Origin of the sequence: Micromonospora sp. NPDC048835 (assembly GCF_040649995.1) — a bacterium.
In the GTDB taxonomy this organism is placed as follows: domain Bacteria; phylum Actinomycetota; class Actinomycetes; order Mycobacteriales; family Micromonosporaceae; genus Micromonospora.
Genome location: NZ_JBEZGM010000006.1, coordinates 112301 through 168538, shown reverse-complemented (window position 1 = coordinate 168538; position 56238 = coordinate 112301). Strand labels below are relative to the sequence as shown.

Sequence of the window (56238 nt, the reverse complement as noted above, 5' to 3'; positions counted from 1 at the left end):
CGCGGACCAGGCCGTGCACGAAGCGCACCCGACCCGCCGCCGGCTCGGTGAGCAGGCCGGCGCGCAGCCCGACCTCCAGCGCTTCGAGGGCGCGGGCCTCGTCGGTGCCGGCCGCGTCGACGAGTGTCCGCACCTGCGCCTCCCGCCCGAGCGTGGCGGCGAGGCGCAGCACCGAAACCGTCGACGACGGCAGGCGGGCGAGTCGTCGGCGCAGCACGTCGCGGACCCCCTCGGGCACGTCGGAGGTGGCGACGAGCGTGCCCTCGGCGGCGAGCAGCCGCGCCGACTCCCGGACGTAGAACGGGTTGCCGCCGGTCCGCTCGGCCAGCGCGGCGACCGTGTCCGGGTCGACGGTGGTCCCTGCGAGCACGCCGAGCAGCCGTTCGACCTCCACCGCGCTCAGACCGCCCAACGGGATCCGCTGCGGTGACCGCCGGGCCAGGACCGCCATCGTGTCGGCGAGCCGTTCGGTGTTGTCGGCGGGCCGCAGCGCCGCGACGAACAGGACGGCGCCGGTGGTCATCTCGGTGACGCTCTGCAACAGGAGCAACGTCTCGGCGTCGGCGGCGTGCAGGTCGTCGAGGACGACGGCGACAGGTCTGCGGGCCGCGGCGGCGTCCAACCAGACGCCCACGGCGCGGTGCAGCCGGAATCGGCCGGCGGTGACGTCGCCATCGGCCGCACCGTCCTCCCCGCCCAGCAGCGGGGCGAGCGGAGACGCCAGGTCACCCGGGGGTGCCTGCTCGGCGAGTCGCCGCAGCGCCTCGACCCAGGCCCAGGCCGGCGGGGCGCCCTCCACCTCGGGGCAGCGACCGACGGTGACCAGCCAACCGTGGGCGCTGAGCTCCTCGCGGAAGCGCGTGAGCAGACGTGTCTTGCCGGCCCCGGCCTCGCCGCTGAGCAGGGCGACACGCGGCCCGCTCGCCACCGTGTCGGCCGCTGCCTCCCGGAGCGCCGTCAGCTCGGTCTCCCGACCGACGAAGACCTCCTCGGACGCCTGTCGCCCGCCACGTACGGCTGTCGCCGCCACGGGTGGCAGCAGGTCGAGCCGTTGGCCCAGGATTGCCGACTCCACCTCGGCCAGCGCCGGACCCGGGTCCAGTCCGAGGTGCTCCACCAGGGTCGCGCGTGCCCGGCGCAGCGCGGCGAGCGCGTCACCCTGCCGGCCGGTACGCCACAACGCCAGCGCCAGCAGCCGCCAGCTCTCCTCCCGCAGCGGTGCCTGCCGGGTCAGCAACTCCGCCTCCGGCACCGCCTCGGCCGCGTCGCCGCAGCGCACCACCGCGTTGAGCAGCAACTCCCGGGCGCCGAGCCGCAGCTCCTCCAGCCGCAGCACCTCCGGCTGGGCCCACGGCTCACCGGCGAATTCGGCGTACGCCCGGCCGCGCCACAGGCCGAGCCCGTCGGTCAGCAGTCGACGTGCCCGGCCCGGGTCGGCGGGGCTCACCGTGCGGGCCTCGGCGAGCCGCGCCTCGAACCGGCAGGCGTCGACGGCCTCGGCGGGTGGCCGCAGCGCGTAGCCCGGTGCCGCGGTGACCAGGACCCGGGCCGGCGCGCGGCGTTCGCGGGCCGGCTCCAGCAGGCGACGCAGGTGCGAGACGTACGCCTGGAGGGAGGCGATCGCCCGCGGCGGCGGATCACCCCGCCACAGGTCCTCGATCATCTGACCGACGGAGACGACCTCGCCACGGGCCGCGAGCAGGAGCGCGAGCACGGCGCGTTGACGGGGGCCGCCGAGGTCGACCGGCCCGCCTGTGTCGACCTCGACCTCAAGCGGTCCGAGCACCCGTAGCAGCATGACGGCACCAATCCTAGTCCCGCTGGTATCCGGGTCGTCCGCTCCTCCGGGACACTGCCGGCCAGCTCACCGTAGGCGCGGCGGCTCCCCACCGCGCGGTGCGCCGCGGAACGCGCCTCGTGGCGACGGCGGCGGAAAACCGGCTCGACCGAGCCGGCCGGGGTGTAGAGAATGCGCGGCATGGAGTTTCTGTGCTACCACCGGGACCGGCCCGGCTCGGCGGCGCTGCGCGACGAGATGCTGCACGAGCACTGGTCCTACATGGACAGGTTCGCGACCGAGCTGATCGCCCGCGGCCCGACCGTCGTCGGTGACACGGCCACCGGCAGCGTGCACATCCTCGATGTGCCCGATCCGGCCGCCGCGCGGGCCTTCGCCTTCGAGGAGCCGACCTACCAGGCCGGTGTGTACCGGGACGTGTTGGTGCGCCGGTGGCGCAACGCGCTGGGCCGCACCATGTGGGACTTTCCGGGTGGCCGCACGGGTGGCAACCGTTGGCTGGTGCTCGGCCTCGGCTCGGGACCGGCCGTCGACCTGGCCGTGCCGTCGGACCCGGACGAGCTGATCGCGTACGGGCCCCTGCTGTCCGACGACGGCGCCACCTGGCTCGGCACCGCCGCGCTGCTGCGGGCGCCCGACCCGGGCGCGGCGCGCGCGATCCTGACGGCCGACCGGTACGCCGACGTCGAGGTGCACAACTGGCAGTTCGGCGGGCGGCCGTCCTGAGCCGCCCGCCGACGCTGCCGGGTTCGGGGCTGCCGCCCCCGCCGAGGGTCGGTCAGGCGGAGGCGGGCAGGCCGTCCGGTCGGCGTGTCAACGGCGGGCCGGGCGTCGACCGTGACGTGCCGGGCGCGGCGTCGACGTCGACGAGTCTCCAGTTCCCCGCCGCACCCGTACGCGTGGCGCGTGCCGACGCTGCGAGCCGACCGGTGTCCCGGGGCGAACCACCGCCGACCGTCCGGTCGGTGCCGGGGTTCGCCACGGCGGGACGGGCGGCCATCGTCGGGGTGGGGTTGCCCCGCCGTGGCGGGTTCGGGTCGGTGGCACCGTCCGGCCCCACCGGGGTCAGCGCCGCGAAGACGGCGTCGAGGTGACCGGAGCGAGCGCCGACGGTGTCGAGGCGCACGATCTCGGCGTCCGCCGTCGAGGCGTTGACCAAGCCGGCCGGATCGTCGGCCAGGTCGGCGGTGTCGAGGTGCGCGAGGCCGGCGGCCCGGCGCTTGAAGACGACCCGCAGGGCGCGGGGCAACCGCTCGGCGGCGACCTGGCGCAGCGCGGGCGCGGCGAAGGCGTACCCGTCCACGCGGTGCGGGAGCAACAGCCCGGCGGCGACAAGACCGCGGAGCACGGGTGCGGCCCGGCCGGGCGTCCAGCCGAGCGCCCGGTCCACGGCCTCGCCGCAGATCGGGTCATCGAGGGTACCGGCGGCCATCAGCACCGCCCGTCGCTCACCGTCGAGGTGGTCGAGCTCCGGCCCGACGGCCCGGCGGACCACCTCGGGCAACGGGAGCGCCGCCGGGTCGGCACCGTCCACCACCGACGTGACGTACGCGGCCGCGTGTCCGGGGCGCCCTCCCACGAGCGGCAGCAGGCGGTCGACCAGGGCCACCGGCTGCCCGGCCCTGGCCAGCAGGTGGCGCAGCAGCCGCCCGGACTGCACCGTGGCCAACGGTCCGATCGTCACCGGCCGGGCCGGGTCGGGCCGGGTGTCGGCGCACTGCGGCTGGTGCACGGTGAGCAGGGCCAACGGCAGGCCGCGCTCGGTCGCCGCGCCGAACAGCGCGTGCAGGAACCGGCGTACCGCCGGCGCGGCCCGGTCCAGGTCGTCGACGGCCACGATCAGAGGCCGGTGGGCTGCCAGGCTCAGCAGGACCTCCCGGCCGACCGCCGCGCCGGCGAGGGCGGCGGCCGAACCGTCCGGGCTGGTGAGCATCCGGTGCAGCGCCGAGACGGCGGTGGCCACCCGGGTCGGCGCAAGCAGCGGCGTCAGAGCCGCGACGAGTCGGTCGTGGACGGCCGCCGGGCCGTCGCCGTGCCGGATCCCGGCGACGTCGCGGAGCAGGTACGCGACCGGCGCCAACGCCTGGTCGGGGCACGGCTGGCACGGTGCCACGCACCAGCGGACCGGCGATCCGTCCACCGTGGCCAGGCCACGGGTCAGCTCGTGCAGCAGCCGGCTGCGGCCACTGCCGGTGGGGCCGACCAGGGAGACCCAGCGTGGTGCCCGGTCGCGGATGGCGGAACCCAGCTGGTCGCGGACGGTGGCCAGCTCGCGGCGTCGACCGACGAGCGGGCCGTCGTGGCGCTCGGCACCGGGGCGTACCGGACCGACGGCGTGCCAGAGCGGCGCCGGCGGCACCTGACCGGTCACCGGCGCCAGTTGACGCTTGGCGATCAGGCCGGCGGTGGCGCGGGCGGTCGCCGCGCAGAGCGCCACCGCGCCGGGTGCGGCGTACTCCTGCAGGCGGGCCGCCGTGGTGATCACCGCACCGCTGGCCGCGCCGTGCCCGCCGGTGACGGCGTCGCCCAGGTCGACCACGACCTCGCCGGTGGCGACCCCGACCCGTACGCGCAGCCGGATGTCGTCGACCATCGGCCGCCGGTCCAGTGCGGCCTGGATCTCAAGCCCGGCGCGCACCGCCCGGTACGCGTCGAAGCCGTCGGAGCGCCGGGCGCCGAAGAGCGCCATCACGGCGTCGCCGATGTACTTCTCCACCACCCCCTGCCAGCGGTGCAGCACACCGGCGACGGTGTCGAAGTAGGCCCGCTGCATCGCGCGGACGTCCTCCGGGTCGAGGCGGTTCACCAGGGCGGTGGAGCCGACGATGTCGGCGAAGAGGACGGTGACGATGCGCCTCTCCTCGGGTACCGGCCAGAGCGGGGTGACGGTCCGTTGCGCGTCGGCGATGATGCTGGTGGTCATGGGTATCGCACCGGCCTTTCTCCCCGCTGTTGCCTGATCACCCCGGAGATTGGCACTCCTGAGCCGACGGGGGATCTGCAGAACGACGTATGTCGGCCACCCGCAACCTTTAGTCGCAAAGTCGACGCGAGGAGTACCACAAGCGGCAGACGACCGTAGAACGGTGTGGGGCCCTGTGATTAGGCTGCGTGGCATGGCCAGCGATGTGGACACCGCACCGCTCGTGGGCCGGGCCGAGCTGGTGCAGACGGTTCGGTCCGCGTTGCTCGGTGACGCCGCGCACGGGCAGACCGCGGCGGTCTTCCTGACCGGCGAGAGCGGTGTGGGTAAGACCCGGCTGTTGGGCGAGATCGGCGACCGCCTGCGGGAGCGGGGCGCCGTGGTGCTCACCGGCAGCTGTCTGGACATCGGCGACGCCTCCCCACTGCACCCGCTGTTGCAGGCGCTGCGCAGGTTCGACAGCGAGGTGTCCACCTCGCACGCGCGCACCTCCTCGGCGGTACGCGGGCTGTTGCAGATGGTCGCCGACGAGACCGCCGGCCCGGACGGCGCGGGCGCGCTGCTGGAGCGGGTCTCGCGCGGCCTGCACCTGATCGCCGAGGGCCGCCCGTTGGTGCTCATCCTCGACGACCTGCAATGGGTCGACCGCAGCACCCGGCAGCTCCTGCTCTACCTGCTCGCCGGCCTGGGCGACCTCCAACTGTCGGTGCTGGCCGCGGTGCGGGCCGAGTCGTTGCAGGGCGCGCATCCGCTGCGCCGGGTGCTCACCGAGCTGCGTCGGCTGCGCACCGTGCGGGTGCTCGACCTGGCCCCGCTGGGCCGGACGGACACCGAGACGCTCGCCGCCGCGGTGGTCGGCCGACCGCTCAGCGCGGACGCGGCCGAGCAGGTGTGGCAGCGCAGTGGCGGCAACCCGTTCGTCATCGAGGAGCTGGCCCGGGATCTGCGCGACGGCCGCGACGGCCTGTCCGAGACCCTGCGGGAGATCTTCCTCGACCGGGTCGACGCGCTGCCCCAGCACGCGCACGCCGTGGTGCACGCGGTGGCCGCCGGTGTCGAGCCGGTGCAGCACTGGCTGCTCGCCGAGGTGCTGCGGATGCCGGAGGACGAGCTGATCGCCGCCGCCCGGGCCGCGGTGGCGCACCGGCTGCTGGTCGGCGCCGACGAGGGCTACCGGTTGCGGCACCGCCTCGTCGCCGAGGTGCTGGCGCACGAGCTGCTGCCGGCCGAGCGCCCCGGGCTGCACCGCCGCTACGCCGAGGCGCTGACCACGGTCCCGGGCGAGCTGCACCAGGCCCGGCTGGCGCACCACTGGCGGCTGGCCGGCGAGCCGGCGCGCGCCCTGCCGGCGGCGGTGGCGGCCGCTCAGGAGGCCGAGCGGCTGCACGGTTACGCCGAGGCGCACCGGCACTGGTCGGCGGCGTTGCAGTTGGCCGCCGAGCCGGGCCCGCTGACGGTGGACCGGATGGAGTTGCTCGAGAACGCCGCCGAGGCGGCCCACCACTGCGGGGAACACGCGCGCGCGTTGGCCCTGCTGGAGGAGTTGGCTGCGCTTCGCGGCGGTGAGCCGAGCTGTGCGCTGCGCATCCGCCGCGCCCGCTACCTGGCCGCCGCCGGTCGCTCCGCGCTGGCCGAGGAGGAGTACCAGCGGGCGCTCACGGCGGGGGACTGCTCCCCCCGAGACCAGGCGAGCGCCGCCGCCCGGCTGGCCGAGCTGTTGCTGCACCTGGGTCGGTACGCCGACGCCGGCGCGCGTGCCCGGGAGGCGCTGGCATTGGCCGAGAACGTGGCGGGCTCGGCCACCGAGGTCGTCCTGGCCAGTTCGGCGCTGGGCTTCAGCGACGCCTGTCTGGAAGACCCGGACGCGGGTCTCGCGGTCATGCGCGACGCCCTCGACACCGCCGAGCGTGCCGGCCAGCCCGAGGACGTGGCGTGCGCGTACCTGCACCTGGCGGAGCTGCTGACCGGGCCACTCAACGTCCTCGAGGAGGGCGTGGTGGTGGCCCGGCGGGGTGCCGAACGGGTGGCCGAGCTGGGGCTGGGCCGCACCTGGGGCACCCGGCTGCTGGCCATCGCCATCAACGGGCTGTTCCGGGTGGGCCAGTGGGCCGAGGCGGAGAAGGTGGTGGCCGTTGCCCTGCGGCACCGACCGTCCGGCGCGGATGCCGTGGAGTTGCTGCTGGCCCGGTGTCGGCTCTCGGTGGGCTACGGCGACGTCGAGGCCGCCGGTCGGGATCTCGACGCGGTGGCGACCCTGCTCGCCGGTGGCGGGGCGCGTCACGTGATTCCGCTGCTCACGCTGCGCTCCGGGTTGGCCATGTGGGAGGGCCGGCACGACGTGGCGCGGCAGGCGGTGCAGCGGGGCCTCACCGAGAGTCCTTCCGACGACGTGATGATCCTCTCCGCACTGGTCTGGCACGGCCTGCGCGCCGAGGCGGAGGCCCACGTCAGCCGCGACATCGAGGTCGACCCGACAGCGGTTCGCCGACTGCGGGACGTGGCCGACCGGGTGGCCCGCAAGAGCGCCGGGGCCGCCCGGCCGGTGCGTTCGGTGGTGGAGGGATTCCTGGCGTTGTGCGTGGCCGAGGTGAGCCGCCTCGACGGCAGTGACCCGGAGTTGTGGGCGGCGTCGGCTGCCGAGTGGGACCGACGCAACCACCCCTACCCGGCGGCCTACTCGCGGCTGCGCCAGGCCGAGGCGCTGCTGGCGCGCCGCACCCGGGTGGCCACCGCCGGCAAGCTGCTGCGGGAGGCGTACCGGGTCGCGCAGGGGTTGGGCGCGGTGCCGTTGACCTCGGAGATCCGCGAGCTGGCGGGGCGGGCCCGGGTGTCGCTCGACGAGCGCGACAGCACCGCCGGTCAGCGGAGCGCGCCGGCCGAGGTGTCCGACGACGAGTTGGCGGCGCTCACCGCACGGGAACGGGAAGTGCTCGCCCTGGTCGCCGAGGGGTTGACCAACAAGGAGATCGGGCAGCGGCTGTTCATCAGCGAGCGGACCATCGGTGTGCACGTGTCGCACATCTTCGACAAGCTGCAGGTCCGTACCCGCGTGCAGGCAAGCGCGATCCAGTTGCGCAACCAACGGAGCTGACTGACCACTCCGACGTATCCCGGCGCGTGTGTGCGCCGGGATACGTCGTTCTACTGATCCCCCGGGCCGGTGTCGGCTGAGAGGCTGGGCCGCGTCGACGACGGCACGGGGGAGGCCGCCGACCACGATGGAGGAGAAATGATCGAACAGGTCTGGGGGCCCGTGCACCGGGACATCGTCGACCTGCTCGCCGATCATCCCGCGGACGTGCCGGCCGTGGTCGATCACCTGACCAAGTTGCAGGACATGCTGGTCCGGCTGCCTCCGTTGGAGGCCAGTTGCCCCCTCGCCGACTTCAACAGGCTCTACCTGACCATCACCAGCAGCGTGCTGGACGGGCTGTACGACGACCGCTTCGTCGACCCGGTCTTCCTTTCCCGGCTCGACGTCGAGTTCGCCGCCCGGTACTTCGACGCGATGCGACTCTGGACCGACTCGAGCCCCGGCACCCCGAAGGCGTGGTCCTGCCTCTTCGAGCGGATGCGGGGGCCGGATGCCCGCCCGCTGCCCTCGGCTGCGGCCGGGGTGAACGCGCACATCAACTTCGACCTGCCGTTCGCCCTGGTGACCACGTTCGACCACCTGGAGTCGGAGCCGGTCGACGGCAGCGACCAGCACCACGACTACCTGGAGATCAACCACATCTTCGCCGACAAGATCCCCGGGCTGCGCCGGGGCTACCTGGAGCGGTGGCAACTGCTCATCGACATGCTCAACGGCGACATCGACGACTGGTACCAGGGGGAACTGGTCGAGTACACGCGCGATGTCGCCTGGCGTAACGCGCAGAAGATCTGGCGGTGCCGGCACGATCCGGACGCCCGCGAGTGTGAGCGCACACGGTTGGACGACAACGCCGCAGCGCTCGGCCGGTTGCTGCTCTCGCCCCTCGGGGCGTTCCTGCAGTAGCTGGGACGGGGGGTCCCCGCGCTCCGCCCCGTGGGGGGCGGCGGAGCGCGGGGACGCGTTCCACATGTTCCACCCCCGCTGGGTCGCCCGAGGTCGGGCCGGCCACGCGGGGGGACAGCCGGTCGGCCCCGGGGGGTGTCGACCGTCTGCCACCGTCGGCCGGCCCGGGGGGTGCCGGCCGGCGGTGGGGGACAGCGCGCGGGGGCACGCCGACGGCGGACGGATTCGGGGGTGTCGGCGGGCTCGGATCGGGTACGCCCGCGCCATGACCGTCCTGGCCCGGCGCCGGCCCGCCGCCCGTCCCCGACCCGCGCGGCCCGGCCCTCTGCGGCCGGGTGGCCCGGTGTCGCGACCCACCGCGCGGCCCGGCACCCGATGACCGGCGTCGCGGCCCGGTTTCCGTTCCGCTTCGATCCGGTGTTCCGCCCGGCGCTGGCGTTGCTTGGGGTCCGGCCGGCGACGACCTGGGTCGCCGTCACCGAGCGGGACCTGACGATCCGGTACGGGCCGTGGCGGCTACGGACCGCCCGGGACAACGTCACCGCCGTCGAGCTGAGCGGGCCGTACCGCTGGTGGCGGGCGATCGGCCCACACCTGTCGTTGGCCGACGGCGGTGCGACCTTCGGCAGCAGCGCGGCCGGCGGGATCTGCCTGCGCTTCGGCGTACCGGTGCCGGCGCTGCTGCCCGGAGGGCGGCCCCGGCACCCGGCGGCCACGGTGACCGTCGCCGACCCGCCCGCGCTGGCCCGGCTGCTCGCCGTCCCGGACCTGTCCTGAACAGGTCGAACAGCTGCACGGTTCCGCCGACCGGGGCCCGGTGCACCGCCTACCGTCGGATCAGGACCTGTGAGGGTGGGACTGGCGATGGGTGACGAGCACCGGGCGAAGGCACGACGCTGGACCGGACGCCGGCACGCGCCGACCGGGCCGGACCCGGCGCTGCGGGCGGCCCGCGATCCGGCCCGCCCGCACCGCGGCGGCCGGCAGGGGGTGGTGGTGCCCGAACGGGTGCCCACCCCCGCCCAGTCGGCGCCGCCGGCAAGTCCGCTGCGCCGGTGGCTCTTCCAGCACCAGGTGCAGCCGCCCGGTCCCGAGGCGGGCGAGGGGCAGAACCGTCGGCACGCCTGGTGGCAGGTGATGTGCCTGACCGGGGTGGACTACTTCTCCACGCTGTCGTACCTGCCGGGCATCGCGGCGGTGGCGGCCGGTGCGCTCTCTCCGCTGGCGACGCTCCTGATCGTCGTGCTCACCCTGTTCGGCATGCTGCCGATGTACCGGCGGGTGGCCCACGAGAGCCCGCACGGGCAGGGCTCGGTGGCGATGCTCGAGCGGTTGTTGCCGTTCTGGCGGGGGAAGATCTTCGTCCTCGTCCTGCTCGGCTTCGTGGCCACCTCCTGGATCATCACGATCACCCTGTCCTCGGCCGACGCCACCGTGCACCTGTTGGAGAACCCGTACCTGCCGGACACCCTGCACGGCTCCCTGGTGCCGGTCGTGGTGACGGTGGTGCTGTTGCTCATCCTCGGTGGGGTGTTCCTGCTCGGTTTCCGTGAGGCGGTGGTGGTGGCCATCCCGCTGGTCGCGGTCTTCCTGGCGCTCAACGCGGTGATCGTCGTGGTCGCGGTGACCCGGATCGTCGAGGACCCGGGCATCGTGTCGGACTGGACGGCCGCGGTGAGCGCGACCGGCGGCGGGCCGGGCCACGTGCTGCTCACCGCCGTGTTGGCGTTTCCGCTGCTGGTGCTGGGGCTGTCCGGCTTCGAGACCGGGGTCAGCATGATGCCCCTGGTCGCGGCCGACGGTCCGGACAAGCCGGCCCGGCTCGCCGCCCGGATCCGTAACACCAGGCGGCTGCTCACCACCGCCGCGCTGATCATGTCCGTGTACCTGATCTCGACGACCTTCGTGACCTCGGTGCTCATCCCGAAGGAGGAGTTCCGGCCCGGCGGCGCCGCTAACGGGCGGGCGCTGGCGTTCCTGGCGCACACCCACCTGGGTGAGGTGTTCGGCACCGTCTACGACGTGAGCAGTGTGCTCATCCTCTGGTTCGCCGGCGCCTCGGCGATGGCCGGGCTGATCAACATCGTGCCGCGCTACCTGCCGTCGTACGGCATGGCACCGGAATGGGCGCGGGCGGTACGCCCCGTGGTGATCGTCTACACCGTCGTCAGCGTCGCCATCACCATCGCCTTCCGCGCCGACGTCAACGCCCAGGCCGGTGCGTACGCCACCGGGATCCTGGCGATGATGGTCTCCGGCGCGGTGGCGGTGACGATCTCCGCCGCCCGGCACCGCCGGCGTGGCGCCGCGATCGGCTTCACCGTGCTGACCCTGGTGCTGCTGTACGCGCTCCTGGAGAACGTCATCGAACAGCCGGACGGGATCACCATCTCCGCCCTGTTCATCCTCGGCATCATCGCGGTCTCGTTGGTCTCCCGGGTCACCCGGACCACCGAGCTGCGGGCCGAGCGGATCGAGTTCGACGAGGCGGCCCGTCGGTTCATCACCGAGTCGCTGGCGCACGACGGCCAGCTTCACCTGATCGCGAACAAACGGCAGAAGGGCTCGGTGAAGGAGTACACGGTCAAGGAGCGCGCGCAGCGCGGGATGAACCCGGTGCCCGGGGCCGCGGACGTGCTGTTCCTGGAGATCGATGTGGTCGATCCGTCGGAGTTCAGTCAGGTGCTGCGCGTGCACGGGATCGAGGTGGGCGGCTTCCGGGTGTTGCGGGCCAACAGCCCGGCCGCGCCGAACGCGATCGCCGCGATCCTGCTGGCCCTGCGGGACGCGACCGGGGTACGGCCACACGCGCACTTCGAGTGGTCGGAGGGGAGCCCGATCGCGCACCTGGCGCGTTACCTCATCCTGGGGCGGGGGGACACCCCGCCGGTGGTGCGGGAGATCATCCGCCGGACCGAGCGGGACCCGCTGCGTCGGCCCGGCATCCACGTCGGCGGGTGACGGTCGTCCCGTTCTGCGACTCAAAAAGATGAACAGGGGCACTCTTTCACGTTCACACCTTCCTGTCCGTATTGCGGACCTATGGTGACGTTTGGTGGCCGGCGAGCACGTCGCGCCCCCCGCGCCCGGATCGGCGCGGTCACGTCAAACAGCCAGGAAGGTAGGCACCGTTGATGTCCACGTACCGAGAGGGAGACCGCGCGGCGCGACCCAGACGGCGGTCCCGGTGGTTCTTAGCCAGCGGCTTGCTGGCGGGGAGCCTGGTCGTGGGAGCGGCCGGTGTGGCCGGCGTCGCCGCCGCCGCCGACCGCGCCCTCGCCCTCCCCGGGCTGGGCCGGCTGACCGCGGCGACCGGCGGTGACGACGAGCGCCGCGACCGCGACCGGCCCGCGACCCCCGACGAGCGCGACGGCGAGCGGGCCCGCCCCACCACCCCGGGCACCGGCAAGAAGGGCGTGGTGTCGGTGCCGTGCGACGCCGCGAAGCTGGTGGCCGCGTTGGTCACGGCCAATGCCGAGGGCGGCGGGGAACTCCGCCTCGCACCCAAGTGCCGCTACACCCTCACCGAGGCGTTCCACGAGACCGACCAGTACGACGGCGGCATCCGGGATGCCCGGGAGGCCGCCGACGCGGCGGAGACCCCCGGGGACGCCGAGGCGCCGCCGCACAACCCGGCCGACGACACCGCCGGCCTGCCGGTGATCTACCAGGCCATCACGATCAACGGTGCGGGCGCCACCATCGCCCGGGACGCCCAGGCGGCGGCCTTCCGCTTCTTCACGGTCCGCGACGGCGGCGAGCTGACCCTGCGGGACGTGGAACTGCACAACGGTCGCTCCGCCATCGAGGGCGGCAGCGTGCACGTGGTGCACGGCGCCACCGCCGTGGTGGAACGGGTCACCGTCTCGCAGAGCACGTCGCTGTCACCCGAGGGCGGCGGTGGCGGCATCTTCAACGACGGCAACATGGTGGTCACCGACTCCACGTTCGTCGGCAACAGCGCCTCCGGCGCCGCGGGCAAGGGCGGGGGCCTGCTCAACGGTGGCGTACTGACGCTGAAGCGCTCCGAGTTCCACCGCAACAGCGCCAACGCGTACGGCGGTGGACTCGGCAACTACCGTGGTGCCGCCGACGTGGAGAGCGTCTCCTTCACCCACAACAGCGCCACCCAGGGTGGCGGTCTGGCCAGCTTCTCGGCCCGGACGAAGGTCTCCGACACCGAGCTGCTGAACAACACCGCGCAGGTCGGCGGCGGCGCCGCCAACTCCGACGCGGTGCTGGTGATGCGCACCATGACCATCCGCGGCAACACGTCCACACTCAACGGCGGCGGCATCTCGACGGTGAAGGGTCTGACGCCGCTCGACGACAGCGTGGTCGAGGGGAACACCACCCACGGCCTCGGGGCGGGCATCTACGCCGAGAAGGCGAACCTGCTGGTCCGCGGCAGTGACGTGACCGGTAACGAGGCGGTCGGCGCCGCGTCCAAGGGTGGCGGCATCTACGCCACCGCGGGCTCGGTGGCGATCTACACCAGCAAGGTCACCCACAACGCGTCGACGCTGAAGCCCGGCGGTCTCTTCGCCTCCCACGCCCAGGTCAAGATCGACGATGAGAGCGTGGTGGTGGAGAACGAGCCGACCAACTGCGAGGGCAGCCAGGTGCCGATCGCGCACTGCTTCCGCTGAGCGTCGACAGGCGTACCTCGCCATCCTGAGCGCGCCATCCTGAGCGCACCGCCCGCCCGGACGATCCTCCGGGCGGGCGGTGCGCTGTCGACGTCCTTGAGCCGCGCCTGGTCGACGGGCTGGCGTCAACCCACCGCGCGCAGGCGAGCGCAGAGGTCGCCGGCGAAGAAGTCGAGGAAGCCGTCCGGGTCGGGGCCGGCGTTCTGCAGGACGATGTGGTCGAAGCCGGCCTCGACGTACGACCGGACCTTGGCGACGTGCGGTTCCGGGTCCGGGCCGACGGCGAAGAGGTGCCGGATGTGCTTCTCCTCGACGTGTGCGCTGGCCGCGTCGAAGTTGACCGGGTTCGGCAGTTCGCTCATCACCTTCCAGCCGGTGACCAGCCAGCGGCTCGTCTGCAACGCCGCCTGCACCGCCTGCTGCTCGTCGGTGGCCCAGGCCAGGGGCACCTCGGCGTAGCGCGGGCCCGAGCCCTGTGCGCGTCGGTAGTGGTCGACGATCGACGCGTCCGGTTCGGTGGCGAACAGGCCGTCACCCAACTCGGCGGCGAGCCGCGCCGAGACCTCGCCGCTGGCCGCCACCGCGATCACCGGCGGGGTGTCCGGCAGGTCGAAGACCCGGGCGTCCTCCAGTTGCAGGTGCCGACCCTCGTACGACTGGTAGCCGCCCTGCCAGAGCAGCCGGATGATCTGCAGCGCCTCGCGAAGTCGCTCGTGTCGGCCCCGCACACTGGGGAAGCCCTGCCCGACCACGTGCTCGTTGAGCCGCTCCCCGGCACCCACCCCGAGGGTGAACCGGCCGTCGGAGATCAGCGCCATGGTCGCGGCTGCCTGCGCGATGATCGCCGGGTGGTAGCGGACCGTCGGGCAGGTGACACCGGTGGCCAGGCCCAGGGTGCTCGTCCTGGCCGCGATGGCGCCGAGCACGCTCCAGGTGAAGGACGAGTGCCCCTGTGCGTCCAGCCAGGGGTGGAAGTGGTCGCTCATCTCGACGAAGTCGAAGCCGGCCCGCTCGGCCAGGACGGCCTGTCGGATGATCTCCTGCGGGCCGTACCCCTCCGAGGCCAGCTTGTAGCCGATCTGCATGAGCACGCTCCCGACGTCGTTCGCTGACCGAGGCAGCGGCGGTTCCCGACCTCCGCGCGGACAAACGCCGCCGAGGCGGCAAACCAGCCTCCTAGGATGCCATACGGGGTGTGCGGCGCCGACTCAGAGTCAGGTCACCGCTGCGGCGACTGCTTCCGGGGATCACCGAGAAGGTGCCTGCCTCGCACCTGAGGGAGATAGAGGCGGACGGCGTCGTGCACCGGGTCTCCTACGACGAGGTGCCGCCCCGGGTGGAGTACTCGTTGACCGAGGACGGCAGGCGCCTCAACGAGGCCCTCGAGCCGCTGGCCGACTGGGGCCGCGGCCGGTCGTCCGGTTGGCGCTCCTGAACGGTCCGCACCGAACCACGTCGGGCCCTGGGCCCCCCGTGGGGGGGGCCGGGCCGGCCGGGCGGCCTGGTGGGGGGGGGGGGGGGGGGGGGGCGGCGCGCGGCCGGCGGTCCGCCCGGCCCGCCCCCCCCCCCCCCCGCGCCGGCGCCCCGCGCCCCGCCGGCGGCCCCCCCCGCCCCCACGTCCGTCCGTGGTCCTACTTGGAGGGCTCGGGCAGCTTGCAGTCGATCTTCGGGTTGGCGCCGATGTAGTTCAGCGGCCCGGCCACGATGGTGACCAGGATGGTGCCGGCCTCGGCGCAGTTGGTGTCGTCGCCGCTGTAGTAACCGCGCTGGCCGGCGGCGATCGCGCCGATCACCAACCAGATCACGACGATGACTCCGAGAATCGAGCTGCCGCGCATCGCTGCCTCCTGAGGTATGTGGTGGATCTGAGGTGCAGCCGTTGTACCCAATCGGGTCACTCGGCTAACGGTTGCGTGCTACGACCTCCCGCCGGATCCTCCGTCCGGCCGATGGGGCCCGCCGTTGTGTACCGCTCGGGCATCCGCCGCCCGCACCGGGTCGCACCTGTCGGCTATCGGATCGACGACCGACCTCGCCGTCATCCGGGTCGGTGGACGTAGAACTGCCTCACGGCCCCGTCGAGGAGGACTCATGGACGCCCCGTCATCGCCCCTGTACATCGACCGCCCCGAGGACGTCGCGGTCGCGGCCCGCGCGCTGGCGGGCGGCGCGGTCGTCGCGGCGGCGTTCGCCAACTTCTACGTCATCGTGGCGCGCCCCGACGCGGCCGTCGTGGGCCGGGTCAACCTGGCCAAGGGGCGACCGGTCCACCAGGTCGGCAGCATCACCACCGCGATCGGCCGGATCCCGGGGATGTTCGACTGGACCCGGATCTCGCCGCGGTTGCCTGTCGGTCGGGTGCGGGCGCTGATGGACGCGCTCTACGGGGCCGGGCCGTTCGGCTTCCGCGGGCCTGCGGCGGATCGGCTCCCCGAGCACCTCACCCAGGTCGACAAGGGGTTGCGGACCACCCAGGTGATCGCTCCGGGTCTGACCTGCCCGTCCAACGACTTCTTCGAGCGGGCGCTCGCCGAGAGCGGTACGGATCACCTGTACATCACCTCGGCGAACCGGTCCCGGCACCTCACCGGTGCGGCGGAGGAACCGGCGCACTGGAAGGCGGGTGCGCTGGCCGCCGACTTCGCCCACCTCGACGATCTGGTGGTGCTGGTCCACCGGGACGAGGCGGCGGCCCGGGCCGCATACCCGGGCTACCTCGCCACGTCGGTGACCCTGCTCTCGTTCCACGCCCCGGAGGGTGACCTCGAGGAACCGCCGGTGCTCACCGTGGACCGGCACGGCTCGCTGCACCTGGACGACGTCCGCCGGGCCGCCGCGCCGCTGGGCCTGCAGGTGCGTCTGGCGGGCACCGCCCGGCACCGCCTGCGGGTGCGGGGGTACGCCGGGGCGCTGGTGTAGCCGGCTCACCCCGCGGGTGTCGGGCTCAGTGCGGCGGTGACGGGATCTCCGGCGGCTTGCCGTGGCTACGCCGAAAGTCCGCGTAGGCCACGCCGGCCAGCACCAGCAGCCCGCCGACGGAGGCCAACAGCGGCGGTAGGTACAGCAGGGCCGGGGCGATGGTCAGGAGCGCCAGCACGCCGCCGGGGCGGGACCACGACACCCGGCTGAACACCTCGTACTCGAAGGAGGCCCGGCCGGCCAGGAAGAGCGCCGGGCCGCCGAGGATCACCGCCAGCCACGACGGTGGGGTGCGTCCGGTCGGTTCGTGCAGCACCAGGTCGAAGCCGGAGGCCGTGGTGACCACACCGGCGATCATCAGCAGGTGGGTGTACGGCGCGCTGAACAGGAACTTGCCGGGTGACTGGGCCGCCTTGATGGCGGTCGGCAGCAGCTCGCCGGACTTGTGCACGTAGATCCGCCAGAGCAGCAGGGTGGTCAGGAACGCCACCGCGAACGCCCCGATGTTCTGGGCCTCGCTGTGCTCCATGCTGAACATGGTGCCGATCGTCAGGATGGCGTCACCGAGCGCGATGATGAAGAACTGTTGGTAGCGCTCGGAGAGGTGCTCCGCGGTGACGTTGCGCTGTTTCTCCGGCACGACCCCGAGCCCGGGCACCGGGTACGCGAGCCGGAAGCCGAGGTAGTCGATGGCGAGGGCGACGGCCCAGCAGACGATGCGGGCGTTCCCGCTGACGAATGCACCGATCAGCCAGGGGACCGCCGAGACCGCGAACCAGAGGAAGATGCGGGCCGCCCGACGCTGGGTCTGCGGTTCGCGGCGTACCGCGGGCATCAGGAACAGCCCGCGTCCCAGGTGGATCGCGACGTACGTGCCGGCGAAGACCAGCCCCCGGTCGTTGAACGCCTCCGGGATGGCCGTGGTCATCAGCAGCGCGCCGAACATCACGGCGCTGATCAGCAGCTTGATCTCGGTGCGTTCCGGGTTGTACAGGTCGGTGACGAGCGTGGTGATCGTCCAGGTCCACCAGACGGCGGCAAGCATGATCAGTGCTTCGGCGGCCCGGCGCCAGTCGAGCTGGTCGACCAGGCCCCGGGTGATGAGGGCCAGGGCGACCACGTACACCAGGTCGAAGAAGAGTTCGAGGAGGGTGACCCGGCGCGAGCCCTCCGGGTCGCGTACCGGCGGACCGCTGGCCTGCGGCGATCCGGGCTCCGGCGCGGCGAGGTGCACGGGATACTCCTGCGGAACCGCTCGACTCGACGGACCTGGCCGGTCCACCTCCCCGGACGGTAACGAGCGGTCGACCGCGGGACCCCGTGTTCGTCCCGGCTTCCCCCGACCGGGTCGGTCGGCTCGCGTTTGGGGGTGGTTACGTCGGCGGTTGCCCGTCTGCGCGGGGGGCGGCGAGGGCGTCGACGAGGCGACGGGCGGACCCGGCCAGGTTCCACCGTTGGGCGAGGTCGAGCAGGCGGTCGGGGTCGGCGGGGGCGTTCGGCAGCGCGGTGGGCAGCTCGGGCAGGGGCACGTCGAGGGCGACCCGGACCACCGTCGGCGCGACGCCCAGGTAGTCGCGCGCCGCGGCCAGCTTGGTGCGCAGGCCCGGTGCGAAGGACGAGTCGGAGTCGTCGAGCGCGGCCAGGATGCCGGCGATGCTGCCGTACCGCTCGATCAGCCGGGCGGCGGTCTTCTCCCCGACGCCCGCCACCCCGGGCAACCCGTCGCTCGGGTCGCCACGGAGCGCGGCGAAGTCGGCGTAGCGGTCGGCCGGCACGCCGTAGCGGGCCCGCACCGCGGCGTCGTCGCAGTCGTCGAGCTTGGCGACGCCGCGCCCGACGTAGAGCAGCCGGACCTGTCGGGCGTCGTCGATGAGCTGGAACAGGTCGCGGTCGCCGGAGACCACCTCGACCGGGCCCGGCTGGGTCACCGAGAGGGTGCCGAGCACGTCGTCGGCCTCGTAGCCGGTCGCGCCGACGGCGGTGATGCCCACCGCCGCGAGGACCTCCAGGATCATCGGGACCTGGGGGGAGAGGGTGTCCGGAACGATCTCGCCGCCCTGCGGTGCGACCCGGTGCGCCTTGTACGACGGCAGCAGGTCGACCCGCCACGCCGGGCGCCAGTCGTGGTCGAGTGCGCAGACCATCCGGTCGGCGCCCCGCACCCGGATCAGGGTGGCGAGCATGTCGAGGAAGCCGCGCACCGCGTTGACCGGGGTGCCGTCCTCGGCCCTGGCGGCGGACTCCGGGATGCCGAAGTAGGCCCGGAAGTAGAGGCTGGCTGCGTCGATCAGCAGGATCGGGGGTCGGTGTGCCACGCCGGACAGCCTGGCACAACCGTCCGACGATCTGGCGTACGCCCGGCCGTCGGTGGTGTCAGCGGCGCTCGTCGTGCTGGTAGACGGTCTCCCGCCGGGCCAGGTGCTGCACGACGTAGCTGGTCACCAGCAGCAGGATGGCGACCACCACCTCGACCCAGGCGGCGACGCCGTCGGCGACGGTGACGCCGATGATGAGCAGGACCAGGCCGACGAGTGCGAGGACTCCGGCCCACAGTTGACGGCGGCGGCGGGTCGCCGCCCGGTTCGCCTGGTTCGTTGCCACGTCGGTCCTCCCGGTCGGGTGCGCCCGCGCGGACGACCCGATTCCAGGCTAGGGCCGCGGGGACGCGCCGGGCCGGGAAACGACGGCGCGGTAAGTGGCAGGGCCACCGCGCCGACCGCCGACCCGACCATGCTCGTCGTGCCGGCGGCCGACCAGCGCCAGAACACCCCCGCCCGTACGTCGACGCGCGTGTCGCCGTCCCCCGTTTCGTCGGGCAAGTGCGTTCCAACCTGGAACGGACTATAGTCGAGGCGGGACCGACGGAGGTAGCCGGTGCGGCGAGAAGATCTTGCTGATGCGGACTGCGGCATCGCGCAGGCGCTTGGCGTGCTGGGGGACTGGTGGACGTTCCTCATCGTGCGGGACGTCGCCGGCGGGACGACCCGCTTCGACGCGCTCCAGCGTGAGCTGGGCGTCAGCCGTCGGGCGCTGACCGAGCGCCTCGGCGCGCTCGTCGAGCACGGTGTGCTGGAGCGCCGACCGTATTCGCGACACCCTCCCCGGTACGACTACCTGCTCACCGCCAGGGGCGAGGGGCTGTTGCCGGTGCTGGTCGCGTTGCAGGAATGGGGGACGAGACATCTCGTGGGTGACGGTGAGGTGACCGCGACGGCCGACGCCGGCTCGGCCGAGGCGCGCCGGGTGCACGACCTGGTCGGCCGGCGGTTGCCCGAGGTCGTCCTGCCCGCCGCCGACGGGCAGCCGGTGGCGGTGGCCGCGACGGGTGCCTGGACGGTCCTCTACCTGTTCCCCGGGGCGTACGCGCCCCAGGCGCACGACCACCCGCCCGGGTGGGCGGAGATCCCCGGTGCCCGGGGCTGCACCCTGGAGTCGACCACCTACGCCAAGCGTCATCCCGACTTCGCGGCCGCCGGTGCCCGGGTGTACGGCGTCAGCACCCAGCGGCCCGACCAACTCGCCGACTTCACCGCGTACGCCGAACTGCCGTTTCCGCTGCTGTCCGACGTGGACGGTCGGTTGGGGGCGGGCTTGTCGCTGCCGGTGTTCCGGGCGGGCGGGGTGACCCGGTTCAAGCGGCTGACGCTGCTGCTCGACCCGACGGCGGTGGTGCGGGCCGTGCAGTTCCCGGTCACCGACCCGGCCGGTTCGGTGCAGGAGATGCTCACCCTGGTGCGCGAGCACGCCGGAACCCCCGGCTGACGCGTTCGCGTCGACCGGGGGCTCCGGTGAGCCGGCTGCTCCCGAGACCCGGTGGGGTCGGGGAGCCTGCGGGCCCCTGTGTCAGGCGGGCAGCGTCCAGCGCTGGTTGGCGCCGGCGAAGCAGTCCCAGATCTGCAGCCGGGCGCCGTCGGCGGAGGTGTTGTCGGTGACGTCGAGGCACTTGTTCGACTGCGGGTTGCGCAGCGTCCCGTTGGACTGCGCCTGCCAGACCTGGGCGCCGCTGCCGTTGCAGTCCCAGAGCTGGACCTTCGCGCCGTTGGCGGTCGAGCCGCTGGTGATGTCGGCGCACTTGCCGAGGGCGCGCAGCGTGCTGTCGCTGGCCACCGTCCAGGTCTGGGCGTTGGTGCCGTTGCAGGTCCAGATCTGGATGGCGGCACCGTTGGCGGTGCTGGCCGAGGCCACGTCGACGCACTTGCCGCCGATGCCGGTGATCCGGCCGGTACGACCGGTCGGCGGCGGGGTGGTGCCGCCCATGATGGTGTCGTACATGGCGCTGAGCAGTGAGGTGGAGCCGGTGGTGTCCTGGGTCAGCTCCCAGTTCATCACGCCGCCGGCGTTGGCCAGCGCCCACTGCGTCTTGCGCTTGACCGTCGGGATGCCGTTCCAGCACTGCTGCGCGCCGCCGATGGTGGCGCAGTCCCGGTTGGCGTTCGCCGGGTCCATGCCCACCAGCGCCGAGTACGTGTAGTAGCCGGGGCGGCTGTAGAAGGGGATGCCGAGGACGGCCTTGCTGGCCGGCAGGCCGCGGGCCTTCCACCCGTTGATGCTGTTGATCGACCAGTCGTAGCCGGCGTGCGGGTTACCGCCGTCGTACGCCATGATGTTGAGCCAGTCGACCTGGTTGAACACGGCGGGCTGGACGCCGTCGAGGTAGTAGCCCTCGGAGACCACGGCGGCGGTGAGGAGCTTGCCGCGGCTGCGCAGCGCGCTACCGAGCTGCGTCATCAGCGTCGTGTAGTTGTTGGCCGATGCGCCCGGGTCGGGATACTCCCAGTCCATGTCGACGCCGTCGAGGTTGTACTGGTTGACGAAGTTGACCAGGTTGTTGACGAAGTTCGTCCGGCTGGTGGCGTTGGCGGCGAGCGCCTCGAAGGCCGAGTCGTTGCCGTCGTTCCAGCCGCCGACCGCGATCGACACCTTGACGTTGTTGGCGTGCCCCTGCGACACCAGCGAGGAGAGCCGCGCTCCGTCGACGCCCTGGAGGCTGCCGTTGCTGTTGGGCAGGATGAAGGCGTAGTTGATGTGGGTCAGCTTGTTGTACTGGATGGCGTTGATGTTGCCGGCCCAGGAGGGCATGTAGCCGACGCTCTTGAAGTTGTTCGGCAGCACCACGGCCTGTGCGGCGGTGGTGGTGACGGTGAGGGTGGCGGCGGCGGTGGCCAGCGCGAGGAGGCCGGCGGCGAGGGCGCGGCGCAGTGGTGAGGACATCGGGGGCCTTCCCGTGGGCGGGGGACGACGCCCGCCCACGCAGGGTTGTCGCGGGCGGGGAGGTGCGGGACGCAGGAACGGGTGGGGCCTCGAGGCAGCCAAATCTTAAAGAGTGTTAACTGTCAGAGTCAATCAACATCAGTGGATTTCTGCCGAGTCGATGCCAATGGGGGGTTTGACCAAACGACCGTTAAGCTGGCGGGGTGGGAATCGACGAGCTGTATCCGCCGGACCGACTGGTCGCCGCGCAGCGCGCCACGGCCGCCGCCGGCCTGGACGCCCTGCTGCTGACACCCGGCTCCGACCTGCGCTACCTGACCGGGTACGACGCCCACGCGGGCGAGCGGCTGACCTGCCTGGTGCTGCCCGCCGAGGGTGAGCCCACACTGATCGTGCCCAGGCTGGAACGGCCCGCGGCGGAGGCGGCCCCGAACACCGGGGTACGCATCGTCGACCACCCCGACGGCTCCGACCCGTACCCCCTCGTCGTCGCCGCCCTCGACGGCCCGGTCGCGACTGTCGGCCTGGCCGACCGGATGTGGGCCGAGCAGGTCCTCGCCCTACGCGCGGCGCTGCCCGACGCCGCGCAACGGCTCGCCTCCGAGGTGCTGCGCGAGCTACGCATCCGCAAGTCCCCGGCAGAGGCCGCGGCGCTCGCCGAGGCCGGCGCGGCAATCGACGGGGTGCACCTGCGGATGGGTGAGTGGCTGCGCCCCGGTCGCACCGAGGCCGAGGTCGCCACCGACATCGCCGCGGCGATCCGCGCCGCCGGGCACGTCACCGTCGACTTCGTCATCGTGGCCGCCGGACCGAACGGCGCCAGCCCCCACCACGGCACCTCCGACCGACCGATCGGCGTCGGCGAGCCGGTGGTCGTCGACATCGGCGGCACGATGCCCTCGGGCTACCGCTCGGACTGCACCCGCACCTACCTGGCCGGTGGAGCGGCACCGGCCGACTTCCTGGACTACTACGCGGTGCTGCGCGACGCCCAGCGCGCCGCCGTCGAGGCGGTGCGACCCGGCCTGACCGGCGCGGCGGCCGACGCCGCGGCCCGGGCGCCGATCGCCGCCGCCGGCTTCGGCCCGCAGTTCCTGCACCGCACCGGCCACGGCATCGGTCTCGACGGGCACGAGGAGCCGTACCTGGTGTCCGGCAACGACCGGCCCCTGGAGGCCGGCATGGCGTTCTCCATCGAACCGGGCATCTACCTGGCGGGCCGGCACGGCGCCCGCATCGAGGACATCGTCGTCTGCACCACAGACGGCGTGCAACGGCTCAACACCACCCCCACGGAGCTCATCGCGCTATGACTGTCGACCGGATCCTCCCCACCGACGAGGCCCACGACCTGCTGGGTCTCGCCACCGAGCTCGCCGACGGCGAGCTGGCCCCGAAGGCCGCGGCCTTCGAGGAACGCGCCGAGTTCCCCCGCGAGGTGCTGCGTACGCTCGGCCGGGCCGGCCTGCTCGGCCTGCCCTACCCCGAGGAGTACGGCGGCGCGGCCCAGCCGTACGAGGTGTACCTGCAGGTGCTGGAGATCCTGGCCAGCCGCTGGCTCGCGGTCGCCGAGGCGGTCAGCGTGCACACCCTGTCCTGCTACCCGGTGGCGGCGTTCGGCAGCGACGAGCAGCGCAAGCTGCTGCCGGACATGCTCGGCGGGGAGTTGCTCGGCGCGTACTGCCTCTCCGAGCCGCAGGGTGGCTCGGACGCGGCGGCGCTGACCACCCGGGCGGAACGCGACGGCGACGCGTACCTGGTCTCCGGCACCAAGGCGTGGATCACCCACGCCCGGACGGCCGACTTCTACAACGTCTTCTGCCGCACCGGTGGGCCCGGTCCGAAGGGGATCTCCTGCCTGGTCGCCGACGCGGGCACCGCCGGCATCACCCCGCAGGCGGCCGAGCGGACGATGGGGCTGCGCGCCTCCCCGGTGGCGCAGATCGCCTTCGACGAGGCGCGGGTGCCGGCCGACCGGCTCATCGGCGGCGAGGGGATGGGCTTCACCATCGCCATGTCCGCGCTGGACTCCGGCCGGCTGGGCATCGCCGCGTGCGCGGTCGGGCTGGCCCAGGCCGCCCTGGACTACGCGGTCTCCTACGCCCGGGAGCGGCAGCAGTTCGGCCGCTCCATCATCGACTTCCAGGGCCTCGGGTTCATGCTCGCCGACGCGGCCACCCAGATCTCCGCCGCCCGCGCGCTGACCCTGGCGGCGGCCCGGCTGCGCGACGCCGGCCGTCCGTACTCGATCGAGGCGGCCAAGGCGAAGCTCTTCGCCACCGACATGGCGATGCGGGTGACCACCGACGCGGTGCAGGTGCTCGGTGGGGCGGGTTACGTGGCCGACCACCCGGTGGAGCGGTACATGCGCGAGGCGAAGGTGCTCCAGATCGTCGAGGGCACCAACCAGATCCAGCGGATGGTGATCTCGCGGGCCCTCGCGAAGGACTGACGACGGTACGTGGCGGGCCGCGGTGGGTGCCCGCGCGCCCGCCGTGGCCCGCCACCTGGACACGTCGTCGCCGTACGACGGATTTCCCGGTAGGTTGCACGCCGTGGAGGAGATCGACCGCGCTATCGTCGCCGCGCTGACCGCCGACGGCCGTCTGTCGTACACCGACCTGGCCGAGCGGGTGGGGCTGTCGGTGTCCGCCGTGCACCAGCGGGTCCGCCGGCTGGAGCAGCGCGGAGTGATCAAGGGGTACGCCGCCCGGGTGTCGTTCGAGGCGCTGGAGCTGCCGCTCACCGCGTTCGTGGCGATCCGGCCGTTCGACCCGTCGCAGCCGGACGACGCCCCGGAGCGGCTGGCCCACCTGCCGGAGATCGACTCCTGCTACTCGGTGGCGGGGGAGGACTTCTACCTGCTGCTGGTGCGGGTGGCCAGCCCCACCGACCTGGAGCGGGTGCTCCAGGAGATTCGCACCTCGGCGAACGTCACGACGCGGACGACAGTGGTGTTGTCCACGCCGTACGAGAACCGGCCCCCGAAGATCAGCGGTGCGGCACCGAGTCGGTCGCGGTCCCGGGCGCCGGAGGAGCCGGCTGGTTCCACCGCAGAATGACCTGCCGGCCGTGTTCGTGACCGAGCGCGCTGACCGTGGCGGTCTCCAGGCGTAGCCGCCCACCCGCGGACGGGGGCAGGCCGATCCAGCGGGCGCCGAGCACGCGCAGGCTGTGCGCGTGCCCGACCAGCGCGACCGTACCCCGGTCGAGCAGTGGGGTGACGCGGGCCAGCACCCGGTCGAGTCGGTCGCCCACCTGCGCGGGGGACTCGCCGCCGGGGCAGCCGTCGGTCCAGATGTTCCAGTGCGGGTCGTCGTCGTGGATGTCGACGGTGGTGCGGCCCTCGTACTCGCCGTAGTTCCACTCGCTGAGGTCCTCGTCGACGCCGTCGACGGTGAGCCCGGCCAGTTGCGCGGTGCGCAGCGCCCGGGAGCGGGGGCTGGCCAGCACGGTCACGAAGCGCCGGCCGGCGAGGAACGCGGCCAGGGTGCGGGCCTGCCGCTCCCCGTCGGGGGTCAGCTCCAGATCGGTGTACGAGGTGTGCCGCAGGCTGGCGCTCCAGGTGGTCTCGCCGTGCCGGATCAGCAGGAGCTCTCCCATGCGGTCAGTTAACCACCGGCATCTGTCAGCCTTCCTACAACCTACCTTCCTAGGACGCTTTAGAGGGTGTGCCGACCGGCACCGCCAGTTTCGGCACCCGCAGACCGGGCACACGAGCCAGGACAACCGCCAGACCGAGGAGGCGCGATGAGCTTCACCGAGAAGGCAAAGAACAAGGTCGAGCAGATGGCCGGCGCCGCGAGGGAGCGCGTCGGCGACATGACCGACAACGAGCGGATGCGTGGCGAGGGCGCCAGCCAGCAGAGCGACGCGCGCGCCAAGCAGGCCGGTCAGAACGTCAAGGACGCCGGTCGCAACGTGAAGGACTCCTTCACCAAGTGACCTGCGCGGTCCACGGGTCCCCGGGCGCACCGTCGTCCGGGGACCCGTCGTGTGCGGCTACTGTCGGCCGGTGACCGTACTGCGCTCCCTGGTGTTGTTCGCCCTTGCCGCGCTGGCCGAGATCGGCGGCGCCTGGCTGGTCTGGCAGGGCTGGCGGGAGCAGCGCGGGCTGTGGTGGATCGCGGCGGGGGTGGTCGCGCTGGGCTGCTACGGCTTCGTCGCGACGTTTCAGCCGGACGCGAACTTCGGCCGGATCCTGGCCGCGTACGGCGGGGTGTTCGTGGCCGGGTCGCTGGGTTGGGCGATGGTGGTGGACGGCTTCCGCCCGGACCGCTGGGACCTGACCGGTGCGGCGCTCTGCCTACTCGGCGTAGCAGTCATCATGTACGCCCCACGCGGCGCCCCCGCGTAACCGCACCCCACCCCACCTAGCCCCGCCTAGCCCCGACCCGCCCCGACCCGCTTCGCTCCGTCGATCATGGAGTTGTGGTGGTGGACAAAGCGCCTGGGAGAACCCAAACCAGGCACCACAACTCCATGATCGACGCCCAAGCCCTCCAGCCCGCGACTCGGCGCGCCGATCTTGCACTTTCTGTTGCGGCATTTAGGACAACCCGGTCAATCCGACGACCGTAAGCGCAAGATCGGCGCGCGGGGCCGAGCGCGGGGGCGGGGACAGGGCGGGGCAGTGAGGGTGGCTCGCGTTTGGAATGATCGGCGGCGTGATTCGCGCTCGGCTTCGTCCGTTGTGGTGTGGTGTGCTCGCGGCGGTGGCCGTTGTCGGCGGTGCCGCGTGCACGGCATCTCGGGTGCCACCGCCGGACCGGCCCGTCTTCGTCGGGTCGTCGGCCTCGTCGACCCCGACCGGTGCCTCGTCGGCCGGGGCCTCTCCGACGGCGCCGTCGACGGATGTTTCTCCGGTGGTGCCGTCGGGTGGCGTCTCGTCGCCGCCGAGCGTCGCCGCGGTGCCGGGCGGAACGCCGACCGGGGCCAGGGCGCCGGTGGTGGACCACGGCCCGCGCACCGGCAACAGGGTCGCGTTGACCTTCGACGCGGACATGACCGACGGGATGCTTGCCAGCCTGCGGTCCGGGAAGGTGAAGTCGTACGCGAACCTGCGCATCCTCGACCTGCTGGAGCGGGAGCAGGTGCCGGCGACGTTCTTCCTGACCGGCAAGTGGGTGCAGCGGTATCCGGACGTGACCCGGCGGATCGCCGGCAATCCGCGTTTCGAGTTGGCCAACCACACGTTTGGGCACGCGGCGTTCACCGCCAACTGTTACGACCTGCCCCGGCAGCCGGTCGGTGAGCTGGCCGGCGATGTGGCGAAGACGTTCGAGGTGATCGAGCCGTACGGGGGTCGGCAGACCCGGTACTTCCGGTTCCCGGGGTTGTGCCATGACGCGGCGGCGCTCGACGCGTTGGCGCCGTTGGGTGTGACGGTGGTCGATGGTGACGTGGTCAGCGGGGATCCGTTCGCGACGGCGTGGAAGCCGTTGGTGCGGGCGGTGTTGGACCATGTTCGCCCCGGGTCGGTGGTGATCATGCATGTGACCGAGGCGAACGCGGCGATGACCGATGAGGCGTTGCCGCACATCCTGGCGGGGTTGCGTGAGCGCGGGCTGGTCCCAGCGCCGCTGTCCGAGGTGCTGACCGCCGGCTGAGGGCCGCGGTCTGAAGGCTGCGGTCTGAGGCTCGGCCGTCCTGGCCTGTCACGCTCGGAGTCGCACCGGACATGGAGTGGGTGTGAGCTCCGGGACAGAGCATGACGAGGACCGCTTCCGGCGGGCGTACGCCGAGGATTTCGAGTCGCTGTTGGCGTACGCGTTGCGGCGCGTCGCGCATCCCGAGGATGCGGCGGATGTCGTCGCGGAGACCTTCCTGGTGGCGTGGCGTCGGCGGCGGGACATCCCGGTCGCTGGGGAGGCCCGGCTGTGGCTGTACGGGGTGGCTCGGCGGGTGTTGGCCAACCAACTCCGGGGTGGTGTTCGCCGGCAGCGCCTGGGCGAGCGGTTACGTCAGCAGATCGTGGTTGCGGTTGCCGACCCGGGCAGTGAGGTGCCCGAGCGGCTTGCTGTTCGGAAAGCCCTGGCGGGTCTGGCTGAGGTGGACCGGGAGGTGTTGATGCTGACCGTCTGGGAGGGGCTGCTGCCCCATGAGGTGGCCGCGGTCCTGGGGGTGCGTCCTGCGGTGGTCCGGACCCGGTTGTCGCGGGCGCGGGCGCGGTTGCGGGGGCTGGTCGGTGACGACCCCGGGCCGCCCGGACATGTACTCGACGTGCTGACTACATCTACCCGTAAGGAGGGCTGATGACGACAGGGGAGCGGGTCGACCAGCTGGTCCGGGATGCCGATCCGGGTGGGCTCGGGGTGATGGGGGACTTCGGCGGGGTGAAGCAGGCCCTCCTGGTCGAGATCATGTCGGAGTCGTCGTCCGGGCGTCTGGTCGGTGTGTCGCGTCGGTTTCGGATGAGTCGTTACGCCGGCCTCGTGGCGGCGGCTGCCGTGCTCGTGACCGTGGTGCCGGCGTCCATGGTGCTGCGGGGGCAGTCAGGGGGCGATGGGGTGTCTCCGATCGTCACTGCGGACGCGCGAGCGGTCTATTCGCCGACGGCGATGGCGGCGGCGGAGAGGAATCCGCGGCTGCTGATCGATCGGGCGGGGTGGACGGTGACGGGCCTGTACGGCGTCGCCGAGGAGCATGGCGCGGTCAGGTTTCGCCGGGGTGAGCGGGAGCTGGAGATGAACTGGTATTCGGCGTACGTGTACTCGGATCGGTATTCCGATAAGCGCGTTGACGGTCCTGCGAGGTCGGTACGGGTGGACGGTTGGCCGGCTGATGTGTTCCAGGGCCTCAGCGGTGATTTCACCGTGCTGGTGCGTCCTCGCGACAACGTGGTCGTCGAGATGAAGACGTCCGGGAAGTGGTCGCGTAAGGACCTGGACCGGGTTCTGGCGGACGTCGTTCGGGTGGACGCGCGGACGTGGTTGGCGGTGCTTCCGGCGGAGATGGTGATGCCGGTGCGGGAGCGGGCGGCGACGGTGCTCGCCGATGTGCCGCTGCCGCCGGGGTTCGACGTTGCCGCGTTGGAGGAGATCGGGGTGAGTGACTCGTACCAGTTCGGCGTGGGGGTGACGTCCCGGGTGGGCTGTGGGTGGATCGCGGAGTGGCAGCGGGCGCGGGCGAGTGGGGACGAGGCCGGGGTGCGGCGGGCCACCGAGGCGTTGCGCGGCAGCCGCGGGTGGCGGGTGCTGCGGGACCTGGACAAGGCCGGTGACTGGTCGGAGGTGTTCTGGGAGTACGCCGACGAGGTCGCGGCGGGGACGGTGCGGGCCGGGTACGTGCAGGCGCTGGGCTGCCGCTGACGGGGGACGACGACACCCCCGGGGAGGTCCCGGGGGTGTCGTCGTCGGTGGGGTCAGTCGTCGCGGTGCTCGTTCCACCACTGCTGGCCGTCGGCGGGCAGGGTGTCGATCGGGTCGTAGTAGGCGTAGCGCTTGTTGAGCGCCTCCAGGTCGGCCGATTCGATGGAGGTGCGGTAGTTCTTCGTCCAGTAGGAGATGCCGCGTTCACGGTCGTAGTCGGTGAGCATGTGCACCCAGCGCTTGCCGACGAAGGGCACGTCGCAGACGATGCGGGGGGTGGCGTAGCCGGGTAGGTAGCCCATGATGTCGTGCTGGAGTTGTTGGGCGTGCCAGACCGGGACGCGCCAGTGTTCAGCGTTGGGGATCATGTCGCACATGTAGAAGTAGTACGGCAGGATCCCGGCTTCGCCCTGGAGGGCGAAGCAGAGGTCGAGCAGTTCCGGGGTGGTGGCGTTGACGCCGCGCATGAGGACGCCCTGGTTGCGGACGTCGCGGACGCCGACGTCGAGGGCGGTCTGGGCGGCCTTGGCGACCAGTGGGGTGAGTGACTGGGCGTGGTTGACGTGGGTGTGGATGGCGAGGTTGACGCCGCGGCGGGCGGCGGTGCGGGCCACCCGCTCCAGGCCTTCGACGACGTCGGGCTGCAGCCAGTGTTGGGGCAGGCCCATGAGGGCCTTGGTGGCGAGCCGGATGTCGCGGACCGTCTCCAGTTCCAGCAGGCGCATGAGGTACGACTCGAGGTTGCGCCAGGGGACGTTTGCCACGTCGCCGCCGGAGACGACGACGTCGCGGACGCCGGGGTGTGCCTTGAGGTAGGCGATGTGGGCGTCGTAGCGGTCGACGGGCTTGAGGGTGAGTTTGAGTTTGTCGACGGCGGGGGTGGAGTTGCCGACGAGGTCCATCCGGGTGCAGTGCCCGCAGTACTGGGGGCAGGTGGAGAGCAGTTCGGCGAGGACCTTGGTGGGGTAGCGGTGGGTGAGGCCTTCGGCGACCCACATGTCGTGTTCGTGGAGGCTGTCGCGGCTGGCGTAGGGGTGTGAGGGCCAGTCGGTGCGTCGGTCGGAGGCGACGGGGATCATGTAGCGGCGGATGGGGTCGGCGAGCAGCGCCTCGGTGGTGAGGGGCGCGAACGGCACCATCGTGTTGATCATCTGTGGTGGCACCAGCATGGACATGGTGGCCATGGCCTTCTGGTCGGCCTCGAGGTCGGCGTAGAAGCTTTCGTCGACGAGGTCACCGAGGACGGCGCGGAGCTGCTTGATGTTCTTGACGCAGTTGACGCGTTGCCACTGGGCGGATTCCCACTGGTCCCGGGTGACGTGGCGCCAGCCGGGGAAGCGGGTCCAGTCGGGTTCGACCAGGGGGCGGCGGTGGTATTCGTAGGGCTGCCCGGCGGTCGGTGTGGCGACCGGGGCGTGACGGGGTTGCGGGATGGTCTGGGTCACGGCCCCTCCTCGGTGGTGCTGTTGATCGGCGGGCCCGAAGGCTACTGGAAAATATCCGGTACAGAAACTAGTCTGCCGTAAGTTTTCCCGCTACGCGAGCCTTGGCCGAGGCTTCGGGCGGCTGGGCAGGGGAGGTTGGCGTGTCGTCACCGGTGGGACTGCACCGCGTCGTACAACCGGCGGGGGTGCTGCCGCAGGCGGCCTGGCGGCTGGACGCGTCGGCGGCCATCGCGCCGAACGAGGTGCGGATCCGGGTGCAGCGGCTCAACCTGGACGCGGCGAGCTTCCGGCAGTTGTCGGAGAAGCACGGCGGTGACGGTGACGCGGTCCGCGCCGAGGTGTTGGAGATCATCTCGACCCGGGGGAAGATGCAGAACCCGGTGACCGGGTCGGGTGGGATGCTGATCGGCACCGTCGAGGAGGCCGGCCGGCGGTCCCCGCTGGGGCTCGCGGTCGGGCAGCGGGTCGCCACCCTGGTGTCGTTGACGCTGACGCCGTTGGTGATCACCGACGGGTTGGCGCGCTGGGATGGGCGCAGCGAGCAGGTGCCCTGTGACGGGTGGGCGATCCTGTTCGCGCGGTCCATCGCCGCCGTGCTGCCCGCCGATGAGGACCCGCAGTTGTCCCTCGCCGTGCTAGACGTGTGCGGGGCGCCGGCGTTGACCGCCCGGGTGGTGTCGCGTTACGTCGAGGATCGTCGGCGCAGCGGTGATCCGACGCCGGTGCGGGTCGCGGTGATCGGCGGGGCCGGTAAGAGCGGGTCGCTGTCCCTCGCGGCGGCACGGCGGGCGGGCGCCGCGCGTACCGTCGGGGTGGTGCCGGTGGCGGCGGAGCGCGACGCGCTGACGGCCGCCGGGTTGGCGTCGGTGGTGGCGGTGGCCGACGCGCGGGACCCGGTGGGGTTGTCCACGGCGGTGACCACCGCGCTGGGTGTGCCGGCGGACGTGACCGTGGTCTGCGTGGACGTGCCGGGGTGTGAGCACGGGGCGGTGCTGGCCACCGCGGACGGCGGCACGGTGATCTTCTTCTCGATGGCGACGAGCTTCTCGGCGGCCGCGTTGGGCGCGGAGGGGTTGGCGGCGGACGTGACGATGCTGGTGGGCAACGGGTACGTGCCGGGGCACGCGGAGATGGCGTTGGGGCTGCTGCGGGCCGAGCCGGGGGTGCGTCAGCTGTTCGCGGCGCGGGTCGCGGCAGACTGAGGTCATGACGAACCCCTCGACGTTGTACCGCGGCGGTGTGCTGCACTGCCCCGCCGACCCGAGCGCCACCGCGCTGCTGGTGTCCGGCGGGCGGATTGCCTGGTTGGGGACCGACGGTGACGCGCCGCCGGCCGATCGGGTGGTGGATCTGGGTGGGGCGTTGGTGACGCCCGCGTTCGTGGACGCGCACGTGCACGCCACCGACACCGGGTTGGCGTTGTCCGGGTTGGATCTGTCCGGGGTGCGCTCGGCCGGGCAGTTGCTCGACGCGGTGGCGGGGTTCGCGGCGGGCCTGCCGGCGGATGCGGTGGTGCTGGGGCACGGGTGGGACGAGTCGACGTGGCCGGATGCGGCCCTGCCGGACGCGTCGGCGCTGGACCGGGCGGCCGGTGGCCGGCGGGTGTATCTGTCGCAGGCGTCGATCCACTCGGCGTTGGTGTCGTCGGCCCTGTTGGCGGTGTGCCCGCAGGCGGCGGCCGTGCCGGGTTTCGACTCCTCGGGCTGGTTGCGGCGCGACGCGCACCATGTGGTGCGGGCGGCGGCGCAGGGTTCGGTGAGTCGGGCGCAGCGGGTCGCCGCGCAGCGGGTGGCCCTGTCGCACGCGGCGTCGCTGGGGATCGCGGCGGTGCACGAGTGCGGTGGTCCGGACATCTCCGACGAGGAGGACTTCACCGGCCTGTTGGGCATCTCCGGTGCGGGGTTGCCGGAGGTGTACGGGTACTGGGGTGAGTTGGGTGGTGCGGCGCGGGCCCGGGAGTTGGGGGCCGTGGGCGCCGGTGGTGATCTGTTCGCGGACGGGGCGTTGGGGTCGCGGACGGCGCACGTGTCGCTGCCGTACGGCGACGGCGACGGTTGTGGGCACGGGTACCTGACGGCAGAGCAGGTGCGTGATCACCTGGTGGACTGTGCGGCGCACGGGATGCAGGGCGGCTTCCACGCGATCGGTGACGCCGCGATCGGCACCGTGCTGGACGGGTTCGCGGCGGCGGCGCAGACGGTGGGATTGGAGCGGGTGCGCGCGGCCCGGCACCGCATCGAGCACGCGGAGATCATGAGCAAGGCGTTGATCGCGCGGTTCGTGGAGTACGGGGTGGTGGCGAGCATGCAGCCGGCGTTCGACCGGTTGTGGGGCGGCGCGGGCCGGATGTACGAGGCGCGGTTGGGGTTGGACCGGTCGTTGGAGTCGAACCCGATGGGTGCGATGCACTCGGTGGGGGTGGCGTTGGCGTTCGGGTCGGATTCGCCGGTGACGCCGTTGGATCCGTGGGGGTCGGTGCGGGCGGCGGCGGCGCACCACAACCCGGCGCAGCGGATGGGGGTGCGGTCGGCGTTCGCGGCGCACACCCGGGGCGGGTGGCGGGCGGTGCACCTGGACGTCGAGGGGGTCCTGGCGTTGGGTGCGCCGGCGACGTTCGCGGTGTGGTCGACGCCGGCGGGGGTGGAGCGGGGTCTGCCGGTGTTGCAGGCCGAGGATCCGGAGCTGCGGGGTCCGGGGGACCCGACGCCGTTGCCGGTGTGCCGGCGCCTGGTGCTGCGCGGTGAGGTCATCTATGAGGAAGGGTCGTCATGACCGGGAAGCTCGATCTTGATCCGGTGCTGGTGGCGCGGGCGCGGGAGTTGGCGCGTCGGGCCGGGCAGCCGGTGGTGGACCTGGCGCGCAGCCACACCACCGTGTCGGTGGAGCGGGCGGTGCTGCGGTTGGCCGGGGTGACCGGCGCGGACCCGGACGGTATCCCGTGGGTGAACCGGCTCGTCGACGCGGTCGCCGCGGACGTCGGTCTGGGGCACGGGGTGGCGGTGCCGGTGTTCGACGCCCTGGTGCGCGAGGGCAGCACGGATGTGACGTTGCTGGCGCAGAAGGCCGCCGCCGGGTCGGTGCGGTTCGCCCAGCCGACCGGGCGGGCGGCGACGGCGGCCCGGTCGGCGTCGCGCAGGGCGGTCGGGGCGGGGATCCGGCGGATCGACCGGCGGCGGGCCGAGCGGGACCGCCTGGTGAAGCGGCACGGGGATCCGGCGCAGCGGCCGTGGATCTACCTGATCGTGGCGACCGGCGACATCTACGAGGACATCCCGCAGGCGCAGGCGGCGGCGCGGGCCGGCGCGGACGTGATCGCGGTGATCCGTTCCACCGGGCAGTCGTTGCTGGACTACGTGCCCGAGGGCGCGACCCGGGAGGGGTTCGCCGGCACGTACGCGACGCAGGAGAACTTCCGGTTGATGCGGGCGGCGTTGGACGAGTCGTCGAAGGAGGTGGGCCGCTACGTGCGGTTGACCAACTACGCGTCCGGGTTGTGCATGCCGGAGATGGCGACCCTGGCCGGGTTGGAACGCCTCGACATGATGTTGAACGATTCGATGTACGGGATCCTGTTCCGTGACATCAATCCGGTGCGCACGTTCGTCGACCAGCGGTTCTCCCGGCAGGTGCACGCCCGCGCCGGGATCATCATCAACACCGGTGAGGACAACTACCTGACCACCGCGGACGCGGTCGACGAGGCGCACACGGTGACGGTGTCGCAGTTGCTCAACGAGTTCTTCGCGCACGAGGCGGGGTTGGCGGACTGGCAGTTGGGCCTGGGGCACGCGTTCGAGATCAACCCGGAGGTGCCGGAGTCGTTCCGGTTGGAGTTGGCGCACGCCCTGTTGGCCCGGGAGTTGTTCCCGGACGCGCCGTTGAAGTGGATGCCGCCGACGAAGCACATGACCGGGGACGTGTTCCGGGGCAACCTGCTCGACGGGTTCTTCAACCTGGCCGGGGCGCTTACCGGTCAGGGCATCCTGCTGGTGGGGATGATGACCGAGGCGGTGGTGACGCCGTGGCTGTCCGACCGGGACATCGCCCTGCAGAACGTGCGGTACGTGTTGGGTGCGGCCGGCGGGTTGCACGAGGACTTCGTGCCGGCGGCGGGTGGGTTCATCCGCCGCCGCGCCAACCAGGTCCTCGGTGAGGCCCTGGACCTGTTGGAGCGCATCGGGGAGCAGACGCTGCTCAGCGCGATCGCCGAGGGCACCTTCGGGATCATGAAGCGGCCCGCCGACCGGGGCAAGGGCCTGGCCGGGGTGGCCGCGCACGAGGCCGGCTACTACAACCCGGCCACCGAGATCCTGGAAGGGGACGCGGCATGAGCGAGCGCACCGGCCAGCACAGCGCCGCTGCCGCCGCGAAGAAGATCGTGCGGCCGTACGGGGACACCACCGGCGACGGGATGGTGCAGGTGTCGTTCACCCTGCCGGTGTCGCACGACAAGCGGGCCGAGGGCGCGGCGGTGCAGTTGGCCGCCAAGATGGGCATCGACCCGGCGATGGTGGTGCACGCCAAACCGATGGGCGACGGGTTCACGTTCTTCGTCGTCTACGGGCGGGTGAACCACCTGGTCGACCTGGGCGCGGTGCAGGTGGTGGAGCGCGACTTCGCCCTGCTGTCGGCCAAGGACGTCAACACGGTGATCAAGCAGCGGTTGCGGCGCAAGCTGTCCGTGGTCGGGGCGTGCATCGGCACCGACGCGCACACCGTGGGCATCGACGCGATCCTGAACGTCAAGGGCATCGCGGGGGAGAAGGGCCTGGAGTACTACCGGGAGTTGAAGGTCACCAACATGGGTGCGCAGGTCAGCGTGCCGGAGTTGGTGGAGACCGCCCGGGCGGAGAAGGCCGACGCGGTGCTGGTGTCGCAGGTGGTCACCCAACGCGACGCGCACCTGCACAACACCCGGGAGATGTCGGCGGCGTTCCGGGAGGCCATGCCGGCGGGCAGACGGCCGCTGCTGATCGTCGGTGGTCCCCGGTTCGACGAGACGATGACCGACGAGTTGGGCGTGGACCGGATCTTTGGCCGGGGCACCACCCCCGGCGAGGTGGCCAGCTACCTCGTGCACGCTCTGATCACCCAACGGAAGGCGATGGCATGACCGACGCGCGGCTCGGGTTGACGGTGACGCACCGGCGGTATGTGCCGTACTCGCACGCCCACTACGCCGGGAACCTGGTCGACGGGGCGTACGCCCTGGGGTTGTTCGGCGATGTCGCCACGGAGGTGTGCATCCGCACCGACGGTGACGAGGGCCTGTTCGCCGGGTACGCCGACGTGCGGTTCCACGCGCCCGTGCACGCCGGGGACGTGGTGGAGGTGACCGCGCGGGTGGCGCGGCTGGGCACCCGCAGCCGCACCCTGGAGTTGAGCTGCGCGGTGGTGTGCCGGGGCCGCCCGGATCGTTCCGCGTCCGCCGCCGAGGTCCTCGACCCGCCGATCGTGGCGGTCACCGCGACCGGCACCGTGGTCGTCCCCGCCGCCGACCTGAGTCGCCAGGAGTGAGCCAAGGTCGCGACCAGGGGACGCCGGGGACCCTGGCGGTCTGCGCGGACGTCGGCTCCACGTACACGAAGGTGGCGGTGGTGGACCTGGCCGCCGGTGTCCTCGCCGGGGCGGCGGCGGCGCCCACCACGGTGGGCACCGACGTGCTGCACGGCCTGGACGCCGCGGTCGCCGCGGCCACCGCCGGGCTGGGGATCGCCGACGTGCCCTGGTACGTGTGCTCGTCAGCCGGTGGTGGGCTGCGGCTGGCCGTGGTCGGCTACGAGCCGTTGGTCACCGCGCAGGCCGGCCGCCGGGTCGGGTTGTCCGCCGGCGCGCACGTGGTGCACGTGGCGGCCGGTCGCCTCGGGGCGGCCGACCTGACGGCGTTGCGGGCGGCCCGGTGCGACGTGGTGCTGCTCGTCGGCGGCACTGACGGCGGCGACACCGACACCATCACCCACAACGCGACCCGCCTGGCCCGCGCCCGCTGGCGCACACCCGTGGTGTACGCGGGCAACGCCGACGTCCGCGCCCAGGTGACCGGGTTGCTGCGCGACGCCGGGGTGCCGGTCACCGACGCGGATAACGTCCTGCCGCGCATCGGGGTGCTCGCCCCGGCGTCGGCGCGGGCGGCGATCCGGACGGTGTTCCTGCGCCACGTCATCGGTGGTAAACGACTGTCCAGGGGTTCCCGGTTCGCCCGACTGGTGCGGGCGGCGACGCCCGACGCGGTGCTCACCGGTGTGGAGGTGCTCGCCGACACCCTCGGTGGTGACCTGGCCGTCGTCGACGTGGGTGGGGCCACCACCGACGTGTACTCGGTGCTCACGCCGGACGAGCGGGCCAGCGGGCCGGGTCGGGAGGTCGCCGGCGTTCTGTGGCGGGCCCGCACGGTCGAGGGCGACCTGGGCATGCGGTGGAGTGCCCCGGGGGTGGTGCGCGCCGCCGTGGAGGAGCGGCTGCTGTCGGCGGCCGAGGCCGATGACCTGGCGGCCGCCGCGGCGCGCCGGGCGGCCGACCCGGCGTTGCTTGCCGACGACGACGAGGAGCGGGCCGTGGACCGGCGCATCGCGACCCTCGCCGCGACGGTGGCGCTGCGCCGGCACGCCCGGGGGGCCGCCACCGGGGAGCGGGCCGGGCGGGACCTGCGCGACGTGCGGCTGTTGGTGGGCTCCGGTGGGGTGCTGCGGCACGCGCCCGCGCAGGTGTCCGGGGAGGTGTTGACGGCGGTCCTGGCCGATCACGCCGGCGGGTGGGCGCTGCCGCGTGCCGCCGCCGCGGTCGTCGACGCCGACTACGTGCTGGCCGCCGGAGGGCTGCTCGCCGAGGAGCATCCGGTGGCCGCGCGGGCGCTGCTGCGTCACCATCTGGGTACGTATTGAGACGCGCCGACCCGACACGCCGTGTCGCAACACACGACAGGCCGTTCGCGGGTTGACAACCGACGGGGGTCGGCACGTACCGTCTTTGAGTCCTACCACGGGAAGCGGCTGTTGTTCGCTTCGTCCCTTCGTCCGCTGGCCGAGCGACATTTTCAGCGTCATCGTCGCGGCGGCCAGGTCCAGCGGGCGGGGGTCGGCGGGGCGGCGCGAACCGGCCGCGGTTACCGGTGTACGGGCAGGGTGAGGTGCACGGCCAGTAGACAACGGCCCGGCGGGGGCAGCCAGTCCACGTCCGGTCGGTCCGAAGGTCGTCGTGCCCCATCCTCGCCACACCGGCCGGGAAGGGCCTGGGAGCATCGGGGCGCGGCGAAAGCCGCGCCCCGATTTCATCCCCACCCCACCCCACCCCACCCCCACGACCCCACCCCACCCCACCCACGCCGACCTTGCGGTTTGTGTCGGTGATGTGGGTGGGATTGCCCCTTGTGTCGGCACACCCAGTGCAAGATCGACGAGCGGGGGTGGCGCGGCGCAGCCCGACGCCGCGTCGGGGACCACCAGACGGGTAGCCTTCGCCGGGTGATCGAGGTGAAGCTGCGGTGACGATGCTGGACCGGGATGACACCCACACCCCCACGGTGACCAGCGCGCCGGTCGTCGCGGGTCGGCCCCTGCCGCTGCGGGTCGCCGTCCCCCTTGCGGTGGCCGCCGGGTTGGCGCTGCTGGTGGCGTTCCCCCCGTACGGGGTGTGGCCGCTCGCGCCGGTCGGGGTGGCGTTGCTGGCCGCCGCCGCGCACCGGCGGCGGTTGCGCGCCGGCGCCGGGCTGGGCTTCCTGACCGGGGTGGCGTTCTTCGCCCCGCTGCTGGCCTGGACGAACCTGCACACCGGCTACCTGCCGTGGGTGCTGCTGTCGCTGTTGCAGGCCGGCTACCTGGCGCTGCTCGGCGTGGCCACCGCCTGGGTGTCGCCGCTGGCCGACCGCGTCCGCTGGTCCTGGCCGGTGCTGACCGGGCTGCTGTGGGTGGGGCAGGAGGCGCTGCGCGACCGCACCCCGTTCGGCGGGTTCCCGTGGGGGCGGTTGGCGTTCAGCCAGGACGAGTCCCCGCTGCTGCGCCTGGCCGCGCTCGGCGGCGCACCCCTGGTCACCTTCGCTGTCGCGCTCGCCGGCGGGTTGCTCGTCACCGCCGCCTGGCACGCGTGGGGCATCATGCGCCCCAGCACCCGCACCAACCCCACCGACAACGGCTCGACCACGCGCCCGACCGACACCGGGTCGAGCCCCGCGACCACCGGCCCGGCCGACACCGGCCCGGCCGTCGACGGTGCGGACGCCGCCCCGGCCACCACCGACACCGCGCCCGCGCCCGGGGCGTCGGCGCGGCGCTGGACGCCGGTGGCCGTACCGGCGGCCCTGGCCGTCGCGCTGACCGCCGGGGCGCTGCTCGTGCCGGTGGCCACCGCCGGGTCCGGCGCGGACGTCACCGTGGCGATCGTGCAGGGCAACGTGCCGCGGCTGGGCCTGGACTTCAACGCCCAACGGCAGGCGGTGCTCAACAACCACGTCGACGCCACCATCGAGTTGGCCGCGCAGGTCGCCGGTGGGCAGCGGCGGCAGCCCGACCTGGTGGTGTGGCCGGAGAACTCCAGCGACATCGACCCGCTGCGCAACCCCGCCGCGGGCGCGCGGATCTCCCAGGCCGCCGACGCCATCGGCGCGCCGATCCTGGTCGGCGCGGTGCTGCTCGGCCCCGGGGCGGGGCAGGTGCGCAACGCGGGCATCCTGTGGCTTCCCGGCACCGGCGCGGACCTCGACCAGCTCTACACCAAGCGGCACCCGGTGCCGTTCGCCGAGTACGTGCCGCTGCGCGACGTGGCCCGGATGGTCAGCAAGCAGGTCGACCTCATCCGCAACGACTTCGTGCCGGGCAGTACCCCAGGGGTGGTACGCGCCGGCCCCGCCGTGCTCGGTGACGTGATCTGCTTCGAGGTCGCCTACGACGAGGTGGTCCGCGACACCGTCACCGGCGGCGCGCAACTGCTGGTGGTGCAGACCAACAACGCCACCTTCGACGCGGCGGAGGCCCGCCAGCAGATGGCCATGGTGCGGCTGCGCGCGGTGGAGCACGGCCGTCCGGCGTTGATGGCCTCCACGGTCGGCGTGTCCGGGTTCGTCGCACCCGACGGGCGGGTAAGCGATGCCACCGGGTTCAACACCCGGGAGGTCGTGGTGCGGCAGGTGCGGCTCGACGACGGGCGTACCCTCGCCACCCGCCTGGGCTGGTGGCCCGAGGTGGCGCTCGCCGCGCTGGCCGCGGCGGCCCTGGTCGGCGCGGCGGTGCCACGGCGGCGGCAGCGGGTCAGGACCGGATAGCAACAGCCGGTACGCCGGCGGGAGCGGAGGAACCGTGATCCAGGCGACCGATACGATCCGACGTGCGGACGAGGTGCCCGGGGTGGGTCGGGTGCTGGTGGTGATCCCCACCTACAACGAGGCCGACAACATCGCCGTGATCGTGGGCCGGGTCCGGCGCGCCGCCCCGGCGGTGCAGATCCTCATCGCCGACGACAACAGCCCCGACGGCACCGGGGCGATCGCCGACGCCCTCGCCGACGGTGACGCGCACGTGCAGGTGCTGCACCGCCAGGGCAAGCAGGGCCTGGGCGCGGCGTACCTGGCCGGGTTCGGGTGGGCGCGCGAGCGCGGTTACCACGCGGTCGTGGAGATGGACGCCGACGGTTCGCACGCCCCGGAGGACCTGCCGGCGCTGTTGGACGCCGCCCGTGACGCCGACGTGGTGATCGGCTCCCGGTGGACCCGCGGCTCGCGGGTGCTGAACTGGCCGCTACGGCGGCTGCTGCTCTCGCGTGGCGGCAACCTGTACGCGCGCCTGGCGTTGGGGATGCCGGTGTCGGACGCCACCGGCGGGTACCGGGTGTACCGGCTCAGTGCGTTGGACGCCATCGACCTGGAGTCGGTGACGTCGCAGGGTTACTCGTTCCAGGTGGAGTTGTCGCGGCTGGCGCACCGGGCCGGGGTGCGGATGGTGGAGGTGCCGATCACCTTCGCCGAGCGGGAGCGCGGCGACAGCAAGATGAGCCCAAAGATCGTGGCCGAGGCGCTGTGGCGGATCACCGCCTGGGGTGTGCGCGACAGGCGTCAGGCCGTCCGCCGGGGTCTGTACGGCACCGCCACCGGTCAGGCGCGGTGGCCGTGAGCGTGGCCGTGTCATGCTGGATGAGCGGAACACGTCCGTGGTGTCCGCAGGATGGCGATGAGGTGAGATGCGCCGAGGACTGAGGTTCGTGCCGTTGGCCCTGTTGCTGGCGGTGGTGCTGGAGCTGGCGGTGTTCGTCGGCGTGGGACGGGCGCTGGGGTTCGGTGCGGCGGTGTTGCTGGTGTTCGCCGCGTCGCTGCTGGGGTTGGTGTTGTTGCGCCGTGAGGGGATGCGCGCCTGGCGTGGTTTCCGCGCCGCGGCGGCGGCCGGTCAGCCCCCGGGTGGGCAGGTGACCGACGGGCTCGTCGGGTTGGCCGGCGCGCTGTTGCTGGCGGCGCCGGGCCTGGTCAGCGGGCTGGTCGGGGTGCTGCTGCTGGTGCCGCCGGTGCGTCGACTGGCCCGCGCCGGGGTGCGCCGGGCCACCGAGCGGCGGGTGTCGTCGATGGTCGCCGGTGACCTGTTCGGGCCCCGCACGGTGCGGGTGCGCCAGGGCGCGCCGCAGCCGGCACCGCAGCCGGAGCAGCCGGTGGTGGTCGACGGCGGTCGGGCCATCGAGGGTGAGATCGTCGAGCCCCGGCACTGAGACCAGGCCACCCACAGACACGACGACGCCCCCGGGGAGATCCCCCGGGGGCGTCGGTGTCTCGTGCGGCTCAGGCGCGGCCGCGGCGGGTCCGGACTTCCTGCAGGCGCTCTTCCAGGATGTCCTCCAGCTCGGCGATCGAACGCCGCTCCAGGAGCATGTCCCAGTGGGTGCGCGGGGGCTTGGCCTTCTTCTGCTCCGGCTCGTTGCCGTCGACGAGTCGGGCGACGCTGCCGTCGAACTTGCATTCCCAGGTCGTCGGGACCTCGGCGTCGACGGCGAACGGCACCTCGAACTGGTGGCCCTTGGCGCAGAGGTACTCGCGGGTCTGACGCGGCGCGAGCTCCGTGTTGCGGTCGGATTCGTAGCTCACCGCGCCAAGGCGGCTTCCGCGCAGCATACGCTCGCCCATGATCGACTTCCCCTCGTTCGTGGTGCTGGTCTTCTGGGTGTAACGGTGCGTCCCCGTCGCGCCATTCCCGCCCGAGGGCGTGAGGCGTCCACGGGTGGGCCGCGACCAAGGGTAGCCGGCCGGGACGGTCACCCGGTGAGGTGATCCCCAGGCGGGTCGCGACAACGGGTGTGTCCGCTGCCACCGGGTGGTTAACCGCCCGAGCCTACCGAAGGTTGCGCCGCGACCGTCAGGTGGCATCACCGGGGGTGGCGGCGCCCAGGCGGGCCAGCGCCAGCGCCAGGTCGCTGACCTGGTCACCGAGCTGCGCCACCCGCCGCTGGGCGAGGTCCCGGTCGGTCTCGGCGGCGTCGAGTCGTACCGTCAGGGCGGTGCGCTGCCCCTCGGCGGTCGCCGCGGCCTGCCGGGCGACGGTCAGCTCGGCGCTGAGCGTGTCGCGGTGGGCGGCCAGGGCCGCCAGCTCGGCGCGCAACCGCGCGGTGAGTTCGGCGGCCTCCTGCCGGGCCTCGTCGGCCTGCCGGGCGGCCACCTCGGCGCGGTCGCGGGCCCGGTCGGCCTGCTCGCGCGCGCGGGCGGCGTCGGCTGCCTCGGCGCGGGTGCGTGCCGCGTCGGCCCGGGACTGCTCGATCTGACGGCGGACGTCCTGCACCTCGGCCTGCCACCGCCCGGCCCGCTCGGTCGCCTCGGCGGCGGCCCGGGTGGCCCGTTCCGCCTCGGCGCGCAACGCGTCACGTTCCACGCCCAGGTCGGCCACCCGCTGCCGGGCGGCGTCCCGGTCGGTGCGCAGGTCGCGCACCTCGGCGCGGGCCTGGTCGCGGTCGCGTTCGGCCTGGGCGCGCAGCGCCTCGGCGGCGCTGGCGTCGTGCCGGGCCCGATCGCGGGCGGCCTCGGCGTGCTGGGCCCGCTCGTCGGCGGCGGTGGCCTCGCGCTGTGCCAGTTCGGCGCGCCGGCGGGCGTCGTCGGCCTCGGCGCGGGCGTCGCGGGCCTGCTCGCGGGCGCGCGCCGCGTCGGCCGCCGCGGTCTCGGTGTCGTCGCGGGCCTCGTCACGTTCGGTCTGCGCCGCCGCGACCTCGGCGGCGGCGTCCGCGCGGGCCTGGGCGATCTGCCGCTGCACGCCCACCGGGGACAACTCGGCGTGCAGCGACTCGGTGAGCGTCTCGACGATCTGGTCGAGCCGGTCCACCGCCTCCCAGGTGCGGGCCACCTGCCCGGGCAGGCCGGGGGCGTTGCGGTGCCGCATCCGGCTGTTGCGGGAGGCGCGCTGGCAGGCGCCGTCGTTGTCGCGGCAGTAGCGAAACGGTCGACCCGCGCCGACCCGCTGCGGCACCGGCCGTGCACAGTGGGCGCACGGGCGGGTCTCGGTGTCGGTGTCGGTGGTGGGGGGCTGGGCGTCCATCGAGGCCGAAGTCTAGTGCCGGCCGGTCAGCTCGTCGCCCGGGCCGCCGCGTCCAGGGTGTAGCGACGTTGCAGCAGCAGCGCCACGAGCATCGCCACCGCCGGCAGCAACCCGAAGCCGTAGCGGACCGCGGCGAGCGCGGCGTCCGGTTGCACCGGCGACTCACCGGCCGTCGAGGCCACGAAACCACCCACGGTCAGGCACAGGGAGTACGCGTACGGGCCCAGGGCCGCGCCGGTGGCCTCGGTGGCCGTCCACACCCCGGTGTAGGTGCCGGCCCCGGTGGTGCCGGCGGCGCGGATCACGTCGGGCAGCATCGAGAAGGGCAGCAACTGCATGCCGGCGAACGCCACCCCGAGCACCGCCACCGCGCCGACGAGCACCGGCAGGCCGGCCGGGCGGCCCACCGCCAGCACCAGCGCGCCGAGCGCGAACGCGCCCTGCGCGCCGAGCAGCGCCCGCTGCTTGCCGATCCGGCGGGCCAGCACCAGCCAGGCCGGGGTGACCAGCAGCGCCGGCGCCACGAAAGCGGCCACCAGCACCGTGGTCAGGCCGGGCGCGCGCAGCTCGTACTCGGCGTAGTAGGGGACCCCGGCCAGGACCAGGTGGGTGGTGGTGGACATCGCCAGGTACGCGGCGGCCAGCCACCGGAACTGCCTGTCGCGCAGCGCGGTGCGCAGCGCCCGCCACCCGCCGTGCCCGGGCGCGGCGCTTTGCGCGGCAGACCCGCGTAGCCGGGCGATGCCGGCGACGCCGACGAGCATGGCCAGCAGCATTCCCACGGCGAGGACCACGCCCATGCGCTGGTAGCCGCCGCGCGTCGCGGCGTCTCCGCCGGTGAGCAGCGGAGCCAGCAACCCGGAGACCAGGATGCCCAGGGTCAGCACCACCATCCGGAACGCCATCAACCGGGTGCGTTCGTGGTAGCCGATCCGCAGGTCGGCCGGGGTGGCCAGGTAGGGGACCTGGTAGGCGGCGAAGAGCAGGTTGCCGGCGACGAAGAACACCGCCACCCACGCGGCCGCCGGCGCGCCGGTCAGGCCGCCGGGCACGGCGAAGAGCGCGGCGAACGCGAACGGCAGGGCGCAACCGAGCAGCAGCAGGCGACGCCGGTCGCCGCGACGGGTCTGCTCGACGTCGGCGCGGTGCCCCACCCAGGGGTGCAGCAGCACGTCGGCGACCTTCGGCAGCAGCAGCGCGAGGCCGGCCAGCCACGGCCCGACGGCCAGCACGTCGGTGAGGAAGTAGAGCAGCAGCAGGCCGGGCACGGTCACCCAGACGCCCATGCCGAGCGAGCCGGCGGCGAAGCCCGCCAGCGGGCCCCGGGGCAGCGTCGCGTCGGTGGCGGCCACGGGCCGCCGGTCCAGCCCGGTCATCGCCGCATCCTCTCCGCAATCCAACGGTTGCTGGATTCTAGGGGCAGAATGACGGCCATGACCATGCCCCGCCGCCGCCCGGGTCGGCCCCGCCGTGACGAGACCCGGCCGACCCGTGAGGTGGTCCTCACCGCGGCGACCGCGCTCTTCGCCGAGCGGGGCTTCGACGCCGTCGGGCTGCGGGAGGTCGCCGCCGCGGCCGGCGTCGACGTCGCCACGGTCGCCCACCACACGGGTACGAAGGCGGCCCTGTACGACGCGTGCTTCGCCCGGGTGTTCGCCGCCGAGCGGGAGGTGCTGACCGAGGCCGCCGAGCAGGCCCGTGCCGCTCTCGACGCGGGTCCGGACGCGGCGCGGCGGGCCCTGCACGAGCTGGTGGACGTGTTCGTCGACTTCCTGGAGGACCGCCCCGAGACCACGGCGCTGTGGTTGCGCCGCTGGTTGGAGCCGCACCGGCACGCCGAGTTGGACCAGCGCTACGCCGACCCGCTGTACCGGCTGGTCGCGGAGCTGCTCACCGCCGCCGCGGCGGCCGGCGCCCTGGCCGAGCCGACCCCGCACATCACCGTGCGGAGTCTGGTGTGGGCGACGCACGGGCACGTGGTGGCGCTTGCCGCGGGTGCGCCCGGCGCCCGGGAGCGGCGCGAGTTCCGGGCGTTCGTGCACCGCCTGCTGAACGGGTTGTACGGAGCGCCGACCCCTTGACGGGCCGCCGCCGCGCGACGATTATCCATCGGACGTTGGATTAATGGGGGGCGGCAATGGGCGTACCACCACGGGTGGCGGTGATCGGCGCCGGTGCCGCCGGGCTCGCCACGGTCAAGGCACTGCGCGACGCCGACGTGCCGACGGTCGGCTTCGAGGCCGCCGAGCAGGTCGGCGGCCTGTGGGTGTTCGGGGCGCCCGACTCGCCCGCGTACCGGACGCTGCACCTCAACACCAGCCGTGGTCGCACCCAGTTCGCCGACCACCCGATGCCCACCGACTGGCCCGACTACCCCGACCACCGCCGGGTCGCCGGCTACCTCGCCGACTACGCCACCCGGTTCGGGCTGGGCGACTCCATCCGGCTGCGGCACACCGTCGAGCGGGTCACCCAGAATCCCGCCGGCACCTGGACGGTGGCCGCCACCGGCCCGGCCGGCCCGGTCGAGGTGACCGTCGACGCCGTGGTCGTCGCCAACGGGCACAACCGGGTACCCCGGTTGCCCCAACCCGGGTACCCCGGCACCTGCACCGCCGAGCAGATCCACAGCCACGACTACCGGGGCCCGGAGCAGTTGGCCGGCCGGCGGGTCCTGGTCGTCGGCGGCGGCAACTCCGCGATGGACATCGCCGTGGACGCGTCGTACGTCGCCACCCGCACCCTGCTGTCGCTGCGTCGGGGCGTGTGGGTGGTGCCGAAGTACCTGTTGGGTCGCCCCTCGGACACCCTCAACGGGGCGTTGGCCCGGCGGCTGCCGTGGCGGCTGCGTCAACGGGTCAGCCAGACGGTGCTGAGCACCACCGTCGGCAACCCCACCCGCTACGGGCTGCCCGCACCGACGCACGGCTTCCTACAGGACCACCCGACGCTCTCCGACGCGTTGCTGTCGCGGCTGACCCACGGTGACGTCGAGGCCCGCCCCGGCGTCGCCGCCCTCGACGGCGACCGGGTGGAGTTCACCGACGGGCGCAGCGACAGCGTCGACCTGATCATCTGGTGCACCGGCTACCGGGTGGACGTCCCGTTCCTCGACCCGGCGCTGCTCGCCGGTGGCGCCGACACCGTGGCGCTGTACCGGCACGTGTTCCACCCCGACGCCCCCGGGCTGAGCTTCGTCGGGTTGATGCAGTCCACCGGCTCCGCGTTCCCGCTGGTCGAGGCGCAGGCCAAGCTGATCGCGGCGCACCTTGCCGGCCGGTACGCGCTGCCGGACCCGGAGCGGCAGCGCGCCGTCTGCCGGGCCGAGCTGCGGGCCGCGACCGCCCGCTGGGGTCAGCGCCGCCCGGCGATGCGGGTGGACTTCGACGTCTACCTGGCCGAGCTGGCCCGGGAGTTGACCGCCGGGACCCGCCGCGCCCGCTCCGGCGCGGCGGCCTCGGTGCGGGCACCCCGGTGAGTCGTCGGTCGCTTGCCGGTCGGCGGGTGCTGGTCACCGGGGCGGCCGGGACGTTCGGCCGCCACCTCGGCGCGGCGCTGAGCGCGGCCGGCGCCCGGGTGGTGGGGCTCGACCTGCACGCCCGCCCCGACGACGACGTGCCGGTGCTCGGCTGCGACCTGACCGACCCGGACGCCGTACCGGCGGCGGTGCGGGCCGCCACCGACCGCCTCGGCGGGCTCGACCTGCTCGTCAACAACGCCGGGGTCGGTGGCCCCGCGCCGGCCGAGTTGCCGCCCGACGAGGTGGTCCGCCGGCAACTGGAGGTCAACCTGCTCGCCGCCTGGCGCACCACCGCCGCGGCGCTGCCCCCGCTGCTCGCCGCACGCGGGCGGGTGATCTTCGTGGCCAGCCGGATGGCGGTGCTGCCGCTGCCGCTCGCCGCCGCGTACGGGGTGAGCAAGCGGGCCCTGGTCGCCTACGCCGACGCGCTGCGCCACGAGGTGGGCACCCACGTCGGGGTGAGCGTCGTCTACCCGAGCATGGTCGACTCACCGATCCACGACAGCACCACCGAGGCCGGGTTGTCCCTGCGGGGGGTGTCCCGCCCCGAGCCCGTCGAAGGGGTCGTCGCGGCGATCCTGCGCGCCGCCGCCGCCCGGCGCGCGCCCCGTGACGTGGCGACCACCGCACGCGGGCGGCTGGAGATGGCCGTCGGCCGACACGCACCGGCACTTGCCGACCGGCTGGTACGCCGTACCCTCGCCGCCCGGCTCGCCGCCGGTGACCTGGACGCCGCGCCGCTGGCCGCCGGGATGCTCGGCCGCCACCGGGGGCGCTGACCGCCAGGTCAGGGTGTGGCGACGGCCGCGCGCGAGCGGTCCGCGGCGATGCGGACGGCCAGCGCCGCGAGGGCCGTGCCGGTCACCCACCGCTGCACCCGCAGCCACACCGGCCGGCGGGCGAAGAACCCGGCGAGGGCGCCGGCGCTGAGTACGATCAGCGCGTTCACGCTCAACGCCACGGCGATCTGGGTCAGACCGAGCAGCAGGCTCTGCGTGGCCAGGTGCCCCCGGGTCGGGTCGATGAACTGCGGTAGCAGCGACACGTACAGGATCGCGATCTTCGGGTTGAGCAGGTTGGTGATCAGGCCCATGGTGAACAGTCGCCGGGGCGGGTCCGGTGGCAGCGGCTCGGGCCGGAACGGCGAGTGCCCACCGGGGCGCAGCGTCCGCCAGGCCAGCCAGAGCAGGTAGCCGGCCCCGGCGAGCTTCACCACCGCGTACAGCGTCGGCACCAGCACGAAGACGGTGGCCAGGCCGGCGACCGCCGCCGCCAGGTAGACGCCGAAGCCGGCGGCCACCCCGAGCAGCGACACGAGCCCGGCTCGGCGGCCCTGGGCCACCGAGCGGGAGACCAGGTAGACCATGTTCGGGCCGGGCGTGAGCACCAGCCCCAACGCCACCAGCGCGATACCCAGCAGCGCGCCCGTACTCACCATGGTGATCCCCCGTCCGATAGTCCCCACCCGGACCGTAATCGGGATGAACGCCCCAGCCCAGAGCCACCTGAGGGGCCGTGGCCTGCGATCCGGGGTGATCCGTTCACGTTCGGTTGCCCCCGCGCGGCGGCGGGAATGCTCCCCGTCGCGGGCGCGCTGACCCCTGACGAGTGCGTGTCGCCGGCCGGAGGCGGCGCGTTACGGTGGCCAGGGAGGTGCCGCACGGTGACCGAGGCGTGGGAAGCGTCAGTGGAGGCGAAGATCCAGGACGCCGTGCAGCGCGGCGAGTTCGACGACCTGCCCGGCATGGGCAAGCCGATCCCCGGGCGCGGCGCGCCGTACGACGAGGCGTGGTGGATCAAGAGTTTCCTGGAGCGCGAGGCGCTGCCCAGCGACCTGCTGCTGCCCACCTCGCTGCAACTGCGCCGACGCGTCGAACAGGTCCCCGACGAGGTTCGTGACCTGCCCACCGAGCAGGCCGTCCGCGACTTCGTGGGGCAGCTCAACAGGCAGATCGTGGCGTGGCTGCGGTTCCCCGACGACGGGCCCCGGGTCGCGGTGCGCCCGGTGAACACCGAGGACGTGGTCCGCCGCTGGCGTGCCGAGCACACGCCGCCCCGCTTCCCGACGCCCACCACCGACCGGGCCGCTGCCGTCGCCGCGCCGCGGCGACCCCGCCGCACCTGGTGGCGGCCGTGGCGGCGCCTGCCGCGCTGACCCGCCTGGCCCGCCGCGCCCGTCGCCGGCAGACTGAGCGGATGTTGATCGAGCTGCGGGTGCCGGGCACCTCCGCGACGACTCCGGACCTCGCGCTGCGCCCCTGGCACGAGGACGACCTGGACGCCCTGCTGGACGCGTACCGGGACCCGGTGCTGCGTCGGTGGACCCAACGGCCGTTGACCAACCCCACCGAGTGCCGGCAGTGGCTGGCCCGCACCCGGCAGGACTGGGCCGACGGCAGCCGGTACGCCTTCGCCGTGCTCGAAGACCAGGCCGACGGCCCACGGCTGGTGGCCAACGTGGTGCTCAAGGGGATCACGCCGCAACGCCCGACACCCGAGGTGGGGTACTGGACGGCGTCCTGGGCGCGCGGTCGGGGCGTCGCCCCGCGCGCGGTCACCGCGCTGAGTCGCTGGGCGTTCGACAGGTTCCCCGAGGTGGCGCGTCTGGACCTGCTGCACCAGGTGGACAACGTCGCGTCCTGCCGGGTGGCGCAGAAGTGCGGCTTCGTGTTCCAGGAGGTCCTGCCGGCCCGGCCGCCCTTCCCGCTCGACGGTCACCGGCACACGCTCGACGCCGGTTAGCGCGGTCGACACCCGCCCCACCGGCCATCCGGCCCCTCCGTGAACGGATCCGAGCACGGCGGCGCGGGTCAGTCGACTGCGGCGGCTGCCACGCGACACCGAGACCGAGGGTTACGTCGTGGGTGTGCAGCAGGGTCTCGGCCACCCCCATGGCGGCGAAGCCGGCCGGGTCGCACGGGCCGAAGTGCCAGGCCCGCACGTCCGGCGGGGCACCGTCGACGGCGGCGGCGAGCAGACCCGCGCAGGCCCGCACCACGGTGAGCACCTGCGCCGGGCTCGCGTCGGAGCAGACCCGCAGGTCGTACGGCAGGTAGCCGTCATCCGGGCGGCCGGTGACCTGGCCCGCGTACGCGAGCAGATCGTGCGCGACGTGCGCCGCGGTCGTCCAGCAGCTCCACGTCAGCGAGCCGGCCGGCACCGACCAGTCGCGTTCCCGGTGCGGCGCCAGCACCCGGGTCATCTCCTCGGCCGCCTCCCGCAGGTCGGCACCGGTCACCACGGGCATTCGCCGGCCCGCCGCAACGCACCGGAGGTCGAAGTCCCGTCACACGGGGAGAGAGTCCTGGCATGCAAGAATTCATCCTCGCATGTGGAGGGAGGCGCGGTGTTGCCCAACCTGGTGGTGGACACCACCGTGCTGCCTGCGCAGGACCGGTTCGCGTTCTGGTACGCCCTGGTCGCCGAGGAGACGGCGCCGGCGCACATCAGCAGCGGCCAGCTGGACAACTTCGTCGCGTACGCGCAGGCCATCGATCTGGGCCGGATCCGGATGACCTCACTGCGCTACCCGTCACTGGACTCGATCCGGCCCGCGAAACTGGTCCGCCGCGCCGAGGGCGAGGTGTACCAGCTCGCGCTGCCGCTGACCGGTCGCAGCACCCTGATCCAGGAGCGCACCGAGTCCACGCTCGAGGCCGCCAGGCACTTCACCCTGCTGGACACCGCGCGGCCACACGTCGCCCGGCACCGCGCGGACGGCCCCGGCCCGGCCACCACGATCACCGTGCAGATACCCCGTTCGGCGCTGCCCCTGCCGGCGGACCGGCTCCGCCGGCTGCTGGCCACGCCGCTGCCGGCGCACCTCGGCGTCGGCGCTCTGCTGGTCCACCACCTGCGCAGCATCGCCGCGCACCCGGAGCAGTACGAGCCGGCCCAGGCCGAGGTCCTGGGCGGGGTCGCCCTGGACCTGCTGGCTGCCGCGCTCGCCCAGCACCTCGACATCGAGGACGCCCTGTCACCGGAGGCCCGGCAGACCACGATGCGGGCCCGCGTCGTGGATTTCATCGACCGCCACCTCGACAGTGACGACCTGAGCCCTCGCAGTGTCGCCGCGGCCCACCACATGTCACTGCGATCGCTGCACCGCCTGTTCGAGGCGGAGACGACGACCGTTGCCGAGCTGATCCGCGCCAAGCGTCTGGAGCAGTGCCGGCGTGACCTCGTGAACCCGCTGCTGCGCCAACCGGTCCATGTCGTCGCCGCCCGGTGGGGGTTTGCGGACCGGGCCCACTTCAGCCGCCTCTTCCGTGCCCGCTACGGGTGTTCGCCGCAGGAGTACCGGACGGACGTCGCCCACCAGCGACACTGACCCGCGCCGACACCTACCGCCGGTGGTCGGTCGGGTCGTCGGCGACGAAGTCACGGACGGCAACGCGGATGCTCTCGCCGTACGGGTCGTCGGGCAGCCGCACCAGGTGCTCCCGGGCGCGGGCGAGGTGGTCCCGGGCCGGGCCGACGTTGCCCAGGCGCCGGTGGCAGTCGGCGAGGTTGAGGTGCAGCGACGGCAGGAACGCCTGGACCTGGAGTGCGGGCAGGTATCGCTGGGCGCGTTCGTCGGTCAGCTCGGACGCGGCGGCCAGGGCACGCTCGTCCCAGTCCAGCTCCGCCTCGGTGGTGTCCTGCAGGTCGGCGAGGTGGTGCGCCAGGGTGCAGCGGTGCAGGGCGTCCCCGGTGGGGCCGAGGTCGTCCCAGAGCAGGGTGAGCAGCTCGCGGGCGCGGCCGGGCGCGCCACTCTGGCCGAGCTGTACGGCCTCGATGATGCGGGTCATGGTCGGGTCGCCGGTCGGTTGGTCGGTCATGTCGCCGATGCTCGGGCCTCAACCCGCTCGAGGGTCAAACCCGGCTGCGGCGTTCGAAAATTTCTGATGGCTGTTAAATTCTTGCACTCCACTGTCGACTTTTCGTAGGCTGCCGGGGTGAACACACATCCCCTGGTCGAGGCGACAGACCTCACCAAGGTCTATCCGCCGCGTGGGTCCACAGCGGAGTTCCGCGCGGTCGACGGCATCACCTTCGCCCTCGAACGGGGGGAGTCCTTCGGGCTCCTCGGCCCCAACGGCGCCGGCAAGTCCACCACCATGCGGATGATCGCCGCGACGTCACCGATCAGCGGTGGCAGTCTGCGTGTGCTCGGCATGGACCCGATGCGACAGGGGCCGGAGATCCGCGCCCGGCTGGGTGTCGTCAGCCAGGACGACTACCTGGACAACGAGCTCACCGTGCGGGAGAACCTGCACATCTACGGGCGGTACTTCGGCCTGCCGCGGGCCGTCATCCGGGAGCGCGCGACCCGCCTGCTCGACTTCGCCCAACTGCGGGAGAAAGCCGGCGACCAGGTCGAGACGCTCTCCGGTGGCATGCGTCGACGGCTGACCATCGCCCGCTCGCTGATCAACGAACCGGACATCCTGCTGCTCGACGAGCCGACCACCGGCCTCGACCCGCAGGCCCGACACATCCTGTGGGACCGGCTCTTCCAGCTCAAACAGCAGGGCGTCACGCTCATCCTCACCACGCACTACATGGACGAGGCCGAGCAACTCTGCGACCGGCTCGTCGTGGTCGACCACGGCCGCATCGTCGCGCAGGGCTCACCACAGGACCTCATCTCCAGGTACGCCACCCGCGAGGTTCTCGAACTCCGCTTCCGCCTCGACGAACGGGACACCGCAGCGGAGAAGCTCCGCACCTCGGCACTGGCCACCGGCGGCACCGACGCCGAGGGCCGCGTGGAGTTGCTCCCGGACCGGGTGCTCGTCTACACCGCCGACGGCGAGGCCGCCCTCGCCACGGTGCACGCCATGTCACTCACCCCGCTCACCGCACTGGTCCGCCGATCCACGTTGGAGGACGTGTTCCTCAAGCTCACCGGCCGATCGCTCATCGAGTAGCAGGGGAGAGGCACCAGTGCTCCAGGTTTTCCGATACTGGCTCACGCGCTACCGGCGTACCTGGCGGGGCTCCATCGTGATCAACGTGTTGAACCCGTTGCTGTTCCTCATCGGCATCGGCGCCGGCCTGGGCGCCCTCGTCGACGACAACGCGCCGGCCCAGATCACCGGCGTCTCCTATGCGGCGTTCTTCGCCCCGGGCATGCTGGCCGCCGCCGCGATGCAGAACGCGTACCTGGAAGCGGCCGGAGGGGTCGCTCGCGCCGCTGGCTTCGGGTCGTACCGCAGTGCCACACCGACACCGCTGAGGCCCGAGCAGCTCGCCGCCGGGCACCTGCTCTTCATCACCTTCCGGGTGCTCATCGCCAGCGGCGCCTTCATCGCGGTGATGGCCGCGTTCGGGCTGGTCGAGGGCGCGTGGGCCCTCGGCGCCCTGCTCGGCGCGACGCTGACCGGGGTCGCGTTCGCCGCACCCGCCGCCGCGTGGGCGGTCGGCGTGCGCAAGCTGCGCCACATCGACACGGTGTTCCGCTTCGTCATCATGCCGCTCTACATGTTCTCCGGCACGTTCTTCGCCGTCTCGCAGCTACCCGAGTGGATCCGACCGGTGTCCTACCTGCTGCCGCTCTGGCACGGGGTGGAACTGTGCCGCACGCTGAGCCTCGGCACGGCGACGGTCACCGGCAGCTCCGTGCACATCGCGTACCTGCTGACGCTCGCGATCGGCGGCTTCCTGGTCGCCCGGGTCACCTACCGCCGGCGGTTGCACCCGTGACGACACCCGTCCAGAGCCTCGGGGAGACACCATGACCACCGTCGCCGTACCCGCCTGGACGACACGCCGGGCCCTGGCGCTCGTCGAACGCAACTTGATGATCTACCGCCGGTCGGTGACGCCGCTGCTCAACGCGCTCGTCGAACCGATCCTGTACCTGCTGTCGATCGGCGTCGGCGTCGGGATGCTGGTCGGCACGGTCCCCGGCGTCGACGTCCCGTACGCCGCGTACGTGGCCCCGGCGATCCTGGCGACCACGGCGATGAACACGGCGTTCAACCAGACCAGCTTCGGTGTCTTCATCCGGATGAGGGTCGAGAAGACCTACGAGGCAGTGCTGCCGACCCCGCTCTCCGTCACCGACATCGCCGTCGGCGAGGTGACCAGCGCGATGATCAACGGTTTGTTGACGTCGATCGGTTTCCTCGCCGTCATGACGGCCGGTGGGCTGGTCACCTCGGCCTGGGTGCTGCTGGCCCTACCGGCGTCGGTGCTGATCTCGTACGCGTTCGCCGCCGGCGGGCTGGCCGTCACGACGTACCTGCGGGACTTTCCCGACTTCCAGTACATCCAGCTGTTCATGCTGCCGATGTATCTCTTCGCGACGACGTTCTACCCGCTCTCGGTCTACCCGGAGGCGGTGCGGCCCCTGATCCAGGCGCTGCCGCTCTATCACAGCATCGAACTGGTCCGGGAACCCGCGCTGGGCCACCTGAGCTGGGACCTGCTGATCCCGGTGGTCTACCTCCTCGCGTTCGGGTCGATCGCGATGTACGTCGCCACCCGCCGAATGACCCGGGCGATGCTGCGCTGAACCGCGATCCCGCGCGTCAGCGCCGGGCCGCGATGGTCTCGAGCACCGCGCGGACGGGGGTCGGGCGGTGGCCGATGACTGCCGCGAGCGTCGGGTCGGTCACCGCGAACTCTCCCTCCCGTGCCGCGCGGTAGAGGCCGAGGGTGAAGTCGGCCGCCGCCGGGGGCATGCCTCCCTCGATGGCGGACGCCCGCCACGTGTCGTCATCGACGACGACGCGTTCGACGGTGCGGCCCACGATGTCGCTGAGAATGGCGGCCACCTGGTCGAGGTCGAGCATCTCCGACGCGGTGAGCGGTGCCGTGACCCCGTCGAGCAGGCCCTCCTCGGTCAGGGCGACGGCGGCGGCCTCGGCCAGGTCGGCGTGCGCGGTCCAGGACACCGGGCCGTCCGCCGGGGCCACGAGCTGCCCGGTCTCCAGCGCCGTACCGACGGAGAAACCGAGCGTGCTCGCGTAGAACCCATTGCGCAGCGCGGTGAAGGGAACCCCGAGCCCGGCCAGGTGCTCCTCGGTCGCGGCATGGATGGGTTGGGCGGCGAAGAGCGAGTCGGGGGACGCGGCCTGGTGGCTGGTGTAGAGGATGCGCTTGGCCCCGGCGGCGTGCGCGGCGTTGACGGCGGCACGGTTCGCGACGATCGCGCCGTCGCCGCGGATGGAGGCGGAGACGACGAGGACCTTGTCGGCGCCCTCGAAGGCGTGCGCCAGCGTGGCCGGGTCGGTGAAGTCTGCGGCGCGCACCCGCACACCACGCTCGGCGAGGTTGGCGGCCTTGTCGGGGTCGCGCACGCTCACCCCCACGGCGTCAGGTGGCAGCCGGTCGAGCAGCCGTTCGACGATCTGGGAGCCGAGCTGACCAGTGGCACCGGTGACGACGATCACGAGGAACACCCCTCTGTTAGCGGCGATACGTTTGGAACGTTAGCACTGATATTCCACGGTTAACAAAGCGCTGTTAGCATTGATTCATGGTGACGACGCCGGACACCGCATCCCGCGACGACCTCCGTGCGGGCATCGTCGCGGCGGCAACCCAACTGCTGCGCGAGAGCGGCGCGGTCGCGGTGACGACACGCGCCGTCGCCCAGGCCGCAGGCGTGCAGGCGCCGACCATCTACCGCCTGTTCGGTGACAAGGACGGCCTCATCGACGCCGTAGCCGAGCACGTGATGGCCGCCTACGTCAGCGGCAAGTCGGTCGCGGCGGACGCCGCGCCGGACGACCCGGTCGCCGACCTACGCGCCGGATGGCACACGCACGTCGAGTTCGGCCTGACGAACCCCGAGTTGTACGCGTTGATCGCCACCCGGGGGAGCAGCGCACCCTCACCGGCGACGGTCGCGGGCCTGGACGTGCTCCGTCGCCGTGTGCGACGACTCGCCGCGGCCGGCCTCCTGCGCGTCGACGAGGAGCGCGCCCTTTTGATGATCCACTCTGCGGGCAACGGAACGATCCTCACCCTGCTGGGCACCCCCGCCGACCAGCGCGACGTCGGGCTGAGCGAGGCCATGCTCGACGCCGTCCTCACCAGCATCCTGGCGACCACTCCGGCAACTGTCGACACGAGCACGAGCACTGTCGCGGTGACCTTCGCGACGGTGCTGCCCGACCTTCCCGGGCTCACCGACGCCGAACGCGCACTGATGGCAGAGTGGCTGCACCGCTCGCTGACGCACCCGGAACCGTGACGACGTGGCGGGAAAACAGGTCGACGGGATCGCGCCGGCGCTATAGCTTGCGGGTGACCGCGACACCGCCCGAGGAGGTGAGACCCATGAACGTTGCAGCGATGTGGGTGCTCCCCCTTGCCGTCACGGTCGGGCGATCGACGTAGGTGTCGCCGGGAGTGCCCCGCCAACACGGCACTCCCGAAAGGCCACACCCATGCATCCTTCGACCGTTCCCGCCGACCCGACGTCGACCGATCCGGTCCGGCGCGATCCCAGCAAGCTCCCATCGCCGACCGCCGACGCCGGTCGCCGATACGACGTGATCATCGCTGGCTGCGGGCCGACCGGCGCGATGCTCGCCGCCGAACTTCGCCTGCACGACGTACGGGTCCTCGTCGTCGAGAAGGAGACCGCGCCGACGTCGTTCGCCCGCATCGTCGGCCTGCACATCCGCAGTCTCGAACTGATGGCGATGCGCGGCCTGCTGGAGCGCGTCCTCCCGCACGGCAGACGGCGTCCGGCCGGCGCCTACTTCGCCGCCATCGCCAAGCCCGCGCCCAGCGGGGTGGACTCCCGGTACGCCTACCTGCTGGGCATCCCACAGCCGGTCATCGAACGTCTGCTCGCAGAACACGCGACCGAACTGGGCGCGCGGGTTCTGCGTGGCCGCGCCGTCACCGGGCTCCAGCAGGACGACGACGGTGTCACCGTCGAGTTGTCCGACGGGGAACAACTGCGTACCCGTTATCTCGTCGGCTGTGACGGCGGGCGCAGCACGGTGCGCAAACTGCTCGGCGTCGCCTTCC

53 protein-coding genes and 1 pseudogene (2 of these 54 only partly in view) are annotated in these 56238 nt (G+C 72.9%); 37 read left to right on the top strand and 17 right to left on the bottom strand.

The annotated features are described in order from the left end of the window. A protein-coding gene (locus AB0C15_RS10070; protein WP_357350643.1) for a BTAD domain-containing putative transcriptional regulator crosses the window boundary here: on the bottom strand, nt 1–1786 show its 5' portion. 1487 nt of this gene lie to the left of the window's left edge; only the first 1786 of its 3273 coding nucleotides appear in the window; it begins with the start codon at nt 1784–1786; its stop codon lies beyond the left edge, outside the window. Nucleotides 1787–1978: 192 nt separating this feature from the next. Between AB0C15_RS10070 and AB0C15_RS10065 the strand changes: the two genes are divergently transcribed. Then, nucleotides 1979–2524 carry a YciI family protein gene (locus tag AB0C15_RS10065; protein WP_357350641.1) on the top strand — a complete coding sequence of 182 codons (546 nt, stop codon included), beginning with the start codon at nt 1979–1981 and terminating at the stop codon, nt 2522–2524. Nucleotides 2525–2576: 52 nt separating this feature from the next. On the opposite strand, the gene AB0C15_RS10060 is transcribed toward AB0C15_RS10065, so the two are convergent. Further along, nucleotides 2577–4721, bottom strand: a complete 2145-nt coding sequence (locus AB0C15_RS10060) for an adenylate/guanylate cyclase domain-containing protein (RefSeq protein ID WP_357350639.1) — start codon at nt 4719–4721, stop codon at nt 2577–2579. A 193-nt stretch (nt 4722–4914) separates the two neighbouring features. Between AB0C15_RS10060 and AB0C15_RS10055 the strand changes: the two genes are divergently transcribed. The 5 genes from AB0C15_RS10055 (at nt 4915) to AB0C15_RS10035 (ending at nt 13370) form a co-directional block, all read left to right on the top strand. Then, the gene (locus AB0C15_RS10055) at nt 4915–7812 is read left to right on the top strand and encodes an AAA family ATPase (protein WP_357350637.1); all 2898 of its coding nucleotides are present in this window, start codon (nt 4915–4917) and stop codon (nt 7810–7812) included. A gap of 138 nt (nt 7813–7950) precedes the next feature. After that, nucleotides 7951–8721, top strand: coding sequence for a DUF5995 family protein (locus tag AB0C15_RS10050; RefSeq protein WP_357350635.1), 771 nt, complete (start codon nt 7951–7953; stop codon nt 8719–8721). Nucleotides 8722–9096: 375 nt separating this feature from the next. Continuing rightward, a complete protein-coding gene (locus AB0C15_RS10045; RefSeq protein WP_357350633.1) occupies nt 9097–9498 on the top strand; it encodes a hypothetical protein in 402 nt (133 codons plus the stop codon). Nucleotides 9499–9585: 87 nt separating this feature from the next. Then, entirely contained in the window at nt 9586–11682 is a 2097-nt protein-coding gene (locus AB0C15_RS10040) for an amino acid transporter (protein ID WP_357350631.1), read from the top strand. 173 nt (nt 11683–11855) lie between these two features. Beyond that, complete coding sequence (locus AB0C15_RS10035; protein WP_357350629.1) at nt 11856–13370, top strand: hypothetical protein; 1515 nt, start codon at nt 11856–11858, stop codon at nt 13368–13370. A gap of 125 nt (nt 13371–13495) precedes the next feature. On the opposite strand, the gene AB0C15_RS10030 is transcribed toward AB0C15_RS10035, so the two are convergent. Then, on the bottom strand, nt 13496–14455 hold the full coding sequence (locus tag AB0C15_RS10030; protein WP_357350627.1) for a TIGR03557 family F420-dependent LLM class oxidoreductase: 960 nt from the start codon (nt 14453–14455) through the stop codon (nt 13496–13498). Nucleotides 14456–14565: 110 nt separating this feature from the next. On the opposite strand from AB0C15_RS10030, the gene AB0C15_RS10025 reads away from it, so the two are divergent. Next, entirely contained in the window at nt 14566–14805 is a 240-nt protein-coding gene (locus tag AB0C15_RS10025) for a winged helix-turn-helix transcriptional regulator (RefSeq protein WP_357350624.1), read from the top strand. Between the two features lie 196 nt (nt 14806–15001). Here the strand turns inward: AB0C15_RS10025 and AB0C15_RS10020 are convergent, their stop codons facing one another. Then, nucleotides 15002–15208, bottom strand: a complete 207-nt coding sequence (locus AB0C15_RS10020; protein ID WP_357350623.1) for a hypothetical protein — start codon at nt 15206–15208, stop codon at nt 15002–15004. Between the two features lie 253 nt (nt 15209–15461). Between AB0C15_RS10020 and AB0C15_RS10015 the strand changes: the two genes are divergently transcribed. After that, nucleotides 15462–16289 (top strand): hypothetical protein, encoded by an 828-nt coding sequence (locus AB0C15_RS10015; protein ID WP_357350621.1) that lies wholly within the window; start codon nt 15462–15464, stop codon nt 16287–16289. A gap of 25 nt (nt 16290–16314) precedes the next feature. Here AB0C15_RS10015 and AB0C15_RS10010 read toward each other — a convergent pair whose 3' ends face one another. From AB0C15_RS10010 to AB0C15_RS10000, 3 genes are all read right to left on the bottom strand, one after another. Beyond that, on the bottom strand, nt 16315–17571 hold the full coding sequence (locus AB0C15_RS10010) for a low temperature requirement protein A (protein WP_357350619.1): 1257 nt from the start codon (nt 17569–17571) through the stop codon (nt 16315–16317). A gap of 91 nt (nt 17572–17662) precedes the next feature. Beyond that, nucleotides 17663–18604: a 5'-3' exonuclease gene (locus AB0C15_RS10005; RefSeq protein ID WP_357350617.1), complete on the bottom strand. Its 942-nt coding sequence runs from the start codon at nt 18602–18604 to the stop codon at nt 17663–17665. A gap of 58 nt (nt 18605–18662) precedes the next feature. Continuing rightward, nucleotides 18663–18890 carry a hypothetical protein gene (locus AB0C15_RS10000; RefSeq protein WP_357350615.1) on the bottom strand — a complete coding sequence of 76 codons (228 nt, stop codon included), beginning with the start codon at nt 18888–18890 and terminating at the stop codon, nt 18663–18665. A gap of 273 nt (nt 18891–19163) precedes the next feature. On the opposite strand from AB0C15_RS10000, the gene AB0C15_RS09995 reads away from it, so the two are divergent. Further along, the gene (locus AB0C15_RS09995) at nt 19164–20051 is read left to right on the top strand and encodes a winged helix-turn-helix transcriptional regulator (protein ID WP_357350613.1); all 888 of its coding nucleotides are present in this window, start codon (nt 19164–19166) and stop codon (nt 20049–20051) included. Nucleotides 20052–20132: 81 nt separating this feature from the next. On the opposite strand, the gene AB0C15_RS09990 is transcribed toward AB0C15_RS09995, so the two are convergent. Then, the gene (locus AB0C15_RS09990; RefSeq protein ID WP_357350611.1) at nt 20133–21500 is read right to left on the bottom strand and encodes a glycosyl hydrolase family 18 protein; all 1368 of its coding nucleotides are present in this window, start codon (nt 21498–21500) and stop codon (nt 20133–20135) included. 203 nt (nt 21501–21703) lie between these two features. Here AB0C15_RS09990 and AB0C15_RS09985 point away from each other — a divergent pair, with 203 nt between their 5' ends. From AB0C15_RS09985 to AB0C15_RS09975, 3 genes are all read left to right on the top strand, one after another. Then, complete coding sequence (locus AB0C15_RS09985) at nt 21704–22813, top strand: Xaa-Pro peptidase family protein (RefSeq protein WP_357350609.1); 1110 nt, start codon at nt 21704–21706, stop codon at nt 22811–22813. Beyond that, nucleotides 22810–23952 (top strand): acyl-CoA dehydrogenase family protein, encoded by a 1143-nt coding sequence (locus tag AB0C15_RS09980; RefSeq protein WP_357350605.1) that lies wholly within the window; start codon nt 22810–22812, stop codon nt 23950–23952. The genes AB0C15_RS09985 and AB0C15_RS09980 overlap by 4 nt, the downstream gene beginning before the upstream one ends. A 103-nt stretch (nt 23953–24055) precedes the next feature. Further along, a complete protein-coding gene (locus AB0C15_RS09975; RefSeq protein WP_357350603.1) occupies nt 24056–24562 on the top strand; it encodes an Lrp/AsnC family transcriptional regulator in 507 nt (168 codons plus the stop codon). Here AB0C15_RS09975 and AB0C15_RS09970 read toward each other — a convergent pair. After that, entirely contained in the window at nt 24492–25103 is a 612-nt protein-coding gene (locus AB0C15_RS09970) for a histidine phosphatase family protein (RefSeq protein ID WP_357350601.1), read from the bottom strand. The genes AB0C15_RS09975 and AB0C15_RS09970 overlap by 71 nt on opposite strands. Before the next feature lie 147 nt (nt 25104–25250). Here AB0C15_RS09970 and AB0C15_RS09965 point away from each other — a divergent pair, with 147 nt between their 5' ends. The 5 genes from AB0C15_RS09965 to AB0C15_RS09945 all read left to right on the top strand — a co-directional run bounded on the left by AB0C15_RS09965 (nt 25251) and on the right by AB0C15_RS09945 (nt 28810). Then, nucleotides 25251–25445 carry a CsbD family protein gene (locus AB0C15_RS09965; RefSeq protein ID WP_088989634.1) on the top strand — a complete coding sequence of 65 codons (195 nt, stop codon included), beginning with the start codon at nt 25251–25253 and terminating at the stop codon, nt 25443–25445. Nucleotides 25446–25515: 70 nt separating this feature from the next. Then, a complete protein-coding gene (locus AB0C15_RS09960) occupies nt 25516–25857 on the top strand; it encodes a YnfA family protein (RefSeq protein WP_357350599.1) in 342 nt (113 codons plus the stop codon). Between the two features lie 508 nt (nt 25858–26365). After that, entirely contained in the window at nt 26366–27109 is a 744-nt protein-coding gene (locus AB0C15_RS09955) for a polysaccharide deacetylase family protein (RefSeq protein ID WP_357350597.1), read from the top strand. 82 nt (nt 27110–27191) lie between these two features. Further along, nucleotides 27192–27755 (top strand): RNA polymerase sigma factor, encoded by a 564-nt coding sequence (locus AB0C15_RS09950; protein WP_357350595.1) that lies wholly within the window; start codon nt 27192–27194, stop codon nt 27753–27755. Continuing rightward, complete coding sequence (locus tag AB0C15_RS09945; RefSeq protein WP_357350593.1) at nt 27755–28810, top strand: hypothetical protein; 1056 nt, start codon at nt 27755–27757, stop codon at nt 28808–28810. The genes AB0C15_RS09950 and AB0C15_RS09945 overlap by 1 nt, the downstream gene beginning before the upstream one ends. Nucleotides 28811–28863: 53 nt before the next feature. Here AB0C15_RS09945 and AB0C15_RS09940 read toward each other — a convergent pair whose 3' ends face one another. Beyond that, the gene (locus AB0C15_RS09940) at nt 28864–30255 is read right to left on the bottom strand and encodes a lysine 2,3-aminomutase (protein ID WP_357350591.1); all 1392 of its coding nucleotides are present in this window, start codon (nt 30253–30255) and stop codon (nt 28864–28866) included. 140 nt (nt 30256–30395) lie between these two features. Here AB0C15_RS09940 and AB0C15_RS09935 point away from each other — a divergent pair, with 140 nt between their 5' ends. The 9 genes from AB0C15_RS09935 to AB0C15_RS09895 all read left to right on the top strand — a co-directional run bounded on the left by AB0C15_RS09935 (nt 30396) and on the right by AB0C15_RS09895 (nt 40935). Further along, nucleotides 30396–31457, top strand: coding sequence for a zinc-binding alcohol dehydrogenase (locus tag AB0C15_RS09935; RefSeq protein ID WP_357350589.1), 1062 nt, complete (start codon nt 30396–30398; stop codon nt 31455–31457). Between the two features lie 4 nt (nt 31458–31461). Further along, a complete protein-coding gene (locus AB0C15_RS09930) occupies nt 31462–33027 on the top strand; it encodes an amidohydrolase (RefSeq protein WP_357350587.1) in 1566 nt (521 codons plus the stop codon). Next, nucleotides 33024–34586, top strand: a complete 1563-nt coding sequence (locus AB0C15_RS09925) for a lysine 5,6-aminomutase subunit alpha (protein WP_357350585.1) — start codon at nt 33024–33026, stop codon at nt 34584–34586. The genes AB0C15_RS09930 and AB0C15_RS09925 overlap by 4 nt, the downstream gene beginning before the upstream one ends. Next, nucleotides 34583–35368, top strand: coding sequence for an OAM dimerization domain-containing protein (locus tag AB0C15_RS09920; RefSeq protein WP_357350583.1), 786 nt, complete (start codon nt 34583–34585; stop codon nt 35366–35368). The genes AB0C15_RS09925 and AB0C15_RS09920 overlap by 4 nt, the downstream gene beginning before the upstream one ends. Then, nucleotides 35365–35772: a hotdog domain-containing protein gene (locus AB0C15_RS09915; RefSeq protein WP_357350581.1), complete on the top strand. Its 408-nt coding sequence runs from the start codon at nt 35365–35367 to the stop codon at nt 35770–35772. Before AB0C15_RS09920 ends, AB0C15_RS09915 begins: the two co-directional genes overlap by 4 nt. 32 nt (nt 35773–35804) lie before the next feature. Beyond that, nucleotides 35805–37136 (top strand): glutamate mutase L, encoded by a 1332-nt coding sequence (locus tag AB0C15_RS09910; RefSeq protein WP_357350848.1) that lies wholly within the window; start codon nt 35805–35807, stop codon nt 37134–37136. A gap of 605 nt (nt 37137–37741) precedes the next feature. Beyond that, nucleotides 37742–39508 carry an apolipoprotein N-acyltransferase gene (lnt, locus tag AB0C15_RS09905; RefSeq protein WP_357350846.1) on the top strand — a complete coding sequence of 589 codons (1767 nt, stop codon included), beginning with the start codon at nt 37742–37744 and terminating at the stop codon, nt 39506–39508. 34 nt (nt 39509–39542) lie between these two features. Next, entirely contained in the window at nt 39543–40352 is an 810-nt protein-coding gene (locus AB0C15_RS09900) for a polyprenol monophosphomannose synthase (protein WP_357350579.1), read from the top strand. A 67-nt stretch (nt 40353–40419) separates the two neighbouring features. Beyond that, nucleotides 40420–40935, top strand: a complete 516-nt coding sequence (locus tag AB0C15_RS09895; protein WP_357350578.1) for an FxsA family protein — start codon at nt 40420–40422, stop codon at nt 40933–40935. A gap of 70 nt (nt 40936–41005) precedes the next feature. Here the strand turns inward: AB0C15_RS09895 and AB0C15_RS09890 are convergent, their stop codons facing one another. The 3 genes from AB0C15_RS09890 to AB0C15_RS09880 form a co-directional block, all read right to left on the bottom strand. Next, a complete protein-coding gene (locus AB0C15_RS09890) occupies nt 41006–41347 on the bottom strand; it encodes an RNA polymerase-binding protein RbpA (RefSeq protein ID WP_091398247.1) in 342 nt (113 codons plus the stop codon). 229 nt (nt 41348–41576) lie between these two features. Continuing rightward, nucleotides 41577–42743, bottom strand: coding sequence for a hypothetical protein (locus AB0C15_RS09885; protein WP_357350576.1), 1167 nt, complete (start codon nt 42741–42743; stop codon nt 41577–41579). A gap of 26 nt (nt 42744–42769) precedes the next feature. After that, nucleotides 42770–44119 (bottom strand): MFS transporter, encoded by a 1350-nt coding sequence (locus AB0C15_RS09880; RefSeq protein ID WP_357350574.1) that lies wholly within the window; start codon nt 44117–44119, stop codon nt 42770–42772. Nucleotides 44120–44182: 63 nt separating this feature from the next. On the opposite strand from AB0C15_RS09880, the gene AB0C15_RS09875 reads away from it, so the two are divergent. The 3 genes from AB0C15_RS09875 to AB0C15_RS09865 are packed head-to-tail and all read left to right on the top strand — an operon-like array spanning nt 44183 to nt 47042. Continuing rightward, the gene (locus tag AB0C15_RS09875) at nt 44183–44824 is read left to right on the top strand and encodes a TetR/AcrR family transcriptional regulator (protein WP_357350844.1); all 642 of its coding nucleotides are present in this window, start codon (nt 44183–44185) and stop codon (nt 44822–44824) included. Nucleotides 44825–44880: 56 nt separating this feature from the next. Further along, the gene (locus tag AB0C15_RS09870) at nt 44881–46221 is read left to right on the top strand and encodes an NAD(P)-binding domain-containing protein (protein ID WP_357350572.1); all 1341 of its coding nucleotides are present in this window, start codon (nt 44881–44883) and stop codon (nt 46219–46221) included. After that, entirely contained in the window at nt 46218–47042 is an 825-nt protein-coding gene (locus AB0C15_RS09865) for an SDR family oxidoreductase (protein ID WP_357350570.1), read from the top strand. The genes AB0C15_RS09870 and AB0C15_RS09865 overlap by 4 nt, the downstream gene beginning before the upstream one ends. Nucleotides 47043–47050: 8 nt before the next feature. Here the strand turns inward: AB0C15_RS09865 and AB0C15_RS09860 are convergent, their stop codons facing one another. Further along, entirely contained in the window at nt 47051–47701 is a 651-nt protein-coding gene (locus AB0C15_RS09860) for a LysE family translocator (RefSeq protein ID WP_357350568.1), read from the bottom strand. A 225-nt stretch (nt 47702–47926) separates the two neighbouring features. Between AB0C15_RS09860 and AB0C15_RS09855 the strand changes: the two genes are divergently transcribed. Both AB0C15_RS09855 and AB0C15_RS09850 read left to right on the top strand, forming a co-directional pair. Then, the gene (locus tag AB0C15_RS09855; RefSeq protein ID WP_357350567.1) at nt 47927–48418 is read left to right on the top strand and encodes a DUF1992 domain-containing protein; all 492 of its coding nucleotides are present in this window, start codon (nt 47927–47929) and stop codon (nt 48416–48418) included. After that, a complete protein-coding gene (locus AB0C15_RS09850; protein ID WP_357350565.1) occupies nt 48397–49005 on the top strand; it encodes a GNAT family N-acetyltransferase in 609 nt (202 codons plus the stop codon). Before AB0C15_RS09855 ends, AB0C15_RS09850 begins: the two co-directional genes overlap by 22 nt. 172 nt (nt 49006–49177) lie before the next feature. Here the strand turns inward: AB0C15_RS09850 and AB0C15_RS09845 are convergent. Next, nucleotides 49178–49465: pseudogene (locus AB0C15_RS09845) on the bottom strand (hypothetical protein); the annotation flags it as partial. 144 nt (nt 49466–49609) lie between these two features. Here AB0C15_RS09845 and AB0C15_RS09840 point away from each other — a divergent pair. Further along, nucleotides 49610–50593 carry a helix-turn-helix domain-containing protein gene (locus AB0C15_RS09840; RefSeq protein WP_357350563.1) on the top strand — a complete coding sequence of 328 codons (984 nt, stop codon included), beginning with the start codon at nt 49610–49612 and terminating at the stop codon, nt 50591–50593. 13 nt (nt 50594–50606) lie between these two features. On the opposite strand, the gene AB0C15_RS09835 is transcribed toward AB0C15_RS09840, so the two are convergent. Continuing rightward, nucleotides 50607–51083: a hypothetical protein gene (locus tag AB0C15_RS09835; RefSeq protein WP_357350561.1), complete on the bottom strand. Its 477-nt coding sequence runs from the start codon at nt 51081–51083 to the stop codon at nt 50607–50609. Nucleotides 51084–51215: 132 nt separating this feature from the next. On the opposite strand from AB0C15_RS09835, the gene AB0C15_RS09830 reads away from it, so the two are divergent. Genes AB0C15_RS09830 through AB0C15_RS09820 form a run of 3 tightly spaced genes read left to right on the top strand, consistent with a single transcriptional unit; the run spans nt 51216 to nt 53764 of the window. Further along, entirely contained in the window at nt 51216–52175 is a 960-nt protein-coding gene (locus AB0C15_RS09830) for an ABC transporter ATP-binding protein (protein WP_357350842.1), read from the top strand. 16 nt (nt 52176–52191) lie between these two features. Further along, nucleotides 52192–52950, top strand: a complete 759-nt coding sequence (locus AB0C15_RS09825; protein WP_357350559.1) for an ABC transporter permease — start codon at nt 52192–52194, stop codon at nt 52948–52950. Nucleotides 52951–52981: 31 nt separating this feature from the next. Next, nucleotides 52982–53764, top strand: a complete 783-nt coding sequence (locus tag AB0C15_RS09820) for an ABC transporter permease (protein ID WP_357350557.1) — start codon at nt 52982–52984, stop codon at nt 53762–53764. Nucleotides 53765–53780: 16 nt separating this feature from the next. Here the strand turns inward: AB0C15_RS09820 and AB0C15_RS09815 are convergent, their stop codons facing one another. Beyond that, nucleotides 53781–54644, bottom strand: coding sequence for an NmrA family NAD(P)-binding protein (locus AB0C15_RS09815; RefSeq protein WP_357350555.1), 864 nt, complete (start codon nt 54642–54644; stop codon nt 53781–53783). A gap of 86 nt (nt 54645–54730) precedes the next feature. Between AB0C15_RS09815 and AB0C15_RS09810 the strand changes: the two genes are divergently transcribed. Together AB0C15_RS09810 and AB0C15_RS09805 are read left to right on the top strand one after the other, a co-directional pair. After that, entirely contained in the window at nt 54731–55450 is a 720-nt protein-coding gene (locus AB0C15_RS09810; RefSeq protein WP_357350553.1) for a TetR/AcrR family transcriptional regulator, read from the top strand. A 196-nt stretch (nt 55451–55646) separates the two neighbouring features. Next, nucleotides 55647–56238 carry the start of an FAD-dependent monooxygenase gene (locus AB0C15_RS09805; protein WP_357350551.1) on the top strand. It continues 929 nt past the right edge of the window, so 592 of the gene's 1521 nt are visible here — the first part of the coding sequence; its start codon is at nt 55647–55649; the stop codon falls past the right edge of the window.

Bases quoted from the DNA above. Each gene is read 5' to 3' on its own strand.
- AB0C15_RS10065 (WP_357350641.1), top strand. From the start codon at position 1,979: ATGGAGTTTCTGTGCTACCACCGGGACCGGCCCGGCTCGGCGGCGCTG.
- AB0C15_RS10060 (WP_357350639.1), bottom strand. From the start codon at position 4,721: ATGACCACCAGCATCATCGCCGACGCGCAACGGACCGTCACCCCGCTC.
- AB0C15_RS10055 (WP_357350637.1), top strand. From the start codon at position 4,915: ATGGCCAGCGATGTGGACACCGCACCGCTCGTGGGCCGGGCCGAGCTG.
- AB0C15_RS10050 (WP_357350635.1), top strand. From the start codon at position 7,951: ATGATCGAACAGGTCTGGGGGCCCGTGCACCGGGACATCGTCGACCTG.
- AB0C15_RS10045 (WP_357350633.1), top strand. From the start codon at position 9,097: ATGACCGGCGTCGCGGCCCGGTTTCCGTTCCGCTTCGATCCGGTGTTC.
- AB0C15_RS10040 (WP_357350631.1), top strand. From the start codon at position 9,586: ATGGGTGACGAGCACCGGGCGAAGGCACGACGCTGGACCGGACGCCGG.
- AB0C15_RS10035 (WP_357350629.1), top strand. From the start codon at position 11,856: ATGTCCACGTACCGAGAGGGAGACCGCGCGGCGCGACCCAGACGGCGG.
- AB0C15_RS10030 (WP_357350627.1), bottom strand. From the start codon at position 14,455: ATGCAGATCGGCTACAAGCTGGCCTCGGAGGGGTACGGCCCGCAGGAG.
- AB0C15_RS10020 (WP_357350623.1), bottom strand. From the start codon at position 15,208: ATGCGCGGCAGCTCGATTCTCGGAGTCATCGTCGTGATCTGGTTGGTG.
- AB0C15_RS10015 (WP_357350621.1), top strand. From the start codon at position 15,462: ATGGACGCCCCGTCATCGCCCCTGTACATCGACCGCCCCGAGGACGTC.
- AB0C15_RS09990 (WP_357350611.1), bottom strand. From the start codon at position 21,500: ATGTCCTCACCACTGCGCCGCGCCCTCGCCGCCGGCCTCCTCGCGCTG.
- AB0C15_RS09980 (WP_357350605.1), top strand. From the start codon at position 22,810: ATGACTGTCGACCGGATCCTCCCCACCGACGAGGCCCACGACCTGCTG.
- AB0C15_RS09970 (WP_357350601.1), bottom strand. From the start codon at position 25,103: ATGGGAGAGCTCCTGCTGATCCGGCACGGCGAGACCACCTGGAGCGCC.
- AB0C15_RS09965 (WP_088989634.1), top strand. From the start codon at position 25,251: ATGAGCTTCACCGAGAAGGCAAAGAACAAGGTCGAGCAGATGGCCGGC.
- AB0C15_RS09945 (WP_357350593.1), top strand. From the start codon at position 27,755: ATGACGACAGGGGAGCGGGTCGACCAGCTGGTCCGGGATGCCGATCCG.
- AB0C15_RS09930 (WP_357350587.1), top strand. From the start codon at position 31,462: ATGACGAACCCCTCGACGTTGTACCGCGGCGGTGTGCTGCACTGCCCC.
- AB0C15_RS09925 (WP_357350585.1), top strand. From the start codon at position 33,024: ATGACCGGGAAGCTCGATCTTGATCCGGTGCTGGTGGCGCGGGCGCGG.
- AB0C15_RS09920 (WP_357350583.1), top strand. From the start codon at position 34,583: ATGAGCGAGCGCACCGGCCAGCACAGCGCCGCTGCCGCCGCGAAGAAG.
- AB0C15_RS09915 (WP_357350581.1), top strand. From the start codon at position 35,365: ATGACCGACGCGCGGCTCGGGTTGACGGTGACGCACCGGCGGTATGTG.
- lnt (WP_357350846.1), top strand. From the start codon at position 37,742: ATGCTGGACCGGGATGACACCCACACCCCCACGGTGACCAGCGCGCCG.
- AB0C15_RS09895 (WP_357350578.1), top strand. From the start codon at position 40,420: ATGCGCCGAGGACTGAGGTTCGTGCCGTTGGCCCTGTTGCTGGCGGTG.
- AB0C15_RS09890 (WP_091398247.1), bottom strand. From the start codon at position 41,347: ATGGGCGAGCGTATGCTGCGCGGAAGCCGCCTTGGCGCGGTGAGCTAC.
- AB0C15_RS09885 (WP_357350576.1), bottom strand. From the start codon at position 42,743: ATGGACGCCCAGCCCCCCACCACCGACACCGACACCGAGACCCGCCCG.
- AB0C15_RS09880 (WP_357350574.1), bottom strand. From the start codon at position 44,119: ATGACCGGGCTGGACCGGCGGCCCGTGGCCGCCACCGACGCGACGCTG.
- AB0C15_RS09875 (WP_357350844.1), top strand. From the start codon at position 44,183: ATGCCCCGCCGCCGCCCGGGTCGGCCCCGCCGTGACGAGACCCGGCCG.
- AB0C15_RS09870 (WP_357350572.1), top strand. From the start codon at position 44,881: ATGGGCGTACCACCACGGGTGGCGGTGATCGGCGCCGGTGCCGCCGGG.
- AB0C15_RS09860 (WP_357350568.1), bottom strand. From the start codon at position 47,701: ATGGTGAGTACGGGCGCGCTGCTGGGTATCGCGCTGGTGGCGTTGGGG.
- AB0C15_RS09835 (WP_357350561.1), bottom strand. From the start codon at position 51,083: ATGACCGACCAACCGACCGGCGACCCGACCATGACCCGCATCATCGAG.
- AB0C15_RS09820 (WP_357350557.1), top strand. From the start codon at position 52,982: ATGACCACCGTCGCCGTACCCGCCTGGACGACACGCCGGGCCCTGGCG.
- AB0C15_RS09810 (WP_357350553.1), top strand. From the start codon at position 54,731: ATGGTGACGACGCCGGACACCGCATCCCGCGACGACCTCCGTGCGGGC.